This window comes from Actinoplanes sp. GCM10030250 (assembly GCF_042666575.1).
In the GTDB taxonomy this organism is placed as follows: domain Bacteria; phylum Actinomycetota; class Actinomycetes; order Mycobacteriales; family Micromonosporaceae; genus Actinoplanes.
Window position 1 is genome coordinate 17,843 of record NZ_JBHTDO010000009.1, and the last position, 48,351, is coordinate 66,193.

Consider the following 48,351-nt stretch of genomic DNA (forward strand, 5'->3'; position numbering starts at 1 on the left):
CCGAGCTGGCGCTGAGCGGGGCCGCACGGCCAAAAACACCCCGCTCACCACCAGCCGGGCAACCGAGCTGGCGCTGAGCGGGGCCGCACGGCCAAAAACACCCCCTCACCACCAGCCGGGCAACCGAGCTGGCGCTGAGCGGGGCCGCACGGCCAAAAACACCCCGCTCACCACCAGCCGGGCAACCGAGCTGGCGCTGAACGGGGCCGCACGGCCAAAAACACCCCCCTCACCACCAGCCGAGCAACCGAGCTGGCGCCGAGCGGGGCCCCACGCCCAAAAACACCCCGCTCACCACCAGCCGGGCGAACGAGCTGGCGCTGAGCGGGGCGGGGCGGTTATTGGAGGACGTCGGCGATCCAGTCGGCGATGTAGGTCTGGACGTGGGCGAAGTGGTCGAGCCCGATATGCTCCGCCCCACCCTCAGCCGCAGTGAAGATCCGCAGGTCACGGCGGGGTGAGTTGACCGCCTGCTCGTAGGACCGGTGCGCGTAGGCGACGGGAATCTGCCGATCGTTCTCCCCGTGGGCGATCAGGAACGGCACCGTGATCCGCTCGACGACACCGTCCAGATTCACCGCCGACGCCTTCTTGATGAACGTGTCGAGGTCGGTCTCGCCCCACACCCAGAGAACGTGGTCCCAATAGTGCGGAACCGGGTTCTCCCCCTCCCGCTCCAGCCGGCGTTTCTGCACCGCACCCCAGTCGTGGTTCGCCCCCCACGCCACGCAGAGCGCCAGCCGCTTCTCGAACGCAGCCGCGCGCGGAGCGTAATAGCCGCCGAGCGACCAGCCCACCAGCCCGATTTTCTCAGGCAGCACGTCGTCGCGGGTGAGCAGGTAGTCGACGCAGGCGCGTGCCCAGTCCTCGCTCTCCACGCGGGAGGTGAGGCCGAGCAGGCGCAGGGCCTCGCCGCTGCCGGGACAGTCGACCATCAGCGTGGAGATCCCCCGGGCGGCCATCTCCTGCGGGAAGCCCGACGCGTACATGTGCTCCTTGGTGGAATCGAGGCCGTTGAACATGATGACCATCGGCGCCGGGCCGTCCGTTTCGGCCTTTTTGAGGTACGCGGGAAGCAGCGCCCCCTCGAACGGAATCTCGACCCTCGTGGTCGCCGGGTCGATCAGGTCGAAGGCCTTCTGCTGCAGCTCCAGGCACCGCCGGTAGAAGACGTTGCGGTCGGGCGCCTTGGCGCTCTGCATCCGCTCGGCCTGCGCCAGATAGTTGGTGGCGCGCAGGTATTTCTGACCGGCCGTGCGAAGGTGGCCGGCCGCCTCGTCCGCCGCCGCCTGCGCCGCGAGGTCTTCGGCGACCGCCGCCCAGGAGGCCAGGAACTCGACGGTGCCGACATCCGACCCTCGCGCCGCCAGGTCGCGGATCGGGCGGCAGGCGCGGTCCACCTCGTCGATCAGGCCGCCGCTGTTCAGGGTGGCGACGACGCCCAGGTTCCACACGTAGTTGCCGGGAAAGTACTCGAACATCTCAGTGCCTCTCTGCACGCGCGGCGGCCGGGTCACGGCGGCGGACACGCGGGATGTCGTCGGTGGCGGGGCCGGAGGTGACGCGGTTGGTGAGGCTGCCGATGCCCTCGACGGTCAGGGTGACGACGTCGCCGTCGCGCAGGGGCGGCGGTTCCTGCCGCCCGTTGCGGCCCCACAGCTCGGCGAGGCAGCCGCCGTTGCCGACGGTGCCGGAGCCGAGCACGTCACCGGGGACGACGCGGCTGTCCCGGGCGGCATACATGATCATGGTCTCGAAGGTCCAGCCCATGTTGCTGAGCAGGTCGCGGCCGATCTCCACGCCGTTCACCGACGCCGAGCACCAGAGGTCGAGGAACCCGTCGCCGTCCTTGAACGGCTCCAGCTCATCGGCGGTCACGATCCACGGGCCCAGCGTGTTCGCGAAGTCCTTGCCCTTGGCCGGGCCCAGGCTCACCTGCATCTCCCGTTTCTGCAGGTCGCGGGCCGACCAGTCGTTCAAGATCGTGTAGCCGAAGATGGTGCCGGCCGGCCCCGCGATCGCCGCCACCTCGAGTTCGAAGTCGCGGTTCACCGAGTGCGCGGGGAACGGGACGCTGTCGTCCGGCCCGTAGATCCGGTGCGGGTTGGTGAAGTAGAACGTCGGCGCGTCGAACCACGCGTCAGGCACGCCGCCGGTGCCGTCGATGCTGCGCCGCACCCCTTCGACGTGCTCCTCGAACGCGACGAAATCGCGGAGCGAGGCAGGCTGCAGCGGCGCCAGCAATTGAACGTCTTTGAGGGGTACGCCGGGCGCACGCCGCAACTGACCAACGTCCGTCCCCTGCTCGATGATCGTGCGGACGTCGAGGTCGCCGGGGAAGCCGAAGACCTCGCCACCCTCGACGACACCCGCTCTGACCCGGCCGTCGTGCCGGAAACTCGCGATCCGCATGCCTCTCCTTCTACACCGGGGGTGCGACGAAAACGCCGCGGTCGACATCGTTGAACGACTGCCTGGCCACGAACTCGTTCATCGGGTTGGCCGTACCCCACTGGTCACTCACGGCCGGGTCGGAGAAGTCGTAGAGGTGCGGGTGCCAGCTGTCCTCGTCGAGTTCCTCCAGCTCGGTGGTGTACTCGATGGTGTTGCCGTGCGGGTCCAGGAAGTAGCTGAAGGTGTTGTTCCCGGCCATGTGCCGGCCCGGCCCCCACACCTTCTCCACCCCGCCGCGCAGCAGCCGGCCGGTGCCACGCATGTACTCGTCGATGCCGCGCATCTCGAACGACGCGTGGTGCAGCGACACGTGCGGCCCGCGGGCGATCGCCAGGCTGTGGTGCCAGCGGTTGGTGCGCAGGAACCACATCATGTCGCCCATCCGCGGGTGCGTCAGGGTGTCCGAGAGCGCGAAGTTGAGGTGCTTCGCGTAGAAGGCGACGGTCGCCTCCGGGTTCGGCGAGTTGATCACAACATGAGAAAGCTTGACGGGTACGGACTCGCCCTCCTCGAGCTTGCGATGCTGCCGGACCTCGACGCCGGAGGAGACCTCGACCGTACGGCCGTCGAGGTCGAAGAACCGGAACCCGTATCCGCCGCCGGGGGTGAGCAGCTTGCCGGGTTCGCAGACCAGCTGGACGCCGGAGCGGCCGAGGCGCTCGGCGAGCGCGTTCACGTCGGCCTCGTTCGCCGCGCCGAAGGCGATCAGGTCGAGCCGCTTCTCGGCGGCTCTGCGCAGGCGTACCGAATAGTGCTCGGGGGATCCGGCGGCGGCCAGGAAGGCCAGGCCGTCGTCGGTCGTCTCGGCGTCCAGGCCCCACATGGTCGTGTAGAACGCGATCTGCCGGTCGTAGTCCGGCACGGCCAGGTCGACGTGCCGCAGATGGGTGATGAGTCGCTCGTCGTTCATGTTCTTCCCTCCGGTGAGTTCAGGCCGGCTCGGCGACCAGATGCGCGACGCGTGCCATCAGGCCGGCTCGGCGACCAGATGCGCGACGCGTGCCATCGGGCCGGCTCGGCGACCAGATGCGCGACGCGTGCCATCTAGGCCGGCTCGGCGACCAGGTGCGCGACGCGTGCCATCAGGCCTGGGACGTCGCCCCGCTCGTGGGCGAGCAGCCAGCGGGTGAGCTGCAGGGACGCCTCGACCACCGTCCTGGCCCGCGGCAGGCGGCGGCCGGTGAACTCGGTCCACAGCTCGCCGGTGACGGCGGTGTCGCGGAGCAGCAGCCCGGCCAGGACGGAGGCGTCCTCCAGGGCCTGGGCGGCGCCCTGCGCCAGGGTGGGCGGGCAGCTGTGCGCGGCGTCGCCGATCAGCACCACGCGGCCGCGGTTCCACGGGCCGTCCAGGACGTGGCTCTCGAAGGCGGTGTAGTTGACGGTCGCCGGGTCGGTGAGCCGGTCGCGGATCTCGTCCCACGACCCGTGGTACGCCCCGGCGAGCTCGCGCATCGTGGCGAGGGCCTCGTCCGGTGTCAGACCGGCCCGGTCCCCGACGTCCTCGACGAGGTAGGCGTAGAGGCTGTCCGGGCCGGTCGGGCAGTATCCGGCGATGTAGGCGGGACCGCCGTAGTAGAGGTCGGTGCGGGTGACGCTGTCCGGGCGGCGGGTGAAGGTCCGCCAGATGCCCATGCCGACCGGCTGCGGCTCGAGGTCGATGCCGATCGCCCGCCGGGTCCAGGAGCGGATGCCGTCGGCGCCGATCACCAGGTCGTACCGGCCGGTCGAGCCGTCGGCGAAGGTGACCGCGACGGTGTCGCCGTCCTGGTCGAGCGCGGTGGGGCGGGTGCTGAAGCGAATCTTGGCGCCCACCGTGGCGGCCCGGTCGAGCAGGATTCTTGCCAGCGCCGGCCGGTACATGCCGAGGGTGGCGGGCAGGTCCGGCCCACCGGTGCGGATGTCGGTCAGCTCGGCGATCAGCGTGCCGGCCGGGTCGGGTGCGCGAAGGCCGAGTGTGTCGAAGGCGTACCCCTCGGCCCTGACCTTCTCCCAGACTCCCAGCTCGCGCAGAACGCGAAGCGCGTTGCCCTGCAGCGTGATGCCGGAGCCGAGCGCGGACACGTCGGGCTTGAGGTCGGCCAGATCGACCGAGACGCCGCCTTCAGCGAGGAGGATCGCCGCGGCGGCGCCCGCGGCGCCACCACCCACGACCAGAACATTGCGAACTGCCGGCACGGCGGTTTCCCCTCTGTAACGGCTGTGATGGGGACCACTGTCTCGTGACGGCAGGTATCAGGGAAGCTCGACTTGGCTATGGGACCCATAGGCCCGTCTTATAGTGTCTCCATGGCGGTCGACCGGGTGCTGGCGAACCTCGATCTCAACCTGCTCGTCACGCTCGACGCCCTGCTCCGGGAGCGCAACGTGACCCGCACCGCCGAGCGGCTCGGCGTCAGCCAGCCCGCCGTGAGCGGCGCGCTCGGCCGCCTGCGCCGGCACTTCGGCGACCAGCTCCTGGTCCGCGTGGGCAACCGTTACCAGCTGACTCCCCTGGCCGCCCAGGTCGCCGCCCTCGCCGGGCCGGCCCTGGCCGCGGTCCGCCGGGTCTTCGACGCCACCGCCGAGTTCGACCCGTCCGGCCTCGACCGCGAGTTCACCATCGTCAGCTCCGACTACGCCGCCACCATCCTCGGCCCCCTCGTCGCCCGCCGCCTCGCCGAGGCCGCACCCGGCGCCCGGCTGCACCTGCAGCAGACCACCCCGGACGCTGTCGACCACGCACCCGAGACCCTGCGCACGGCCGACGGCCTGTTCATCCCGCACGGCTTCGTCACCGGGCTGCCGTACCTGGACCTCTACGAGGACCGGTGGGTGTGCATCGTGGACGAGAACCACCCCGACGTCGGCGACCGGCTGACGCTGAGCCAGCTCGGTGAGCTGCCCTGGGTGGCGCTGTTCAACGGGCCGACGGCGTTCGCGTCGGCGTCGCGCCAGCTGCGGATGCTCGGCGTCGAGGCCCGGGTGGACGTGGTGGTCGACGGCTTCCTGCAGATGCCCTGGCTGGTCGCCGGGACCCGCCGGGTGGCGCTGATCCAGGAACGGCTGGCCCGGCGGCTCGCACCGGTCGCCGGCGTGAAGGTGCTCGCCTGCCCGTTCGAGGTGGTCCCGGTGGCCGAGGCCTTCTGGTGGAACCCGCTCTACCGCAACGACCCCGCCCACCTGTGGCTGCGCGAGATCCTCACGGCGGCCGCGGACGAACTGCGCCATCAGCCGGGCTGAAAGCGGCTGCCGGCGAAGTCGCGCCACCAGCCGGGCTGACCGGCGGCCGCGGACCGGAAGGCGCCATCAGCCGGGCTGACCGGCGGCCGCGGACCGGAAGGCGCCATCAGCCGGGCTGATGGTGGCCATCAGCGGATACGTCTTCCGCTGATGACGGGCGCCGCCCATAGTCAGGGCCACCGCGTGTGACCTGGACCACCGGCTGTTCCCGCCACTCTCCTCGAAGGGCCTGTCCATGCCCGGAACCGCGACCGCCGCGCCGGCACGTCAAGCCGGCCTCCCCCAGCTGATCGTGCTGCTCGCCGGCAGCTGCCTCTCCGTCCTCGGCGCCGTGCTCATCGCACCGGTGCTACCGCAGATGACCGACCACTTCGCCGGAGTCGCCGGCGCCGACGTGCTCGTGCCGATCGTGCTCACCGTGCCCGCCCTGATCATCGGCCTGACCGCGCCGTTCGCCGGTGTGATCGCCGACGCCATCGACCGCAAGCGGGTACTGATCATCGCGATGATCGGCTACACGATCTTCGGCACAGCACCGCTCTACCTCGAGTCGCTGGGCACCATCATCGGCAGCCGGGTCCTTGTCGGGCTCTGCGAAGCGGCGATCATGACCTGCTGCACCACGCTCATCGCCGATTACTGGTCCGGGCGGCAGCGCAGCCGCTACCTCGCTCTGCAAACTCTGCTCGCCTCGGTCTCGGCGACGGTCTTCCTCGGGCTCGGCGGAGCCCTCGGTGCCGGCGGATGGCGTACACCTTTCTGGCTGTACCTGGTGGCAGCCGCGCTCGCCGTACCCATGGCTCTGCTGATCTGGCAGCCCGCCACCGGACCGCGCGCCGCCAAGCTGGACCCCATCCCCTGGCGGCGCCTGCGCGTGCCGTGCCTGGTCACCCTGGCCGGCGGCGTGGTCTTCTACGCCCTGATCGTCGAGCTCTCGTTCCTGCTCGACGAGGCAGGCGTGACCGCGACGGCCACCATCGGCGCCCTCAGCGCGCTGATGTCGCTGGCCACCGCGCTGGCGGCCGGCTCGTTCGCCAAGCTCTCCGGTCAGACGCCGCGCACCCTGCTGCCGATCGCTTTCGGACTCGCCTCGGCCGGCTTCCTGATCATCTGGGCGAGCGGCTCGGTCGCCGTCATCACCGTCGGCGCGGTCGTCACCGGCGCCGGCACCGGCCTGCTGCTGCCGACCCTCGTCACCTGGGCCACGAACGGCCTGTCGTTCTCCGAGCGCGGGCGCGGCACGGGGCTGTGGACCGGAACCCTGTTCATCGGCCAGTTCCTGTCCCCCGTCCTGATCACCGGGGTGGGCGCCGCGGTCGGCGGCCTGCGTCCCGCGGTCGGCATCCTGGGCATCGTGTCCGCGGTCCTTGCCGTCTCGATGCTGGCGATCGTCCCCCGCGACGCCGCCCCCCTCAACGTCACCCACGAATGACATCCCCCGCCCCAGCTCGCCAGATTTCCCACGCCGGCTCCCCGGGCTGCCCCAACGCCGGGAGGTAGCACTGGGCACCAGCCGGGTAACCCAGCTGGTGCTCAGCGGCGCCTTTCGCGCTCAAACCCACCGCTCACGGCCAGCCGGGTAACCCAGCTGGCGCTCAGCGGCGCCTTTCACGCTCAAACCCACCGCTCACAGCCAGCCGGGTGGGTCTCGTCAGGCGGGTTGGGGAAGGGGACGGCCGGAGCCGTAGGAGGTGCCGGCCCGGTCGCGTTCCAGCCAGCCGGTTTCGACGAGCATGCGGCGGGCGGCTGCCACGTCGTCGGTGACCACGGCGAGGCGGTCGTTGACCTCGGCCTCGGTGAGGATGCCGTCGACGGCGAGGAAGCGGGCGAAGAGCTCGCCGATCTGGTGGTAGCGCTCGCTCATCGTGGGCGGGAGGCTGCTCAGGCGGCCGTGCGCGAAGTACGACTTGAGCTGCGGATAGTCCGCCAGGAGCGGGGCGATGGGCTGGACCCGGGCGAGCGCCTGGGCGGCCTCGCGGAGCACGTCGGGTCGGGCGCGGAAGGTGCCCTGGCCGGTGCCCCTCGCCAGGCCGGCGCCGACGAGGCGGCCGCAGAGCTCGGCGACATCGGGTTTCGGCATGTCCAGGTGGAGGGAGAGCTCGAAGAGCGTGGCGCCGTTGTTGCCCTGGTTCACCAGCTCGGCGTAGGCGCGGAGCCGGGCGGGGTGGGACAACTGCATGAGGATCTCGGCGGCGCGAGCAGCTTGGACGGACATTCCTGCACCGTAGGCGGGCGGTTCCGCGGCGGCATCCGATTATTCGGCGCCTGCGTGGGTATTGATGAGTTTCCTCCGGTTTTGGGCGACGCGGCGAACGACCGTGTCGTATCGGCGAAACCGGGAGGCAGTCATGACCATCCTGCGACGAGTCGCCGTTGCGCTCACCGTGCTACTGGCGGCCGGTCTGGCGCCGGGCGCCGCGAGCGCCAAGACCGGCATGGCGCCGGGCGCCGCGAGCGCCAAGACCGGAATGGCGCCGGGCGCCGCGAGCGCCAAAGGGCTGGACGCGCTCGCGAGTGTCTACGACGAGAACAGCCGGGTCCTCGCGGAGGCGCGCTTCGCCTCGGCCGGCGACACCTTCACGCTCATCAAGCTGGCCGATCACGGCAGCCAGGTGTACGCCGAGTACAAGTACGTCCGCAAGGACGGCACGCTGCAGACCGGCACCCATCGGGGACCCGCCTTGGTGGGTGTCCCGGCCCGCTTCGACCACGACTTCGGTGAGGGCCGGGCGGTGGAGTTCCGGGTCTGCGTGGCGACCGGGTACGGGTCCGGCCTGTGCAGCGGCACCGACCAGGGTGAGAACTGGACCAAGGCGTACGCCTGAACTTTCCTCGATCAACAATTGACTTGGGTCGATTGTTCGGCGAGGCTGGGCGCACAGCACTGCCGCCGGAGCCACGCGGCCGCGAAAGCATGGGCAGCTTTCGCGCGTCCCTGATGAAGGCTGTCCGCGAACGGCGCGACGGTCCCTAGCTCACGGAGTGCTGAGCGCAGATGTCCTCACCCGTACGTCTCAAATTCTTGATCAGTGCCCTGGTCGCGGCCCTTGCCGCGACCCTCGCCATCCTCATCCCAAGTGGGCCGGCCGCCGCGCACGGCAACGTCGTCGGTCCCGCGTCGCGCAACTACGGCTGCTTCGAGCGCTGGGGTTCGAAGTTCCAGGACCCGGCCATGCAGACCGAGGATCCGATGTGCTGGCAGGCCTGGCAGGCCAACCCGAACGCCATGTGGAACTGGAACGGCCTGTACCGCGAGGGCCTGGCCGGCAACCACCAGGGCGGCATCCCGGACGGTCAGCTGTGCAGCGGCGGCCACGCCGAGGGCGGCCGTTACAACGCGATGGACGCTCTCGGTGACTGGAAGGCCGCGAACATCGGCAACTCGTTCACCGTGCAGCTCTTCGACGGTGCGCGGCACGGTGCCGACTACATCCGCGTCTACGTGTCGAAGCCCGGGTACAACCCGGTGACGACGGCGCTGAAGTGGTCCGACCTGCAGCTGACCACCAGCGTGCCGAACACCCCGGCCGCGCAGTGGACCCAGCAGCTCTCCAACGGCGTGCAGCAGAACATCCCGGTGAGCGTCTCCGGGCGTTCCGGGCGGGCCATCGTCTACACGATCTGGCAGGCGAGCCACTCGGACCAGTCGTACTACTTCTGCAGCGACGTGAACTTCGGCGGCACCAACCCGCCGACGTCGCCCAGCGCGTCGCCGTCCTCGTCGCCGTCGTCCTCGCCGTCGGCGTCCCCCTCGGGCCCGCCGTCTGACACGCCGTCGCCGTCACCGTCCACCTCGAACCCGCCGGTCACCGGCGCCTGCTCGGCGGCCTTCGCGGTGACGTCGAGCTGGAACGGCGGATATCAGGGTGAGGTGAAGGTGACCGCGGGCAGTTCCGCGATCAAGAACTGGACGGTGCTGCTCACCTACCCGGGCACGCCGCCGATCCAGCAGGGCTGGAACGCCAACCTGACCACCAGCGGGAACACGGTCCAGGCCACGAACGTCAGCTACAACGGGGCGGTGTCGGCGGGAGCCAGTACGAGCTTCGGCTTCCTGGGCTCCGGTGCGGCGGCCACGCCGACAGTAAGCTGCACCGCTTCCGCCTGACCCTCGCGCGAGCCGTTCACTTCGGTTACATTGGTGTTAATGGGAGCGCTCCCAGTCCCCCAACCACATCCCCAACGAATTGGAGGCAAAGCTAGACCGCGTGGTTCGGCTCCGTCCACGCACGTGCTGTGACTCCCGACGGGGAACGAGGCAGCCCCACCTCGTTCCCCGTCATCCCCTGTCCACCCCTGGAGGGGGAGTCTCTCCCACCGGATTACATCCGGCCCCGGTGCTTCGCCAGCGGCACCGTGATCGCCAGAACGGCGAGCGGCGCGCAGGCGAGCCAGATCAGCTTGCCGGCGTTCGGGTTGCCCCCGGCCCGCTCCAGCAGGGCCATGCCGAGCACGAGGAGCCCGGAAACGACGCCGACGACGGCGAGCACCCGCATCTTCGTCCTGCTGTACGGACCGGGCTCACCGGCCCGCGTTTCCATCGACGCTTCCCTCATGCGAATCTTCGATGCCCCCAGGACGCGCGCTGAAACGCCCCGTTTTCCGAGAACCACCGGCGGGTGCGCCGAAAGCGAAGGACGATGGCCGGCGGCGCTCCGTTGAGCCGCCGGCCACCGTGGCCCTCAGGGACGTGCGAGCGGCACGTCCAGGCGTGACTCCAGCTCCTCGAAGGTGATGCCGAAGGTGTTCACCACACGCACACCCTCACCACCCACGAGGAACGTCGCCACCTCGGTGTAGACCCTGGTCACGCACGTCTTACCGGTCAGCGGATAGGTGCACTCCGGCACCAGCTTCGGCTCGCCGGTCTTGGTGAACAGCGTCATCATCACCCAGACCTCCTTGGCGCCGACCGCCAGATCCATCGCCCCGCCGACGGCCGGGATCGCGTCGGGCGCGCCGGTGTGCCAGTTGGCCAGGTCGCCGGCGGCCGAGACCTGGAAGGCGCCCATCACGCAGACGTCCAGGTGGCCGCCGCGCATCATCGCGAACGAGTCGGCGTGGTGGAAGTAGGCAGCGCCGGGCAGCTCGGTGACCGGTTGTTTGCCCGCGTTGGTGAGGTCCCAGTCGGCCCGGTCGGCGGGGACCACCTCGCCCATGCCGAGCATGCCGTTCTCGGTGTGCAGGATGACGCCGCTGTCCGGTTTCAGGTGGTGGGCGATCGAGGTGGGCTGCCCGATGCCGAGGTTGACATACGACCCGTCGGGGATGTCACCGGCGATGAGCCGGGCGAGGTCGTCCTTGCCGAGGGGCTGACTCATCGGGGCACCTCCACCAGCCGGTTGACGTAGATCGACGGGGTGACGACGTTCTCCGGGTCCAGGTCGCCGGGCTCGACGATCCGGGAGACCTGGGCGATCGTGACGGTGGCGGCGGTGGCCATCACCGGGCCGAAGTTGCGGGCGGTCTTGCGGTAGACCAGGTTGCCGAGGCGGTCGGCGACGTGCGCCCGGATCAGCGCCACGTCGCCGTGGATCGGGTACTCCAGAACGTACTCCCGGCCGTCGATGGTGCGTGTCTCCTTCCCCTCGGCCAGCATGGTGCCGGCGCCGGTCGGGCCGTAGAAGGCGCCGATGCCCGCGCCGGCGGCACGCATCCGCTCGGCGAGGTTGCCCTGCGGGACGACCTCGAGTTCGACGCTGCCGTCGCGGTAGAGGCCGTCGAAGACCCAGGAGTCGGTCTGCCGGGGAAAGGAACAGATCATTTTTCGTACGCGGCGCGCCGCCAGCAGTGCGGCCAGTCCGGTGTCCCCGTTGCCGGCGTTGTTGCTGACGATCGTGAGGTCGCCCGCGCCGTGCTCGATCAGCGCGTCGATCAGCTCGACGGGCATCCCGGCCATGCCGAAGCCGCCGATCAGGACGGTGTCACCGTCCTTGACCGCGGTGACGGCGCCGAGCGCGTCCGTGATGATCGCTTTCACCGGGTGCAGTTCTCCAGGACCACGGCGAGGGCCTGGCCCACGCCGATGCAGATGGCGGCGACACCCCAGCGCTGGTTGCGCTCGCGCAGGACGTGGGCGAGGGTGCCGAGGATGCGCGCGCCGGAGGCGCCGAGCGGGTGACCGATCGCGATCGCGCCACCCCGGGTGTTGACGATCTCCGGGTCGATGCCCCAGGCGTCGACGCAGGCGAGGGACTGCGCGGCGAACGCCTCGTTCAGCTCGACCGCGCCCACGTCGCCCCAGCCGATGCCGGCCCGGCCCAGCGCCTTCTCGGCCGCCTCGACCGGTGCGAAACCGAAGTCCTGCGGGTCGACGGCGTGCGCGGCGCGCCCGGCGATCCGGGCGAGCGGGTCGAAGCCGATGTGGAAGGCGGCCGCGGCGGAACCGAGCAGCACCGCGGAGGCGCCGTCGTTGAGCGGTGACGCGTTGCCGGCGGTGATCGTGCCGTCCTTGCGGAACGACGGTTTGAGCTTCGCCAGCTTCTCCGGGCTGCTGTCGGCACGGATGCCCTCGTCGCGGACCAGGTCACCCGCGGGCACCGTCAGGTCCGCGTAGAAGCCGTCGTCCCAGGCCTTGGCGGCGAGCAGGTGCGAGCGTACGGCGAACGCGTCCTGCCGCTCCCGGGTGATGCCGTGCTTCTCCGCCAGCCGTTCGTTGCACTCACCCAGCGAGATCGTCCACTCGGCGGGCATCTCCGGGTTGACCAGGCGCCAGCCCAGCGTGGTCGAGACCGCCTCGAGGTTCCCGGCCGGGAAGGCCCGGGACGGTTTCGGCAGCACCCACGGCGCCCGGGTCATCGACTCGACACCGCCGGCCACCACGATCTCCGCGTCACCCGCGGCGATGGCGCGGGAGCCGAGAATCGCGGCGTCCAGGCTGGAGCCGCAGAGCCGGTTGACGGTGGCCGCCGGTACCGAGGTGGGCAGGCCGGCGAGCAGCACCGCCATCCGGCCGACGTTGCGGTTGTCCTCGCCGGCACCGTTGGCGTTGCCCCAGTAGACGTCGTCGATGCGGCCCCGGTCGAACTCCGGTGCCTTGTCGAGCAGACCGGTCAGGGCGGTGGCCGCGAGGTCGTCCGGTCGCACCTCGGCCAGGGCACCGCTGTATCTCCCGAACGGGGTGCGGGCGGCGGCGTAGACGAACGAGTCGGTCACGGGAGCTCCTCAAGAACGCGTTGCGCGATGCGGAAGGCGGTGTTGGCGGCCGGTACGCCGCAGTAGATCGCAGTCTGCAGGATGACCTCTTTGATCTCGCCGGCCGAGAGCCCGTTGGTCCGCGCGGCCCGTACGTGCATGGCCAGTTCCTCGTGGTGACCGAGGGCGATCAGGGCGGTCAGCGTGATCAGCGAGCGGTCCCGGCGGGCCAGGCCGTCGCGGGTCCAGATCTCGCCCCAGGCGTACCGGGTGATCAGGTCCTGGAAGTCGCGGGTGAACGCGGTGGTGCCGGCGGTGGCCCGGTCGACGTGGGCCGGGCCGAGCACCTCGCGGCGGACCTTGAGGCCGGCCGCGCGCTGCTCGTCGAAGTGCTGGTCGAGCAGGAAGGCGACGATCTCCGGTGACTCGGCCGGTGCGAGGTGCGCGACACCGTCGAGGACGACCAGGCGGCCGTTCAGGACGGTTTCGGCGATCGTGGCGAGGCCGCCGGGCGGGGTCGGCTTGTCGAGGGCTCCGGCCACGGCCAGGACCGGGGCGGCTATTTCGGGCAGCCTCTCGCGTACGTCGAAATCAGCAAGCGCCTCGCAAGCTCGCGCGTAACTCTCATCGTCGGTCGCGCGCAGCGCGCCGAGCAGGGGCTCGGTCACCTCGGGCGACCGGTCCGGGAGGCCGGGGGCGAACCAGCGCTCGATCGAGCCGGCCACCACCGCCTCGGTGCCCTGCGCCCGGACCAGTTTCGCGCGGTCGTGCCAGGCCGTGGCCTCGCCGATCTTCGCACCGGTGCAGAGCAGCGCGGCGGCGGTGACCCGCTCCGGGAAGTCCAGCAGCAGTTGCAGGCCGATGGCGCCGCCGATCGAGTCGCCGGCGTAGAGGAACGACGTGCCCGGCCGGATCCGGTCGGCGAGCGCGATCACCTCGCGGGCCAGGTCGCCGACGCCGAACGGGCCGGGTGCCGGTGCGCTTCGGCCGTGGCCGGGCAGGTCGAAGCCGACCACGTGGTAGTTGCCGTACAGGCGCGCGGCGCAGCCGGCCCAGAGCGTCTCGGCGCTGGTGCCGACCGAGGAGCCGAGCAGCAGCAGTGGCCGGCCGGGTGCGCCGGTGAAGGTGGTGGCGGTCAGCAACGTCTCACTCCTTGGCCCGGGCGAGGACCGCGTCGATGATCTGGTCGGTGGCGCCGAGGTAGGGCTCGTCGGGTGCCGCTTCCGGTGCGACCGACCGCTGCTCGGCGTCGACGCCGGGCCGGGCCGCGGCCAGGTTGGCGGTCATCCAGGAGGTCTCCACGTGCAGTCCGGCGAGCAACTCGGCGGTCTGCGAACCGGCGGTGACCGTGTGCCGGGCGAGCGTGCGCAGGGTGGCCCATTCGACGTGCCAGCCGCCGTCGGGCCGCTCGTCGACGGCGGCGGCCGCGGCGGCGTGCACGGTGGCGGCCAGGGGTGGCCCGGCCAGCGCGGCCCGGCGCACCAGGATGGCCAGCACCGGGTTCTGCTTGTTCGGCATCGTCGAGGAGCCGCCCCGGCCCCGGACCGCGCCCTCGGTCAGCTCGTGGATCTCCGGGCGGGCCGCGACGAGGATGTCGTTGGCGATCCGGCCCCAGGCGTCGGTGCAGGTCACCAGCGCGTCGGCGGCGCCGGTGAGCGGCGCGCGGGCGGTGTGCCAGGGCGTGCGGGCCGGCAGGCCGAGGGCGGCCGCGGTGGTCTCGACTAGGTCGGTGACAGCGGCGGGCGATCCGGCGAGGGCGACCGGGGCGGCGAGGCTGCCGGCCGCGCCGCCGATCTGCACCGCCAGGCGGTCGGCGGCGGTGTCCAGGCTGTCACGGGCGTCGAGCACGCCGGTCAGCCAGGTCGCTGCCTTGAGACCGAAAGTGATCGGTACGGCATGCTGGGTCAGGGTCCGCCCGGCCATCAGCGTGCCCCGGTGCTCCCCGGCGAGCCGCGCGAGCGTGGTGATCTGGCCGGCCAGGTCGTCGCGAACCCGGGCCAGCACGTCACGCAGGCACAGCACGAGACCGGTGTCCAGGACGTCCTGGCTGGTCAGGCCCTTGTGCAGCAGCTCGGCGGCGGCGGGATTGCGATCGCCGAGCCGGGACCGGAGCAGTTTCAGCAGCGGGATGACCGGGTTGCCGCCGGACTCGGCGTCACGGGCCACGGCCGGGACGTCGCCGGGGCCGGTCAGTCCGGTGAGGTCGTCACGCGCGCCGGGGCCGGCCACGCCGTGCAGGACCAGGGCGTCCAGCCAGGCGGCTTCGACCCGGACCATCGCCTCGAGAACGGCGGCGCCGGTGAACAGGCCACCGGCACGGTCGTCACCGGGCCAGAGGAGATCGCTCAAGGCGTACCCCTGCATGGCCTGGAAAGCGCGCAAGCGCGTTGTCTCATGCCCAGGCGTCCCGGAGCCGGGGATAGGTGAGGAAGACCGTCTCGCCGTCGCCCTGAAGACGGACGTCGAAGATCAGGCCGTCCGGTTCCCGGGTCGTGATCAGCGTGGACCGGCGGTCCGGCGCGACCGACTCCAGGAGGGTGTCGCGGGCCAGCACGTCCGGGTCGTCGGGCAGGTAGGCGCGCGTGAAGAGCCGGTCCAGCAGGCCGCGGGCGAAGACCGTGACGGCGAAGAACGGAGCGCTGCCCGGCTCGGTCGCACCCGGCTCCAGCGTCGAGAACTGGTAGTGGCCGTCCGGGTCGGTGGCGGCCCGGCCCCAGCCGGTGAAGGTCCACCCGTCGCGGCGCAGCGACCCCGGCTCCCGCAGGACGTGACCCCGCGGGTCGGCCTGCCAGATCTCCAGAACCGCGTCGGGCACCGCGTTGCCGTCGCCGTCGGTGACCCGGCCGTGCAGCCGGACGGCACGCGGATGGGCCGGCGGGACCAGCTCGTTCATCCGCGGGAACTCGAGGCCGAGGTGGAAGAAGGGGCCGACGGTCTGGCCCGGTACCGCGCTCATGGCGCCACCTCCGCTGCGCTCCGGCGTCGCCATGAGCTGAAAGCTGAGCCTGATGATTCGCTCGCAAGCTCACTCATGGCGCCACCTCCGCTGCGCTCCGGCGTCGCCATGAGCCGAAGGCTGAGCCTGATGATTCGCTCGCAAGCTCGCTCATGCAGCTTCCTCAGTGTCCGACTCGAGTGGCGTGCGGTGGGTGCCGGAGAGAACTACGTCCCAACGGTATCCGGTGCTCCACTCGGGCGTGGTGAGGTCGTGGTCGTACTGGGCCACCAGCAGTTCCCGCGCTTTCGGGTCGGTGATCGACTGATAGATCGGGTCCAGCGCGAAGAGCGGGTCGCCCGGGAAGTACATCTGGGTGACCACCCGCTGGGTGAAGTCGAGGCCGAAGAGCGAGAAGTGGATGTGCGCCGGGCGCCACGCGTTGACGTGGTTGCGCCACGGGTACGGCCCCGGCTTGATCGTCTGGAACCGGTACGACCCGTCCGGCCCGGTGATGCAGCGGCCGACCCCGGTGAAGTTCGGGTCGTGCGGCGCCGGGTGCTGGTCGCGCTGGTGCCGGTATCGTCCCGCCGCGTTCGCCTGCCAGACCTCGACGAGCTGGCCCGCGACCGGGCGCCCGTCACCGTCGAGGACCCGCCCGGACACCACGATCCGCTCGCCGATCGGGGTGCCGGAGTGCTGGATGGTCAGGTCCGCCTCGTCGTCGGCGACGTCGCGGTGACCGAAGGCCGGTGCCCACAGCTCCACCGACTCCGGGTCGATCAGGTGCGCCGGCTGCTTCGGGTGCCGCAGGACGCTGCTGCGGTACGACGGGTAGTCGAGTCTCGGCTGCGGACCGCCCGGCTGCTGGGCAGCCGCCTCGATCTCGGCGCTGATGTCGGCTTGTGACAACTCCATGTTCACGCACCGGACGCTAGGCGGTTCCCGGCGTTCCGGCGATACTCTTCTTCCATTCAGTGGAAGGGGGGCTCATGGGGGCCAGCGTCACGTCACGCGCGCTCGACCTTCTGGGCGCCTTCGACGGTGCGCATCGCAGCCTCTCGCTGACCGACCTCGCCCGGCGGGCCGGTCTGCCCCTGGCCACCGCGCATCGCCTGGTCGGCGAGCTGCATCGGTGGGGTGCGCTGACCCGCGAGCCCAGCGGTGATTACGTGATCGGGCGCCGGATCTGGCAGCTCGGGCTGCTCGCTCCGGTGCAGAGCGGGCTGCGCCAGGCCGCTTCCCCATTTTTGCATGATTTGTACGGCACAACGCTCGCCACCGTGCATCTGGCTGTTCGGGACGGCATCGAGGTGCTCTACGTCGAGCGGCTGGCGGGGCACGTGTCGGTGCCCGTGGTGAGCCGGGTCGGGTCGCGGTTGCCGATGCACGCGACGGGGGTGGGGAAGGTGCTCCTCGCGTACGCGCCGGAGGAGGTGCGCGCCGAGGCTCTGGGGCGGCTGGTGCGGATCACGGCGTACACCGTCACCCAGCCCGCCCGGCTCCTGGAGCAGCTGCGCCGGGTCCGCGCCGAGGGCTACGCGACCACCGGCGAGGAGATGAGCCTCGGCGCCTGCTCGGTGGCGGTGCCGGTACGCACCGGGGACACCGTGGTGGCCGCCCTCGGGATCGTCGTGCCGGATCTGCGCCGCCAGCTGCCACGGCTGGTGTCCGCGTTGCAGGTGGCGTCCAACGGGATCGGGCGAACGCTGACGGCTTCCACTGGATGGAATCAGGGTCTTGCCGGGGCACGTGCCGCTGCCGAAGGCTGAGGTCATGCGTACCCAGGTCGCCATCATCGGCGCCGGCCCGGCCGGTCTGCTCCTCTCTCATCTCCTCGCCCAGGGCGGGGTTTCCTCGGTGGTCCTCGAGATCCGCTCCGAGGAGTACGTGGCGGCCCGGATCCGCGCCGGGATCCTGGAGCACTCCAGTGTCGAGCTGCTGGAGTCGGCCGGGCTCGGTGACCGGATCCGCAGGGAGGGCGATCATCACCGGGGGATCTATCTGCAGTGGCCGGGTGAGCGGCACCATCTCGACTTCGAGAACCTCGTCGGGCGCTCCGTCTGGGTCTACGGGCAGACCGAGGTGCAGAAGGATCTGGTCGCCGCCCGTGCTGCGGACGGCCAAGAGATCCACTACGAGGTGTCGGACGTCCAGTTGTTTGACGAATTCGTGACTTTTACTGACAAGGCCGGCGTGTCTCACCGGCTGGACTGTGAGGCGACAGCCGGCTGTGACGGCTCGTTCGGGCCTTCGCGCCACGCCGTGCCCGCGGCGAAAACCTTCGAGCGCGTCTACCCGTACTCCTGGTTCGGGATCCTCGCCGACGTCGCGCCCTCCACCGACGAGCTCATCTACGCCTGGCACCCGAACGGGTTCGCCCTGCACTCGATGCGCTCGGCAACGGTGAGCCGCCTCTATCTTCAGGTGCCGAACGGGACCGACCCGGCCTCGTGGTCCGACGACCGGATCTGGGAGGAGCTGGCGACCCGGCTCGGGCACGGGCAGAACGGCTGGAAACTCACCCCCGGGCCGATCACCGACAAGAGCGTGCTGCCGATGCGCAGCTACGTGCAGACACCGATGCGGCACCGGAACCTCTACCTCGCCGGGGACGCCGCGCACATCGTGCCGCCCACCGGCGCCAAAGGCCTCAACCTCGCGATCGCCGACGTCGCGCTGCTCAGCAGGGCCCTGATCGCGCAGATCAAGGAGGGGAACCCGGCGCTCGCCGACCGGTACTCCGGCGACGCGCAGCGCCGGGTCTGGCGATGCACACACTTCTCCTGGTGGATGACGACGATGCTGCACACGTCCGGCGACCCGTTCGACGCCGAACTGCAGCTGTCCCAGCTGCGCTGGGTGGCGAACAGCGAGGCCGGCGCTACGGGGCTCGCCGAGAATTACGCCGGCCTGCCGATCGGTTACTGAGGTTTCGTGTCCGTCGCGGCTGCAGCCTGGGCAGGCGGTGCCGCGGGTGTGCCTTCGGGTGGGTTCGTCGCCTCGATCGTGGGCGGCGCCGGGGCGTGGTCGACGGCCTCCCGGTACGTGCCGGTGGGCAGCGTGGACGGGCTGGCGTCGGGCGGAACCTGCCCGTTCGGTGCGGCCGGCTCCCGGGCGAGGAGCCCCTTGCCCAGCGAGGCGAGCGTGGCCAGGAACGCGACGTTCAGCGCGGCACCCCAGTCGAACGTCGTGATGTCGAAGACCCCGGCCACCATCGACCCGGTCAGCGCACCCAGGAACGTCTTACCCAGGCGGACCAGCAGGTCGGGCCAGAACGACAGGTTGCTGAACTTGCCCAGGTACTGAACGCCGGTCAGCAGTGCCGAGGCCACGAAGGCGCTGACCGCCAGCGTGATCGCCTGCTTCCACGGCAGCTGACCGACCGCGCCGGCCCCACCGGCCAGCAGGGTCGCGACGAACACCTGCCCCGCCGACCACCCGGCACGCTCCAGGAAGTCCAGCGCGACTGCTCTCCATTTAGGAACTGTCTGCATCACGGACATAGACCCTCCTCTCTTCGAAGGTCACCGATAATCCTCCGAACGGCGGATCAGCGCGCGCACGGGGTCGCCGGATCAGCGCGCATGCGGGGTCTGGGCCGATCGCCGGATCAGCGCGCGCACGGGGTCGCCGATCGCCGGATCGATCGGATAGCGGTGCGCGAGCCAGTCGAGGATCGCCAGCGCGGCGGCCGCGTTGCCGGTGTAGCCGGGAACCATCGCGGCGAGCGGCAGCGCATCCGGCGGGTACGCCCGCTCCACCCGCCGCGACGCGTCGAACGGGTCGCGGTAGGGCGGTTCGCCGCCGCTGAGCCGGGCCAGCGCGATCACCCCGTCCACGGCCCGGGTCTGGATCATCCGGGAGGCGGCCAGCCGCTCACCGCGCAGCTCCCGGTGCATCCCGGTGTAAAGGCAGGTCAGTGCGTCGTTCAGGTGGTAATCGGCGGAGTCGTAGGGAGTGTGCGGCAGGGATGCCTGACTCTCGGCCAGCCCGGGCGGCGCACCGGTCCGGCGCCACACGATCCGTGCGCCGGAGAACGGGACCTTCGTCAATTCCGCGACGGTGACCACCCGGTACTCGGCGAGGACGCCGTCCTCATACAGGGCCCGGCGGCCGTCGCGCTCGTGGGCGAAGCTGAACACCACCGGTCCGGGCACTTCCAGCCAGTCGGTGCGGTCCACGTACCGCCACTTCGCCCCGTCCGCGACCACCAGCAGGAAATCCAGGTCGGAGTGCTCGTCCAGGCGGGCCCGCTGGGCGCCGGCCGAGCCGAGACCGAGCACGGCGACGGTGTCGTCACGGGCTCCGAGGTGGGCGGCGAGATCATCAAGACGGCGCAGGATGAGGTGCATACCTAGGGAGCATCACCGATCCCCCTCGATCCCCCAAGCCCTACGTTTTCGATGTGCTGAACGATCTGCTCGGCGGGCTGCCTCCGGTCCTGGTCTATCTCGTCGTCGCCGTCCTGGTCACGGCGGAGACGGCCCTGGTCGCCGGTCTGGTGCTGCCGGCGGCGACGGCTCTGGTCGCACTCGGGTTGCTCGCCAACGCGGGGGTGGTGCCGCTGGTGCCGGCGCTGGCGGTCGCGGCCGGGTCGGCGCTGCTCGGTGGCAACCTGGCGTTCCGGTCCGGCGCCCGTCGTGCCGGTCTCCCCCGCGCCGGGCTTTCTCTCGACCGGGGCCCGCGGCCTCTTGACCGGGGCCTGCGGCGCGCCGAGAAGCTGTTCGGCAGGCACGGCGGGCGGGCGATCTTTCTCGGACAGTGGGTGGTGGGCGCGCGTACCCTCATGCCTCGGCTGGCAGCGCGCGGTCGCGTACCCCATCGCACTTTCGCGGCCTGGCACACGCCGGCGGCGATCCTCTGGTCCTTGTGGATGGTCGGCGCGAGCTACGCGGCAGGGGCCTCCTACGACGTCCTAGCCGCGCGCGCCGGTCGCGCGACCGGCGCGCTGGCCGCGCTGACGCTGCTCATTCTCGGACTGATTCTGGCGGGTCGATGGTTCGGTCAAAACCCCGATTCGGTACGGGCAATCGCGCGCCTCCTCCCCCGCGGCAGCCGCTGGTGGCCCCACCCGGCACACCCGGTCATCGCGGCCGGACTCAGCCTCGGCCTGCTCACCTCACTCGCCGTCCTCCTCGTCGCGGTGATTCCTCCGGTGGTGCGCTTCAGCGGCCTGGCCGCAACGGATGACGCGGTCGCGGAGTGGACCCGTTCGCAGTGGACGTCCGACGGTTATCTGTTCGCGCTCGAAACCGCCACCACGTTCGTCCCCGAGGCCCTGATCGCCCTCGCCGTCGTGGTCTCCCTGCTCCGCTGGTTCTGGCCTCGCCCGCTCTCCCGCTCCCTGTCGGGTTCGCGGCGGAACGGGTGGGCCGGACTACTCGAAGCCATCGGCCCGGTGCTTCCCGCCGTGATCCTGGCTGCCGTCCTGTCCCAAGCCGTACCGCCCGGCTGGCGCGCCGCCGAAACGCTCGTCTTCCCCGCACCGGCCGAGTTCGACGGAAGCGTCCCGCTCGACGCCGCCGCGATGGCCCTCGCCACCATGTCAGCCGGGCAAACCGCCCAGGTCGCCGCCGCCGCGGGCCTCCTCGCCTGGCTGGTCGCCCGCGGTCTGCCCTGGTCCTGGCAGGTCACGGTCTGGACCGCCGCCGCACTGGGCACAGCCATCTGCGCGGGCTCCTGGGTCTACCTCGGCTGGAGCCGCCTGAGCGAGACCGTCGCCGCCCTCATCCTCGGCGCGGCCTGGGCCGCGGTGAACGCCGCCGTCTGGTCCGGCCGCACCACCCGTCCCGAACCCACAGCCGTGCTCCCCCAGCTGGCGCTGAGCGCTGCCTCTTCCGCTCCGGGACGGCCCTGACGCCCAGCCGGGCGGGCCGGCTGGGCGTCAGGGGCGCCTCCGGCCGCGAAAAGCGACGCTGAGCGCCAGCCAGGCGGGCTGGCTGGGCGTCAGGGGTGGCTCCGGCCGCGAAAAACGACGCTGAGCGCCAGCCAGGCGGGCCGCCCGGGAGCGCTCATGCCGTGATGTGGCAGCTGCCCGGCCGGTCGGGCGGCCGGGCAGTCCACGCGGTGGCGGCTCGTCAGGACCGCTGGCGCAGGGCGAGCGGGAAGGTTCCCTCGCCGACGCCGGTGAGCGTGCGGGTGTATTGCCTCAGGTAGGTGTCGAGGAACGGCGACCGATCGCCCTGGGTAGGCACGTCGAGCCGCGGGTTCTGCAGCGCGAGGTTCAGCCGCGCGCGGGTGACCTCGATCGTGTTGCCGCTCGGGGTGTCGCGCCAGCTTGCGCTGCCGATCGTCCCGATCTGCACACCCAGCTGGTGGCCCACCTCCAAGGTCCAGTCCGTGGATTTCAGGTCGAACGCGACGCGGCCCGCTCGTTCGATCAGCGCCACGTTCTCGTCGAACATCACCGCGGTCCCGTCCGGAGCGACGTCCCACAGCCGCACCATGACGTTGCCCAGCGCGCCGGCGTTCAGCGTGATCCGCGGGGTGGCGGTGATCCGCAGCCGGGACGTGACCGGCGTGGAGAAGCTGAAATAGCTGTGCGCGTCGGCGGCCGCCGGCAAAGGTGCGAGACGCAGACCGGCGGGCGGGGCGGGATCGGTGAAGTGTTCCATGTCCCACTGCTGGCCGGCGGGCACGTTCAGCGTCGAGGCGATGCCGTCGTCGACGTACGTTCCGTTCGACAGCGCCGCCGTGGTGTTCGACGACGGCGCCGGCCAGGTGCGCTGTGCGCGCCACGCGCCGGTGTTGTCCTCGATGGCGTAGGCCGGATCCTGGACCGCCGGCCGGGCGCCCTTCAGGTAGCGGTCGTAGAAACGCATGACCTCGTCGAAGAACCCGGCGCGGCCCATGAGCAGCTGGCCCTGATCGTTCGTCTCGTTGCCGCGGACGTGCTCCCACTGCCCCAGCCAGCCCCGCTCGACGCCGTGGTGGTTGTCGAGGAATTCCTCCATGTCCTCGGGCTTGGTGTTGTTCTCGATGAAGCCCTGCGTGACGAAGAGCGGGGTGTTCGTGCCTCTGGCCTGGGCGGCGAGGTTGCGGGCGCGCCAGTAGGACGAGCCCAGGTCGGGATTGTTGTTGTTCGTGAGGTTGTCGGCGAGGCACTCGGGGTGGCTCTGCTCGTACGCCGCGTTGGCCTGGTAGCGGGCGGTGTCATCGGGCAGCGGCGCCATCGTGGCGATGCCGTTGTAGGCGTTCGGGGTGCCGGTCACGTTGGGCCGCGGAACCCCGTTGCTGAACAGGTAGTTGTACATGTTCCACACCGGTTCCTGAGCCACGACGGCTTTCAGCGCCGGGAGACGCAGATTGTTGCCGACGAGCCCGGTGACGGCGTCGTACGACTTGCCGTACATGCCCACCTTGCCGGTCGACCACGGTTGCGTCGCCGCCCACCGGATCGCGGCCTTCACGTCCGCCTGCTCACCCGGGCCCACCCAGTCGAGGCAGCCGGTGCTCCCGCCGAAGCCACGCAGGTCGACCATGACGTAGGTGTAGCCGCGGGCGAAGAGGCCGGTGCCGCTGGTGAAGTCCGCGAACCGGCTGGACGGGCCGGTCCGGGTCCAGCCCTCCGGCCCGGTCTGGCCCGCGTGGCTGAAGTACGAGCTGACGGCGAGGATCACCGGCGTCCTGGCGCGCGCCGGCAGGTTCGCCGGCCGCAGGACGTCGGCGTGGAGCTCGACGCCACTGTTGTCGGCGGATGGGAAGTAGGCCTCGGTCCACACCGCGCCCTCGGGTACGCGGGGGTTCTCCTCGTGGGTGACGCCCGCCGGGGCGGCCGGCGGCGCGGCAGCGGCGGCGGTCGCCGCTCCACCTGCCGCGAGAGCGGCAACCGTGATCATCGCGACGAATGTTGCCCGTCTGCGTAGACTCACTTGACCTCCAATGAATCGACCGGGATCTCTGCCGTCCTGACGCTAGCGTGCTGCCGTTCCTTGTGGAGTGAGCCGGGTCGGCCGTTTGCCCCATTGATTGGTGTCAATAGCCTTGCCAGGATGACGCCATGACGACGGGGCGACGGCTGTTCTCGGCACTGTCCGTAGCGACGCTGGTGGTGGCCGGCGCCCTCAACGCCGCACCGGCGACCGCCGCGCCGCCCGGCGGAGATCCGGAAACACCGTGGCGGATGCGGCACTGGCCGCAGACGCAGCCGTGGCAGGTCGACGAGGTGTCCGCACTGGGGCACCCAGCCGGCGCGCCGCAGCCGATCGACCCCCAGCGCTACGAGCTGCCGGACACGATGACCTGGGACGACTACCGGGCTGTGCCGGGCACCGACTGGGCCGACCCGGCGGTGCGCGGCTCGGAACGCACCTTCAACGGCGCCCTGGTGCTCCTCGACTACCCGAACCAGCCGTTCGTGGTCACCCAGCCGGCGAACTCCACGATCTACGGGAACCCGTCCGGCGTCGAGAATCTGGACCGTTCCGAGGTGCCGGCGTTCTATCGGGACTTCCTCAACAAGCCGGGCGCGCTCAACCGGGGCCACACCATCCACGAGTACTGGATGGAGGACTCGAACGGGCGCTTCGGCATCGACCTGAGCGCGTTCGGCGTCTACCAGATGCCGCACGAGAGTCACGAGTACGGCATCGAGAGCTCCATGCAGCGCGGCCTGGGCTGCCCGGGCGACGACGTGTGCGGGCGTGATCTGCGGGCCGACGCCCGCGCGGCCTGGATCGCCGCGGTCGGCAAGCAGGAGGCGGCCTCGTACGATTTCGTGTTCTTCCTCTCGGCGGGCCAGGACGAGTCGGCCACCTGGCAGGAGTTCGGCCAGATGAAGTTCACCACCAAGGAGGACGTCAGCGAGGAGTTCGGCCCGCCGGATGAGTCACTGCCGAACTGGAACGCGACCCGCTACGTCGAGTGGACGTCCTGGCAGGCCTCGGCGAACATCTGGCCGAACGCCACCCAGGGCAGCTCGCTGCAGGCGGAGAGCTCGGGCATGTCGACGTACGCGCACGAGTTCAGCCACATCCTCGGCATCGGCGACAACTACAACAACCCGTACTCCGTGCCGGCGCGCCGCGATTACAGCGGGCCGTGGGAGATGCTGAGCCGCGGCACGTTCAACGGCCCCGGCGGACCGCACAGCCGGTGGCTGATCCCGGGGACCGCGGGCTCCTCGATGGGCGCGCAGCACATGCTGCGCAACAAGATGAAGCTCGGCATCGTCGACGACGCCGCGGTGCTCAAGCTGTCCCGCGACGCGCTCGCCCAGTCCGGCGTCGTGGTGACCCGGGTGACGGCGCGCGCGGTCGACCCGGCCGGGCGCCGGCTGGCCGGCATCAATGTGACCCTGGACGGCGGCGACCGCAGCCCCTCCTGCAACACCGCGACGGATCCGTACTGCGACGGCGGCGGATACAACAACTACACGCTCGAAGTGGTCGACCGGATGGGCTTCGACTCGTTCACCCCGGACTCCGGCGTGCTGCTCGCCAAGACGAAGAACGCCGACGCCGCGCCGTTCATCTGGACCGTCGACGCCAATCCGCAGGACATCGACAAGGTCGACTTCGTGCTGCCGGACGGCACGCCGCAGAAGATGACCATCGGCGACTACCGGCAGCTCTCCGACGCGCTGTTCCACGCCGGCACCGGCTCGGGCAGCCAGTTCGAGTACGCGGACACGGCCAACCGGCTGCACTTCTACGTCCTCGACCGGCGGCGGGACCGGCACGGCGTGCTCTCGTACGAGGTCGCGGTGCGCTCGCTCGACGGCGCCGGGCCGTCCACCCGCGGTGTGCGGGCCTCGTCGGCCACCGCTCGCCCCGGGCCGTCCGGCTGGGCTCGGTGCACGATTCCGATCCGCAACACCAGCCGGAACGCCGACGTCTTCCGGATCTCGGCGCCGGGGGCAGTGCTGCCCCGGGCAGTCGTCGGGGTGGCGGGCCGTCAGCCGGCCTCGGTCGAGGTCTACGTCAAGGGCGTGCGGGCGGTGGCGGTCGAGGTCAGGTCGGAGAGTGACCCGGGCGCGACCGCCGTGACCTCCTGCACCGTTCGACGGTGACGTCCTGGTCACCCGAGGCGGGGGTGGACAACCGGCGACGGCCGGTTGTCCACCCGGGACTCAGCCGGTGACGGTGAAGGGCTGCTCGACAGTGGTCGCGGAGTCGGTGCCGGTCAGGGTGAGGGCGGCGGGACCCGGGACCGCGGTGCCCGGCACGCTGACGGTGGCGCCGGAGACGATGCCGTCGGCGTTGGCACGCAGGGTGACGGCCGGACCGGCGCCGAGCGTGCCGGTGACGGTCTCGTTGGGCGCGAACCCGGAGCCGTCGACGGTGATCGCCGTGCCGCGCGGTCCGGAGGTGACCGAAAGGGACACCTCGGGGTCGTATGCGGGCCGGTCCGGCTGCGAGGCCGGCGGGACAGTGGTGGTCACCGTCGCCGCCGAGGCTGCCTGACCCACCGTCACGGCGAGCGTGGCGGTGATGCTCGACAGCGCGTCCCAGGCGGTGACGTGAACCGTGTAGACGCCGGGCTGAGCGTAGGTGTGGCTCCCGCTGATCACCCCGGCCGCGTCAACCGTGGCGTCCTGCGGAACCGTGCCGTCCCCCCACTGAACACGGGCGTGGTAGGCGGGAACGCCACCGGTCACCGCACCGAGCTGGGCGGCGAGCGCCTGCCCCGCGGTAGCCGTCTGGTCAGGCCCGGCCGCCAGCGACAAGGAGGCCCGGGGCGTGCCGTCGTCGGCGACCGCGAAGACGTGGATGCGGCCCGCCGAGCCCGGGTCACCGGACTGGACCGGCAGGGTCACCGAGGCCAGCCGCTTACCCTCCGGGATCCGGTACGGCGCGGTGGCGAACAGGAACGGCTGGGCGCTGTCCCGATCGGTCCCCCGCAGCCGGTACTCGTTCTTCGCGACGATGACGTTGCCGTACGACGGGGTGCCGTTGGCGTTGCCGCCCAGGGTCCAGTCGCTCATCTGGATCGGGAGGGCCGCGGTGCTGCCGTCGGTGAACGTCGCCGTGCCGGTGGTGCTCTGGTTGCCCTGGGTGCCGGCGCCGATGAACGAGATGCTCGTGGCGTCGGACGGCAGGTCGAGCGCGATCGTCCGGCCGTTGCCGATCGCGTTGTCGGGCTGCCCGGCCGGGGTGGCGGGCAGGGTGAATCCCAGCGCGGTCCCGGGCACGGTGACCCGCTTGCCCTGGGTGACGCCGGCTGCCGCGAGGGCGGTCCGGGAGTATGCCCAGTTCTTCGCGTCGCAGTTGGCGCCGAGCACACCCTCGTCGCCGATGCAGACGGTGTCGAACGCGGCGGTCAGGCCGGACTCCGGAGCGTAGGCCACGTCGACGCCGACAGTGGCGGCATCCTGGCTGGTCCCGTCGGTCACCGTGACCGCGGCCTGGTAGAAGCCGGGCTTCGCGTACGTGTGGGAGCCACTCACCCGGTAGACGGCTCGCGAGCTCAGGGCGACGGTGCCGGCGCTGACCGGCGAGCCGTCACCCCAGTCGACGGTGGCCTCGTAGCCCTCCGCGGAACCACCGGTGACGGTGGCCAGCGGAACCGACACCGCGGCGCCGGAGCGGGCCGGGACCTCGGCCGCGCCGGTCACCGTGACGGCGCCGCCGCCGAGCTGGACGTCACCGCCGGCCAGCAGTTCGATCTCGGCGAGGTTCGGCTGGGCGGCGCCGGTGGTCTTCGTGACGACCAGGCGGAACTGTGCGAAGCGCCCGGGCCTGTCGATCTGGAACGGGCGGGTCTGGTTGCGCCAGGGGAACACCTCGCCGCTGCGGCGGTCCACAGTGGTCCAGGTGATGCCGTCGCGGGAGCCCTGCAGCTTCCAGTCGGCCGGGTCGCCGGCGGCGGCACCCGAGGTGAGGGTGTAGTACGTCGGCGCCTGCTTGCTGCCCCGGTACGCCCAGGTGATCTGCGGCGTCGCCGAGGTGAACGTCATCTGGGTGGCCGACGTGTCGTCGAACAGCTTCGCCGCGTCCTGCCCACCGCTGGCGGTCGCCGTGCCGAGACCGGGACCGGTGGTGTCCTGCAACGGCTTCGGCACCTCGGTGCCCCTGGTCAGCGACTCCGGTACGTCACGCGAGCCGGTGCCCCACGACGACGGCTTCGGGCCCATCCGGAACTCGATGGTGCCGCCGCGGGCGAGGGCCGACGAGTCCAGGGAGACCCCGTGGTGGGACCGTCCGTTGACCGTGACGCTTTGGACGTACACATTCCTGATGTTGTTCTTGGGTGCCTTGACCACGATGTCGCCGGTGCGGCGGTGAACGGTCATCTGGGTGAACTGCGGCGATCCGATGGCCCATTCGGGCGACCCGACCTGGAGCGGGTAGAGGCCGAGTGAGCTGAGCAGGTGCCACGCGGACATCTCGCCGTTGTCCTCGTCGCCGAGGTAGCCCTGCCCGATCTCGCTGCCGGCGTAGAGGCGCCGAAGGATCTCCCGCACGAGGGCCTGCGTCTTGGACGGTGCGCCGACGTAGTCGTACATGTAGGGGATGTGGTGCGACGGCTGGTTGCTCATGCCGAGCTGGCCCATCCGGACCGCGCGTGCCTCCAGCATCTCGTGGATGACGCCGCCGTAACCGCCGGGGCGGTCGGCCAACTCCCGTGTCGCGAAGAACTCGTCGAGCTTCTTCTCCAGCGCCTTGCGCCCGCCGTGCAGGTTGGCCAGGCCCTGGCCGTCGTGGGGTGCGGTGAAGGCGAAGTTCCAGCCGTTGGTCTCGGTGTAGACGCCGCCCCAGTCGAGGGGGTTGCCGGCCAGGAAGTTGCCGGCGGCGTCGCGTCCCTGGAAGAAGCCGGTCTTGGGATCGTAGAGGTTGACGTAGTTGCGGGCGCGCTCCAGGAAGTAGCGTGACTCCTCCTTGAGCTGCTCGCGCCTCGCCCGCGGGGTGGCCTGGTCCCTGGCCAGTTCGGCGGCCATGTTGCCGATGCCGTAGTCGTTGACGAAGCCCTCAAGGGCCCAGGACACGGATTCGCCGGTCGAGGTCGGCGTGTAGCCGAGGAACAGCGACGTCTCGATGCCCTTGCGGCCGACCGCGCCGCGACCCGAGGCGACGGTCGCGTCCTTGACCGACGCGTCGTAGGCGGCGAGCGGGTCGGGAAGCTTGACCCCATTGAGGTACGCCTCCGCGAGCGACACGTTCGCACTGGTACCGGTCATCAGGTCGGCGTATCCCGGCGACGACCAGCGGGCGATCCAGCCGCCGTCGCGGTACTGCTGGACGAACCCGTCAGCGATCTTCGCGGCGATGTCCGGGTAGAGCAGCGAGTACGCCGGCCACACGGTGCGATAGGTGTCCCAGAAGCCGTTGTTGACGTAGATCTGGCCGTCGACGATCTTCGCCCCGGTGGCGGTCGGTGTCGACGTGCCGGCCGGCGCCGACACCGGGCTGGCGTACTGCCAGCGGGGGCTCGCGGCGGTGCCGGTGTTCTCCGACTGGGAGTTCGGGTAGAGGTTCAGGCGGTACAGGTTCGAGTAGAGGGTGACCAGCTGCGTCTCGGTCGCGCCGCGCACCTCGACCCGCTGGAGGCGGTCCTTCCAGGCGGCGGTGGCGGCAGCGTGGATCTGCTCGAAGCCGCGGCCGGTGACCTCCAGGTCGAGGTTGCGCCGTGCCTGGTCCACCGAGATGAACGACGTCGCGAACCGCAGGGTCACCTGCTTGTTCGCGGTGATGTCGAAGGTGGCGGAGGTGGCCGCCGTCCTGGCCGGGGCGCGGTCGAACGTGCCGGCGACGAACATCCGGCTGCGGCCGGCGGACAGGCCGCTGCCGTTGTCGACCCAGCCGGTGAGCGCGCCGTCCGCGCCGATCGTGAAGGTGCCGTTGTGCAGGGCCAGGCTGCCCTCGCTGCCCGCCGGGTAGTCGAACTGCATGATGGCGCCGTGGTCCGTCGGCGACATCTGCGCCTTCAGGCCGTTCTGGAAGGCGACCCGATAGAGATCGGGCCGCGCGATCTCGTCGTCGTGCCGGTAGGCGAGCGCGCGATCGCGCGGCTGCCCGGTCAACGACCCACCCTCGGGTACGGGCATGATCGACATCTGGTTCCGATCGCCCATCCACGGACTGGGCTGGTGCGAGATCGCGAGTCCCTGGAGCATCGGCAGGTTGGCGGCGTTGTTGGCCCGCTGGTACTCGTACTCCCAGGAGTTCGAGGTGGCGTTGGTGACCGGGGTGAGGAAGTTGAAGCCGTTCGGCAGCGCCGTGATCGGCAGGTTGTTGCCCCGGGAGAACGAGCCGGACGAGTTGGTGCCGCGGCGGGTGTCGACGTAGTTGGTGAGAGTGGAGCCGTCGATTACGGCCGGCGTGCCCACCACGGCGATGTCGTCGATCCAGCCCTGGAACCGGGTGGCGGCGGTGGCGCCGGGGTTGTCGTAGGCGAGCAGGATCCGGTCGATCGTCTTGCCGCTCGCGACAGCGCCGAGGTCGGACTGCACGGCGTTCCACTCGTCGGTGAAGAGCGCCTTCGACGTGCCCTGGCCGGCGGCCGTGAGCGTGTTGCCGTGCTGGTCGGCGGGTGAGCGCCGGCTGAGGTAGCTGCCGTCGGTGAAGTGCAGGTCGATCGCCGCGTACGTGGACGGGTACTGGCCGTCGGCACCGGTGAACTCGGGGAAGATCTTGTAGGTGAGCCGGGACTTCGGGCCGACCGGGATGTTCACGTCGAAGAGCTTGTTCGTCGTGTAGGAGCGTCCGGTGGTGATGGCGGCGCCGGCGTACCGCAGCGACGCGACACCGCTGAACCCGGCGCTGGGCAGCATGTTGGCGCCTCGTACCGGGCCGGATCCGGCCACGCTGACCATCGGGGTGGCGGGCGGCCGGACGTCGGAGCCGTCGCTGATGTCCCAGTCGGCGAGCTGGATCAGCGAGTCGCCGGAGTTCGCGGTGATGCTCAGCCGGTAGTGGGTGAACGGGGTCGTGTTGGTGAAGCTGTAGGTGTTCGTGGCGAACCGTCCGCCGAAGCTCTGACCGGTCCGCCTGTCCAGGTCGGTCCAGGTCGCACCGTCGGCGGAGCCCTGGAACGTGAAGTCCCTCGGGTCACGGCCGGGCGCGTCGTCGGCGGAGGTCAGCGAGTACTTCACGACGGCCACCGGCGCGGCCAGCCGGTAGGAGACCCAGCCGGCCGGGCTGAACGCCAGCCACTTGGTCGACGAGTCGCCGTCCCGCAGCTTGCCGGCGACCTCGTTCGGCGGGTTCTCGGCGCTGGCCGTCACCGCGTCGACCCGGTCGAGCACGCTGCCGGGCAGGCCGGTGCGGATCGATCCGGTCAGGTTGCCCTGCACCGGGCCGGTCTCGGTGGTACTGGCGGCGGGTTGCTGATCGCCGGATTCGAACGAGGACGCGAAGCTGCCTGCCTTACCCACGGCGTTCGCCGGGGAAGGGACAGCGAGCAGTCCGATCGGCAGAAGCAACGCGCCGGCGACAGCCAACACCCTCATGCGTACTCCCCGGGAACACAGTGGACGCGTGGTAAGTGATCTTCAGCCTCACGGCCACCGGCGACACTGTCAAGAAACTTTGGAAATCCATTGGAAATAGTCCCCGGCTCACTCGTCCTCGGCGAACACGACCTCGCGCCGCCTGCGGATCGCCGGGAGAACGGTGACGGCCAGGGCCGCCAGGGCCAGCACCAGGAGCACCGCGGAGATCGGCCGGGTGAGGAAGACCGACGGGTCGCCGCGGGAGATGATCAGCGCCCGCCGCAGGTTCTCCTCGAGCAGCGGGCCGAGGACGAAGCCGAGCAGCAGCGGCGCCGGCTCGCAGCCGCACTTGATCAGCACGTAGCCCAGGACGCCGAAGAAGGCGATCGCGTAGACGTCGTACGCATTGAAATTCAGCGAGTAGGTGCCGACCACGGCGAACAGCACGATCATCGGGAAGAGCACCTGGTACGGGATGCGCAGCAGGCGTACCCAGATGCCGATCAGCGGCAGGTTCAGCAGCACGAGCAGCACGTTGCCGATCCACATCGACGCGATCAGGCCCCAGAACAGTGCCGGTTCCTCGTTGATCACGTTCGGTCCGGGCGTGATGCCGTGGACGATGAAGGCACCGACCATCAGCGCCATCACCGGGTGAGCGGGCAGGCCGAGGGTGAGCAGCGGGATGAACGACGTCTGGGCGGCGGCGTTGTTCGCCGACTCGGGGCCGGCCACCCCCTCGATCGCTCCGCGCCCGAACTCCCGCGGCCGCTTGGAGACCCGCTTCTCGACGGCGTACGAGGTGAACGAGGCGAGCACGTGGCCCCCGCCGGGCAGCACGCCGAGCGCGGCGCCCAGGCCGGTGCCCCGCAGGATCGGGCCGACGATCCGGCGCCGGTCCTCGGCCGTCGGCCACAGGTGCGTCACCTTGGTGATCACGGCCGCGCGGGTCTGCTCGTTCTCCAGGTTGCGCAGGATCTCGGCGATGCCGAACATGCCGACGGCGACCGACACGAAGTCGATGCCGCCGTACAGTTCACGCTGGCCGAGAACGAACCGGGGCGCGCCGGTGTAGATGTCCTGTCCCACCGTGCCGAGCAGGACGCCGAGCGCGATCATCGCCAGGGCCTTCAGTGCGGAGCCCCTGGCCAGCGCGATCGACACGATCAGGCCGAGCAGGACCAGCGAGAAGTACTCGGCCGGGCCGAACCGCAGCGCCACCTCGGCCAGCGGCGGTGCGGCGACGGCGAGCACGACGGTGGCCACCGTACCGGCGAAGAACGACCCGAGCGCGGCGGCCGCGAGCGCGGGACCGGCCCGGCCCTGGCGAGCCATCTCGTGACCGTCGAGCGCGGTGACCGCCGCCGACGACTCACCGGGCAGGTTGATCAGGATGGCGGTTGTCGAGCCGCCGTACTGCGCGCCGTAGTAGATGCCGGCCAGCATGATGAGGGCCGTCACCGGCTCGAAGTTGAAGGTGATCGGCAGCAGCATCGCCACCGTCGCGGTCGGGCCGATACCGGGCAGCACGCCGACCGCCGTCCCGAGCAGCACGCCCACGAAGCAGTAGAGGACGTTCTGGACCAGCAGGGCGGTGGAGAAGCCCAGCACGAGATTGTCGAGAAGGTCCATCACCAGCCCCACAGCGGGATGCGCAGCTGGAGCCCGACGACGAAGATCAGGGTGGCGGCCACGGTCAGCCCGGCGGCCACCGCGATGGCCGTCAGCGGCCGCACCCGTTCACTGGCGAACGCGGTGAGCAGGGCGGTCACCATCGAGGTCGGCACGAAGCCGAGCCGCCGGACGAAGAAGCCGAAGAAGGCGACGGCCAGCACGATCAGGACCACGGCACGCCAGGGCACCTTCTCGAACGGGATCCGCTCGCCGGCGATCAGCCCCTTGACCACGACGGCCAGGCCCAGAACCGTCACGATCACGCCGACCAGCAGCGGGAAGTAGCCGGGGCCCATCCGCAACAGGGTCCCCCGGTCGTAGCCGAGGGACCCCGCGACGAACACGCCACCGATCAGCGCGAAGATTCCCCCGGCCAGCACGTCCGGGAGAGACCGCCGACGCTGCACCTAGGAGGCCTTCACGCCCGCGTCGGCGATCACCTTGGCCCAGGTTTGGAGCTGCTCGTCGAGTTGTGCCCGGTGCGCCTCGGGGGTGGCGTCCGCGGCGGTGACCGGTGCGGTGCCGAGCTTGGCCATCTGGTCGATGACCGCCTGGTCGGCGAGGGCTGTCTTCAGCGCGCCGGACAACTTCTGCACGATCTCCGGCGAGGTATCGGCCGGCACGTAGAGGCCGTGCCACACGCTGACCGCGAGTTGCGGCATGCCGGCCTCGGCGGTGGTGGGCACGTCGGCCAGGCTCTTCACCCGCTCCGGCGTGGTGACCGCGTACGCCTTGACCTTGCCCGCGGCGATCTGCCCGCTGGTGTTGGTGGTCTGGTCGCACATGAAGTCGACCTGACCACCGACCAGGTCGGTCAGCGCGGGACCGGTGCCCTGATAGGGAACCTCCTGCAGTTTGACGCCGGCGGCGGACTGGAACAGCAGGCCGCACAGGTGGGACGCGGCGCCGATGCCCGCGTTGGCGAGGGTCACCTTGGTGGCGTTCGCCTTCACGTAGGTCACCAGGTCCTGGAACGTCGCGGGCTCGAAGTCCTTGCGCGCGACGACGGTCATCGGCACCTCGGTCACCAGCCCGACCGTCTCGAAGTCCTCGAGCGGCTGGTAGCCGAGGTCCTTGTAGAGGGCCGGCGCCGTCGACATGCCGATGTGGTGCATCAGCACCGTGTATCCGTCCGGCTCGGCCCGGGCGACCTGACCGGCGCCGACCGTGCCGCCCGCGCCCTCGACGTTCTGGACGACGATCTTGCCGCCCAGTGCCGCCGCCATCGGGTCGGCGATCATCCGGGTGACGGTGTCGGTCGGGCCGCCGGCGCTGAACGGCACGACGATGGTGATGTTCTGCTCCGGGTAGTTCCCGCCGTCGCCCCCGGTGCCACCGCCGCCGTTGCCGGAACAGGCGGCGATGAGGGAGACGGCGGCCAGCGCGGCGATCATCCGCGGCCTGCTCCTGGTGCTCATGTCCTGACCTCCTTGTCGGAACGCGGCCCGGCGGCCATCGATGACCGTATTTGGCAATCGACGTTGATCACCAGGGCTGACACCGAACCGCTATCTCCGCCGCGCACCTTGCCGCGAGCCGCCGTGCCCCGCTATGTTAACGAGAAATCACATATCGATGTCGATCGAAGATGCCTGTACGGTCCGACCAGGAGTGAGGTAAGCGAATGCAGAATCTCAGCAGACGAGGCGTCCTGACCCTCGGCGCCGCGCTCGGCCTGGCAGGCGTGGCGGCGCCGTCCCCGGCGTGGGCGTGGTCGTCCGCCGGTTCGATCGCCGCGACCGACACGGTCACCGACCCGTGGGGTGTGTGGGACGACGCCACCGACCCGCTCGTCGCCTCCCTCCTGGAGAACGGTCAGATCCCGGCCGTCAACACGGCCTTCGGCGCGTGGGTCACCAACGGCGACCCGCTGCCCGCGGGCATCCCGGCCGCCCTCACCACCTACCTCCAGCAGGTCAACACCCTGCCGTCGTGGGCCGACCGGGCGAAACTGAACCGGGCCGCCCAGTTCAACAAGCGGATGAGCATGTACCTGTTCCTGCTCTACGGGCTCGGCAGCGGGATCATGAGCACCGTCATCCCGCGCGAGGCCCGCAACGTCTACTGGTCCGAGGGCGGCGCCGACATGAAGGCGCGGGCGGCCAAGACCTTCACGTACGGCTACGACCTCAGTGCCGTCGACGCCTTCCAGCCCACCGGCCACTTCGTGGTCACCTCGAACAAGACGCGCCTGACGCACGCCGCGGTGCGGCACCTGCTGCCGCGGTCACCGGCCTGGCGGGCGGTCACCGACGACCAGGACTTCCTGCCGATCAGCAACGGCGACATCCTGATCACGTTCCACAGCCTCGGCACCTTCGTGCACGGCAAGCTCAAGTCGTGGGGCATCCGGATGTCCGCCGCCGAGGAGGACGCCTTCCTGCACATGTGGCAGGTCGCGCTGCACCTGCTCGGCGTGCGCGACGATTTCATCCCCGCGACCTGGGCGGCGGCGAAACAGCAGTCGGCGTACGCGCTGACCCCCCTGCTCGCCCCGACACGTGAGGGCATCGACCTGGCCGGCATCCTGCTCGGGCTGACCTCGTCGATCGATCTGGGCGTCACCAAGGGCTTCCAGCGGGAGTTCGCCCGCTACCTGCTCAGCGACCGGATCGGCGACTGGCTGAGGCTGCCGCGTGACTTCGCGGCACGGGGCCTGATCGAGGTCGGCTGGCCGGCGTACGTCGCGTTCCGCGAAGGGCTCTCGCCGATCATGCCGAACGGGTTCTCCCTGTTCGACCAGTTCGTGCGCGGCCTGGCGATGCTGTTCCTCAACAACGGCACGTCGGCGACCTACACCCCGATCACGATCCCGACCGGGAACCGGCCCGGATAGCGCCGGTTCTCACAGCGTCAGCGCTCCGGTGACCAGCGCGGTCACCGCATCCCGGTGGTCCGGCGTGTCCTGCCAGCGCAGGGCGCGCCCGGCCTCGACCACCACGCCGAACCCCGCGTGCACCAGCAGCCGCGCCTGGCGCCCGTCCAGCTCCGGCCGGGCCGACCGCAGCTGCTGCTCCCAGACGGCGATGTGCTCACGCTGCGCGAGGATCAACGGCCGCCGCAGGTCGGCCGGCAGCCCCGCGATCTCCGCCTCGGCGACGCTGGTGAGCGCGTTGTGCTCGAAGCTGTAGGCCACGTACGCCGCGGTCAGCGCCACCACCGCCTGACGCGGATCGGCCGCCTGCCGCAGGCTCCGGTCCACCGCCTGCGCCAGCAGTCCCCCGGCTTGCAGGCACGCGGCCACCAGGATGTCGACCTTGCCGGGGTAGTGCCGGTAGATCGCCGACGGCGCCAGCCCCACCGCCTGCGCGATCTGCCCGTTCGTCACTGTCGCGAAGCCGTCCCGCGCGAACAACGGGACGGCCGCGGCCAGGATCTCCGCACGCCGCGTGCGCGGCACAGGCTGGGCGGGCAGTTCGACGGTACGGGCACTGCCCGCGGCCGCCGCCGGATCGGTCGCCACCACCCGCGTCGCGGAGGCCAGCAACAGCTCCTCCACCCGGCGCTGCGCGATCGACGTGTGATGCATGGTGATCGACCCGATCGCGCCGAGCGCCGCCACCGCCCGCAGCCGCTCGTCCGGCAGCGGGTACTCCCGCCTCGCCAGGTCGGTCACCCGCCCCACGACGTGCGCGAACTTGCCCCGCAATTGGCGGCGATCCTCCCGCCCCAGATAGCGAGCCTCCCACCGGTACAGCCCACCCGACGCGCGATGCGCCACCGTGACCCTGGTGAGAGCGGCCAGCACCTCCCGCAAATTCGCCTCGGGCGGCGACTCGTCGAGTGCGGCAACCAGCCGGTCCACCATGACGTTGGCACACTCGGCGAACAGCGCGTACTTGTTCGGGAAGTGCCGGTAGAGCGCGGCAGCACTGATGCCGACCCCGGCGGCGATCTCCTCCATGGAGGCCGCGTGGTAGCCGCGCTCACTGAAAACCTGGCCGGCCGCCTCGACGATCAGCTGCTTGCGGTTGTGCGGCCGGGTGGCCGCGGCCGGGCCCGCGGTCACCGTCCCCCTCCCGCGGACCGTTTCACTCCCGCGGACAGTCTCGCTCGCGCGGACCGTCTCACTCGCGCGGACCGTTTCACTCGCGCGCACGGTTCACTCGCGCGGGCGGGAGCGGGCACAAGACCATACAGGCAAGTCAATCACAGTACGATCGAAGCCCTCGAAGGCTCGGCGAGCCCCGCCGGGTCTCCCCGTCCGAGGAGTGCCGGCCGTGAGAGCTGCACAGATCGCCCAGTTCGCCGCGGATCTGCCGCGGGCCACCGCCTTCTACGCGGGGCTGCTCGGTGCGGCGCCGGTGGCGTCGTTCGATCCGCCGGGGCTGGTCTTCTTCGATCTGGACGGGCAGCGGTTGCTGCTCGAGCGGGGTGCGCCGTCGGCGTTGCACTACTACCTCGTCGACGACGTGGAAGCCACGGTGGAGCGGCTGCGCGCCGCCGGGACGCCGGTCGAGGGTGAGCCGCACGTGATCTTCACGCACCGCGACGGGGTGCTCGGGCCGGCCGGTACCGAGGAGGTTCAGGCGTTCGTGCGCGACACCGAGGGCAACCTCGTGGGCCTTGTCCAGCATCGCGCGTGCCAACCGGCTGTCGGCACCGCGACTGAGTGATCGGGCCGGCCTCCACCCGGAGTGACGATGGCGTTGCCGTTTCTCAGGAGGAGATGATCACAATGGCGTTGCAGCCGTGGCCGGAGATCCGGAAGGGCCACAAGGCACACCCGGTGCCGAGCCTGCAGTATCAGCTGCGAGCACGCGGGCACTCCGTGGTCGTGGACGGGGACTTCGGTCCGAAAACGGATGCGGCCGTCCGGGCGTACCAGAAGGAAAAGAAGTTGATCGTGGATGGGATCGTGGGTCCTCAGACGTGGAAAGCGCTCGTCGTCACCGCCCGCCGCGGTGACCAGGGTGACGCGGTGAAGTCCGTGCAGGAGGAGTTCCAGTACCGCAACCAGTCCGAGGACCCGGACAACGCGCCCCTCGTGGACGGCATCTTCGGCGAGACGACGGAGGCCGCGGTCCTCGACTGGCAGGACTTCCTGCACCACCACGACGAACCGGCGATGACCGTCGACGGCGTCGTCGGGCCGATGACCTGGCAGTCTTTGATCAGCGGGATGTACGCCGGCTGACGGCCCGGGCTCAGTTCAGCCGGAGCAGGAACACTTCGTCGCGCCGGGCCTCGGGGTAGCCGCTGTACTTCTTGTCGAAGAGGGCGAGCACCTCGGCCGGGCCCGGTGTCTGCCGCTCGTCGAGACGGACGAGATCGAACTCGCGGGTCTGCTGCCCGGTCCGGCGCGGCGGCCAGACGGCGAGCGCGCCGAACAGCCCCTCGCCGGCCGGCGGTTCACCCTGCGTGTGCAGAACCCGGGCGGCGAGCCGGTTGGCGAGGTCGCCGGTGCCGTCGACGTAGACCGCGTCGTCGGTGCTGACGTAGGGCACCGGCACCGCGTCCAGGCGCTTCCCGCCGTGGGTGAGCGTCACCGTGAGCCGCCAGTACCGGTCCAGCGTCCGAATATGATCGCCGTGGTCCCACAGCTCGTCGAACCGCCGGTCCACGAACTGGCCCCACGGGCTGGCCATGTCGACCTCGAGCTGCGGTACGTCGAACGACACCTTGCCGATCGGGAAGAACGAGATCAGCGCACGCCCGTCCCACTGGTAGAGCTGGATCGACGGTGACGCGTCGTACACACAGACCTTGAGCCGCGCCCGCAGGTCGTGGCCGTCGAGCTGCTCGCGGAAGACGTGCAGGTGCCGCAGGTTGTCCATGATGTGAGCGGCGACGTCGATCTGCCGCCGCTCCAGTTCGTCGGCGCGCTGCTGAGCGGCGGCGGAACTCGGGTCGAGCAGCAGCACCCGGATGGTCGCGCCCTGGTCGAGGGCCTCGCGCATCGCGGTGAACGTACGGGCGCGGGCCCGGCCCTCCAGCAGGATCGTCCAGGTGTCCAGGATCCGGATGTTGCGGTGGGTCTCGCGCATCCGGTCGATGAACGTGGCCTGGTCGAAACGCTCGTGCTCCTCGACCCGGGCCTTACGCGCCTCGTCGAAGATCGGGTCGAAGATGAGGTACGAGACGGCGGCGAGGACGAGGCTGGAACCGAGGTTCAGCAGCAGGTCACTGGTGAAGCCCTTCGCGGACCGGGCCGCCACCAGCATGCCGGCTGAGACGGCGAGCAGCAGGCCACCGATGACCAGGGTGCGGACCCGCCATTGTGGACTACGACCGAACCGCCATCGCGACAACCGCCCACCCCTCCCCCGAACAATCATGATCACCGATAGGTGAGCGCTACCGCAAGCGGCCGGCCGGGCGGGGTTCGGGCCGGGGTCCGCACGAAGCCACCGGCCGGCCGTGGGTGCTGCCTCGGGCGCCGCGGGACGGCACTGGGAGGCAGCCGGCTCAACCCGGCAACGATGGGGGCCGGGGCGGGATCGGATGGAGCGCCAGCGGCACGTGATGCTGGCCGGCGTGGATGTCGCGGTCATGGAGGCTGCCCTGGGAGACCGGCCGGGGGAACGAGATCTTCACGACGTTCAGCTCCGGGATCCGGAAGATCTGGACGCCCTCCGCGTCCACGCCGTAGAGGCCCGCGATCACCCGCGCGTCCAGGAACGAGGGATCCGCCACCACCGTGTACCCCCCGGCATCCCGGCAGAAGATCTCCATCGTCACCCAGAACGGGCCGGCGTTCTTCGATCTGACCTCCAGGGCCAGGTCGGCGACGGTCTCAGGCATCGCGGGTCTCCTCCAGAACGGTGCGGAACAGAACGGTGCGGAACAGGCTGCCGGGCGAGTCCACGTCGACGACGTGGTTGAGCACGAACTCGTACGCCGCGCCCCGCTCCGTCTCCGCGGGTGAGGTGGCGAACGCCAGGCTCGGCAGATGGTCCATGTCGGGTGTGGGCAGGTGCAGCATCAACGGGTTGGCGACCTTGGCGACGGCCGTGGCGGTCTGCTGGTCGGCCGCCTGGACCAGCAGCATCACGCCCACCTCGCGGGCCGGGCCGGTGGCCGGGTCGAGGGCGCCGAGGACCGCGTCGTGGCCGTAGAGCCGGATGTCGAACGAGTAGTCCATGGTGCCGAGCGTGTCCGCCACCCACGACGTGATCATCTTGCGGAGCAGGGCCGCCCACGTGTCGATCTGGGCGAGGATGTGCGGGTCGCGGATGGCGGTGAACGACATGGTTTGGTAACCAGCGATCCGGGCGCCCTCAAGCTTGATCGTGTGCTGGGCGGCGAGTTCGAAGCGGGAGCCCTCCACGCGTACCCGGCGGTCGTCGAGGGCGCGGTGGACGGCGTCGGTGACCACGATGGTGCCGGCCGGTTCGCGCATCGAGAACGGGTTGACCGTCTCGTAGAGCATGTGCGCGGCGACCGAGGTGGGCGTGCACGCGACGGCCGGGTCGAGGGGCTCGATGGTGAAGCCGGTGGCGTCGATGGTGGCCAGGACTCCCCCGGCGCGCGGGTTGGTGGTGCACTGGCCGCCGCATTCCACGATCTTGGCGGCGTGCCAGGTCGGCCCGGCCGGCATGCCCTTGAGCAGGGGGTAGGCGGCGGCCACCGCGGTGTCGGTGGCACGCCCGGCGAGCACCACGTCGGCGCCCCGGGCCAGGGCGTCGGCGATCGGCTCGTGGCCCATCATCCCGACGATGTTCGTGCAGCTCTCCAGGACCGCCGGGTCGAGGGGGCCGGCCGGTGGCAGCGGGTGGACGCGGCCGAGGTCGAGGTCGGCGGCCCGCTGGGAGCTGTAGATGGTGGCCACCCGCAGGTTCAGTCCCTCCTCGGCGAGGATCGCGCGGGTGATGCCGGCGACCCAGTCGACGCCGGAGTCGGTACCGCTGGTGCCGCAGGAGCCGACGATCAGCGGGATGCCCGCCGTGGCCGCGGCGCGCAGCAGCACGCGCAGGTCCCGGGCGACAGCGGCGGCGGCGGTCTTGGCGATGCCGGAGCCCAGGTAGTAGGGACCCGAGTCGGTGGAGCCACCGTCGACGGCGATGACGTCGGCGCCGAGGGCCAGGCCGCGTTCGACGGTTTCGGGCGGGAATCCGCCGCCCAGCATGCCGGTGGGCACGAGGATGCGTACGGAATCGGGTGTCATGGTCGTCCTCATCTCGAAGCGTTCACAGGCGTGGCCGGATGGCCGGCGAGCGCGGCGACCAGTTCCCTGGCGCCTTCCATCCCGGAGTTGCGGCGGGCCTCTTCGGTCTGCCCGGCCATGTGGGAGTAGACGGTGATGCCGTCGACACCCCGCAGGACGCTGCCGGCCGGGAGCGGCTCGGTCTCCACCACGTCGAGGGCGGCCCCGGCGATCCGGCCGGAGCGGACCGCGTCGGCGAGGGCGGCCTCGTCGACGATGGGGCCGCGGGCGGTGTTGATCAGGTGGGCGCCCGCCTTCATCCGGGCCAGCGCGGCGGCGTCGAGGAGGTGCCGGGTGCGGTCGGTCAGCGCGGTGTGGATGCTGACGAAGTCGGACTCGGCGAGGAGCACTTCGAGGCTCACGCCGGCGGTGCTCAGGACGGTCATGCCGAACGCCTCGGCGAGCGGCGCGACCCGCTGGGCCACCGCTCCGCGCCCGATCAGTCCGAGCGTCTTGCCGCGTAGCTCGTACCCGTCCCGGCGCGGCCATCCGCCCGCCGCGACGCCGGCCGCCATCGGCACCAGGCCGCGCGCCTGGGCCAGCAGCAACGCGATCGTGTACTCGGCCACCGCGTTGCTGTTGATCCCGGGCAGGTTGCTGACGCTGATGCCGAGACGGGTGGCGGCCGGTACGTCGACGGAGTCGTACCCCACGCCGGTGCGCACCACGGCCCGCAGGCTCGGCGACTCCCGCAGCACGCGCTCGGTCATCGGCTCGTTGGCGATCAGCGCGCCGTCCACGCCCGCCAGGGCCGCGATCAGCTCCTCGGCCCGGCGCGGTCCCCGCATCGGGTCGTGCCGGGTGGTGAAGCCCAGCCCGGTGAGGTACGTGTCGACCTCGTCCCCCGGTACCAGATAGTCGGTGGTGATCAGGATCCTCATGTCGCTGCCTCCCGTTGCAGGCGGCCGAGCCGCTGGACGACGACCACCGCGGAAGCGGCCAGGACGCCGGTGGCGAGCAGCATCCAGTCCCAGCCGGTCAGGTCGACCACGGCGCCGACGAGCGCCGGCCCGGCGAACCCGCCGAGGTACCAGGTGACCGCGTACAGGCCGGTGTAGGTGCCGAGCATCCGGCTGGAGGGTGCCAGGTTCCACAGCGCGACCGCCGCGTTGATCGCGAAGCCGGCGGCACCCGCCGCGCCGATGCACAGCAGGACGACGGTAGCGGTGGGTGTCCGCACGAGCGTGGCGGCGACGAGCGCCGCGGCGAAGACGGTCATGCCGACGGCGATGATCCGGAGCCGGCCGAACCGCTCGGCGAGGAGCGCGGCCGGATAGGCGGCGAGCAGGTAGGCGACACCGCTGGGCAGCGTGAGCCCGCCCGCTTCGCCGCGGGTGAGCCCGAGTGCCTCCATGCCGTACGGCGTCATCAGCGACCGCGAGGCGAACCACGCGGCGCCGAAGAGGAAGACGGTGAGCAGCAGCAGGACCCGCCGGCGATCGCTGTCGGTGACCAGGTTGACGATCACCTGCCGCAACGACACCGTGGTCTCGGCCGGTCCGGCGGCGGCGTCCTCGGCCACCGCCTCCCGGTAGCCCCGGGACCGGCTGTCGCGCAGCTTGACGATCAGCACCGCGGTGGCCGCCAGCATGATCACCGCCGGGATGACGAACGCGGCGCGCGGGTGGTCGTCGACCACCAGCAGGCTGATCAGCGACGCCACGATGATGGTGAGCGAGGTGGCGATCTTGACGATCGCGTTGGTCCGGCCGCGCCGCTCCGGTGCGATGAAATCCGGCACGAGCGACTCGGCGAGCGGCCGCATGGTGTTGGCGACCAGCGCGTAGCAGACCATCACCGCGACCAGCGTGACCGCCGAGGTGGCCCATGGCAGGAGCATGAAGATCAGTGCCGCGAGCGGCATACCGACCGCGAGGTACGGGATGCGCCTGCCCCACCGTGTCCGGGTGTTGTCGGACCGGTTGCCGATCCACGGCTGGATGAAGATCCCCAGCAGGTTGTCCATGCCCATCAGCAGCCCGACGAGCGCCGCGCTGGTGACGTGCTCTCGCAGCAGCGCGGGCACCTGGTTGTCATAGAAGTTCCACGTCGACTCCTGCGCGAAGAGCGCGAGAGCGATGAAGAACGTGATCTTCCGGTACGACACCGCGTCGTCGCGGATCCTTACCTCGGCCATGTCGCCTCCACGTGTCGGGCGTCACGCTATTTTGCTGTAGCAAAATCGTCAACAGTTGCAAGTTGATTTGCCATGGCATGCGTTAGAGTTCGGTCATGACAGCCACCGAGACGCTCGCTGATCAGGCGTACCGTCATGTCCGCACCGCCATCGCCTCCGGTGAGCTGGCCCCCGGCGAGAAGGTGACCGAGCGCGGCATGGCCGAGCGGCTGGCGATCAGCCCGACCCCGGTCCGCGAGGCGCTGCGCCGGCTGGAGCTCGACGGGCTCATCGAGCGGATCGGGCCGCGCACGGTGCTGGTGGCGGCGATCCGCGACGCCGCCATCGACGACCTCGCGGAGGTGGAGGTCGGCCTGCGAGGCCTCGTCGCCCGGTTCGCCGCCCGGCACGCGACCGCCGGCCAGCTGGACACCCTGGACGCGATCCTCGACCGGGCCGACGACCTGTTGATCCTGCTCAAGGCACGCCGCCACCAGGGAGAACCCACCGACCGCCACCTCACCGCCCTGCTGGACACCATGCAGGAGTTCAACGACGCGGTGGACGCCTGCGCCCACAACCCGGTCCTCATCCGGATGCTCGAGCAGAGCCGGGTGTTCTCCCGGCCGCGGCGGCGGGAGCTGCTGCTGCGGCGGGTCGCCGCGGACGAGACGTTCGGCCTGGAGCGCTGGACCAGCCACCGCGCCCTGGTCCGGGCCCTGCGAGCCGGCGACTCGGCCGCCGCCGAGCGCATCGCCATCGAGGACTCCCAGGGCGGACTGGCAGCGTTGAGGGAGGACCGATGAGCACCCACCGCATCGCCGTCATCCCCGGCGACGGCATCGGCAAGGAGGTCGTCCCGGCCGGGCTGGAGGCGCTCGGCGCCACGGCCGATCGGTTCGGCCTGCGGCTAGAGTTCGAGCTGTTCGACTTCGCCAGCGCCGGTTACTGGCAGCAGCACGGCACGATGCTGCCCGGCGACTGGGAGGAGACGCTGCGCGGTTACGACGCCATCTACTTCGGAGCTGTCGGGTGGCCGTCGGTCGTACCCGATCATGTCTCTTTGTGGGGAAGTCTGCTGCGCTTCCGGCGCACCTTCGACCAGTACGTCAACCTTCGCCCCTGCCGCCTCATGCCGGGCGTCCGCAGCCCGCTCGCCGGGCGCGGGCCCGGCGACATCGACTTCGTCGTCGTCCGCGAGAACACCGAGGGTGAGTACTCCAGCGTCGGCGGGCGGATCTTCGAGGGAACCGAGCGCGAGACCGTGCTGCAGGAGACCATCATGACGCGGGTCGGCGTCGACAGAGTTCTCCGGTACGCCTACCAGCTCGCGAAACGCCGCCCGCAACAGCACCTGACATCCGCGACGAAGAGCAACGGCATCTCGATCTCCATGCCCTACTGGGACGAGCGCGTGGCCGCCATGAGCGAGCAGTTCCCCGGCGTCCGCGTCGACAAGTTCCACATCGACGCGCTGGCGGCCCAGTTCGTCCTGCACCCCGACTGGTTCGACGTGGTCGTCGCCAGCAACCTCTTCGGCGACATCCTCTCCGATCTCGGCCCGGCCTGCACCGGCACGCTCGGCATCGCACCCAGCGCCAACATCAACCCCGAGCGTGATCACCCGAGCCTGTTCGAGCCCGTGCACGGCTCCGCCCCGGACATCGCCGGGCAGGGCATCGCCAACCCGGTCGGCCAGATCTGGTGCGGTTCGATGATGCTGGACCACCTGGGCCACCCCGAGGCGGCGGCACACCTGCTCGGCGCCATCGAGGACGTGCTGGCGGCGGGACCCGGCGAGGCGCCGCTCACCCCCGACCTTCAAGGCAGGGGTACGACGGCCGAGCTCGGCCACGCGATCGCCGAACGGGTCCGCGAGCGGTAGGTCACGCTGTTCGACTGTCGTATCGGCGACCGACAATCGAAGATCAATTCGTGGAACGTGGTAGCGCGATTTTGGTAGATTTCCGATCCGATTCCCTTGTGAACGGTTCGGATGGGCCGCGTGACCGACTGCCGCATTCTCCTGAGATCCCCGTCCGACCGCGAGTGGGCGTTCGCCGGCAGTGGCTTCGTGCTGGCCGGCGGTGTCGCGGTGACGGCGAACCACGTGGTGGCCCAGCGGGCGCCCGGTGACGAGATCCTGGTGCGGACCGCCGGCGGTGCGCAGTTCGTGGTCGAGAGCGTGACGCCCAACGAGGTGCTGGATGTCGCCCTGCTGCGGGGCGCGGCCGTGCCGGTGTCCACGTGGCAGGCCGGGACGGCCGTGGTGGGTGCGCGATGGATCGTCGGCAGCCGGCCGCGGGACAACGATCCGCTGCTCAGCGGCACGGTGGCGGCTGCCGACCGGCTGGTGGTCACCGCCGCCGACGGGCACGAGGTCGCGATGGTGCAGCTCACCGTGGATCAGCCGCTGGATGAATATCAGGGATATTCGGGCAGCGCGGTTCGTCTCGAGTCCGAGCCGTCCACCGTGTTCGGGATCGTCACCGAGCAGGTCCGGAGCCGGCTGGCCGGCGAGCGGGCCGCAAACGTGCTGTACGCGGTTCCGATGACCACTGTCGTCCAGGAGTTCGGGCTCGTCCCGGCTGCGGGACCGCCGTCCGGTGTGGTGCAGCGGGTGCGGTCCCTTCTCGACGGCGGGCAGGTGGCCGAGGCGGACCGGGCACTGCACCGGGTCGCGCGCGCCGATCGGCAGAACGCGGCCTACTGGCACTGGAAGGCCCGGGTGGCCCTGGCCGGTGGCAACCTCCCGGTCGCGCTCGCCTACACCGAGCAGGCACTGGGGTACGAGCCACGGCATGCCCCGTCCGTCGCTGTCAAGATGACGATCCTGCTCCTGCAGAACACCCCGGGGTCCCGCGACCAGGCCCGCCGGATGCACCACGACAGCCGCCACCTCGACCCGTCACTCGACACGTGGCTCGACTGCCTCGGCACCTGCGGAATGTTCGACGGCGGCGTGCGTACGCCGACCGATCTCGACAGCCGGTGCCCCCTCCCGCCCGGAATCAGGTGATAAGCGTGCCCATGAACCGCCGTTCTCTGCTTTTGATCGTGTTCCTCCTGGTGCTCGCCGGCTCGGTGCTCGCCGGCGTCGCCGGGTGGCTGTCCTGGCCGTTGGTGCTGGTCCTGGCGGCCGCCGGGCTGGGTGCCGGCGTCTTCCTGCTCACCCGGAAGGCGGCTCCCTCCGAGGGCTTCGCCTCGGCGCCACCGGAGCCGCGAGCGCAGTCCTCGCGACCCGAGCCGCTGACCACCGGGGCGCCGCCCGCGCAGCAGGCCGCCGCACCGCCACCGGCACCGGCGCGGGGGGCCGCCCCGCCACCGCCCGCACGGCGAGCCGCCCCGCCACCGCCGGTCGCATCGGCGCCTCCGGCGGCGAGACGGCCGGCAGGGGATCCCGACTTCCCGGACCCCACTGTCGAAGCGCCGCAGCGTCGAGTATGGGGAGCCGCGGAGCCGGCCGATGCGGGCTTCGAGCCGCCCCAGCGACGTGTCCTCAGAGGTTCCGCGCCCGCCTCGGTTCCACCGCCCCGGTCACCGAGACGACGCGTCGACCCCCCACTGTCTCCGCCGGGCGGCTACACGGAGGCATCAGCCGGTGACTATGCGGCACCAGATGAAGGCGGTATCGACGGCGCCTTCACCGGGAGCCCGCTCAACCCTCCCGACTTCGTGGGAGCCCTGCGAGTCGGCGGCGGTGTTCTCTCCGGCGGACCCGGAAATGTTCCGATGGCGGGGCGCTCCGAGCCGCTCCCGCACGACGGTCTGTTCATCCGGCGCAACAACGCGTTCGGCACCCGCCTCACCCACGGCGTCAAGGACCTGATCGACGAGGGTGTCATGGTCGACCAGGAGCGGATCCGGTTCGACGACTTCGTGGCCGGCAACATCGACGATCTGGCCGCGCCTGCCGACGGGTCGGCGGTCGCGGTCCGGCACGGCTGGACGGCGGCGATCGGCAACGTCAAGGCGCAGCCGGGGACCACGCACTTCCTGGAGATCGCCCTCCGGGCCGCCGACGCGCCGGGCCGGGCCGGGCGGCACGCCGCGCCGCTGCCGGTCAACATCGTCTTCGCGGTGGACACCAGCAGCTCGATGAGCGGCGAGAAGATCGATTCAGTGAAGGCGGCCATCCTCGGGCTCTACGACCAGCTGCGCGACGACGACGTGCTCGGGATCGTCTCGTTCGACACCCAGGCGCGCACCGTCATGCGGGCGACGCGCAGATCCGGCATCACCGCCGACGATCTGGCCACCCTGGTGGGCCGGCTGGCACCGCAGGGCTCCACCGATCTCAACATGGGCGTGTCCTACGGGCTCGACGAGCTCTCACGGCACGGCGGGGACGAGGCGATCGCCAGCCACCTGTACCTCTTCTCCGACGGAGAGCCCACCTCCGGCGAGACCAACTGGATCAAGATCCGCACCAACATCGCCGGCCGGACCCGGGGCGACGTCACCCTCTCCTGCTTCGGTTTCGGCTTCGACGCGCAGATGCGGGAGCTGGACGCGCTCGCCGGGCTGACCGGGGGCCAGTCCACGTTCGTGACCGATCCGGACACGGTGCGGCTGAGCCTCGCCGAGGATCAGACCCGGCGCGAGCACCTGGCCGCGATCAACCTCCAGCTCAAGATCGAGATACCGGGTGAGGTGACCGTCTGGCACCTGTACGGGCACGACCTCATCTCCGACCCGGCCAGCCGGCGGGCGGTCGAGCTGGAGGCCCGCGACGCCGGGCGGCGCGGCCTGGAGCAGTTCAACGTCGCGCCCATGCCGGACCTGATCACCCACGACACCGGCATCCGGATCTTCGCACCCGACCTGGCGTACGGGGAGGCCTACTGGGTGGTGCTGGAGGTGCAGGTCCCGCAGGAGGGTACGGCGTCCGGCCCCGGTGAGGCGACAGTGCAGTTCCTCGACGTCGGCAACCGGGAGAACCATCGCCGGCATCTGCGCTTCGACGAGGCACCCACGATCCCGGAGAGCGTGGTGCAGGCGCACGCCATCGGGCTCTGGACCAGCGAGGTGACCTTCTACGCCCTCGACGACCTGTACGCCGACGACCGCGCCGCCGCCAAGCAGCGCCTGCGCAACCACGCCGACAGCCTGCGGACGGCGTTCGAGCACGTCCCCGCGAACCAGTTCCGCGACGACCGGGTGACGATCCTCAAGCTGGTCTCGCTGGCCGACAACCTGGGCCAGCCACGGCGCTGGCACGACTCCGGCGGATCGTCCGGCTGGTCCTCGGCGGTGCACGTGATGAACCGCTTCGGCATGGTCCGCAACGGCTTCCACCG

41 protein-coding genes and 1 pseudogene are annotated in these 48,351 nt (G+C 70.8%); 15 read left to right on the forward strand and 27 right to left on the reverse strand.

Annotated features, from left to right (window positions below):
- Positions 1-338: 338 nt before the first annotated feature.
- The 4 genes from ACFQV6_RS14215 to ACFQV6_RS14230 all read right to left on the reverse strand — a co-directional run bounded on the left by ACFQV6_RS14215 (position 339) and on the right by ACFQV6_RS14230 (position 4,629).
- Positions 339-1,481, reverse strand: coding sequence for an alpha/beta hydrolase family protein (locus tag ACFQV6_RS14215; RefSeq protein ID WP_378027922.1), 1,143 nt, complete (start codon positions 1,479-1,481; stop codon positions 339-341).
- A gap of 1 nt (position 1,482) precedes the next feature.
- Positions 1,483-2,412 carry a fumarylacetoacetate hydrolase family protein gene (locus tag ACFQV6_RS14220; RefSeq protein ID WP_378027923.1) on the reverse strand — a complete coding sequence of 310 codons (930 nt, stop codon included), beginning with the start codon at positions 2,410-2,412 and terminating at the stop codon, positions 1,483-1,485.
- A 10-nt stretch (positions 2,413-2,422) separates the two neighbouring features.
- The gene (locus ACFQV6_RS14225) at positions 2,423-3,364 is read right to left on the reverse strand and encodes a VOC family protein (protein WP_378027924.1); all 942 of its coding nucleotides are present in this window, start codon (positions 3,362-3,364) and stop codon (positions 2,423-2,425) included.
- A 134-nt stretch (positions 3,365-3,498) separates the two neighbouring features.
- Positions 3,499-4,629 (reverse strand): FAD-dependent monooxygenase, encoded by a 1,131-nt coding sequence (locus ACFQV6_RS14230; RefSeq protein ID WP_378027925.1) that lies wholly within the window; start codon positions 4,627-4,629, stop codon positions 3,499-3,501.
- Between the two features lie 111 nt (positions 4,630-4,740).
- Between ACFQV6_RS14230 and ACFQV6_RS14235 the strand changes: the two genes are divergently transcribed.
- Positions 4,741-5,673: a LysR family transcriptional regulator gene (locus ACFQV6_RS14235; protein WP_378027926.1), complete on the forward strand. Its 933-nt coding sequence runs from the start codon at positions 4,741-4,743 to the stop codon at positions 5,671-5,673.
- Positions 5,674-5,908: 235 nt separating this feature from the next.
- A complete protein-coding gene (locus ACFQV6_RS14240; protein WP_378027927.1) occupies positions 5,909-7,105 on the forward strand; it encodes an MFS transporter in 1,197 nt (398 codons plus the stop codon).
- Positions 7,106-7,324: 219 nt separating this feature from the next.
- On the opposite strand, the gene ACFQV6_RS14245 is transcribed toward ACFQV6_RS14240, so the two are convergent.
- A complete protein-coding gene (locus ACFQV6_RS14245; protein WP_378027928.1) occupies positions 7,325-7,888 on the reverse strand; it encodes a DUF2087 domain-containing protein in 564 nt (187 codons plus the stop codon).
- Positions 7,889-8,021: 133 nt separating this feature from the next.
- On the opposite strand from ACFQV6_RS14245, the gene ACFQV6_RS14250 reads away from it, so the two are divergent.
- On the forward strand, positions 8,022-8,498 hold the full coding sequence (locus tag ACFQV6_RS14250) for a hypothetical protein (protein ID WP_378027929.1): 477 nt from the start codon (positions 8,022-8,024) through the stop codon (positions 8,496-8,498).
- Positions 8,499-8,668: 170 nt separating this feature from the next.
- Positions 8,669-9,781: a lytic polysaccharide monooxygenase gene (locus tag ACFQV6_RS14255; RefSeq protein WP_378027930.1), complete on the forward strand. Its 1,113-nt coding sequence runs from the start codon at positions 8,669-8,671 to the stop codon at positions 9,779-9,781.
- Between the two features lie 214 nt (positions 9,782-9,995).
- Here the strand turns inward: ACFQV6_RS14255 and ACFQV6_RS14260 are convergent, their stop codons facing one another.
- From ACFQV6_RS14260 to pcaH, 9 genes and pseudogenes are all read right to left on the reverse strand, one after another.
- Positions 9,996-10,214: a hypothetical protein gene (locus ACFQV6_RS14260; protein ID WP_378027931.1), complete on the reverse strand. Its 219-nt coding sequence runs from the start codon at positions 10,212-10,214 to the stop codon at positions 9,996-9,998.
- 141 nt (positions 10,215-10,355) lie between these two features.
- Positions 10,356-10,994 (reverse strand): 3-oxoacid CoA-transferase subunit B, encoded by a 639-nt coding sequence (locus tag ACFQV6_RS14265; RefSeq protein ID WP_378027932.1) that lies wholly within the window; start codon positions 10,992-10,994, stop codon positions 10,356-10,358.
- Entirely contained in the window at positions 10,991-11,653 is a 663-nt protein-coding gene (locus ACFQV6_RS14270) for a 3-oxoacid CoA-transferase subunit A (protein ID WP_378027933.1), read from the reverse strand. Before ACFQV6_RS14270 ends, ACFQV6_RS14265 begins: the two co-directional genes overlap by 4 nt.
- Positions 11,650-12,828, reverse strand: coding sequence for a thiolase family protein (locus ACFQV6_RS14275; RefSeq protein ID WP_378027934.1), 1,179 nt, complete (start codon positions 12,826-12,828; stop codon positions 11,650-11,652). Before ACFQV6_RS14275 ends, ACFQV6_RS14270 begins: the two co-directional genes overlap by 4 nt.
- A complete protein-coding gene (gene pcaC / locus ACFQV6_RS14280; RefSeq protein WP_378028100.1) occupies positions 12,825-13,211 on the reverse strand; it encodes a 4-carboxymuconolactone decarboxylase in 387 nt (128 codons plus the stop codon). Before pcaC ends, ACFQV6_RS14275 begins: the two co-directional genes overlap by 4 nt.
- A 15-nt stretch (positions 13,212-13,226) precedes the next feature.
- A pseudogene (locus ACFQV6_RS14285) lies at positions 13,227-13,949 on the reverse strand (alpha/beta fold hydrolase); the annotation flags it as partial.
- A gap of 4 nt (positions 13,950-13,953) precedes the next feature.
- Positions 13,954-15,156: a lyase family protein gene (locus ACFQV6_RS14290; RefSeq protein ID WP_378027935.1), complete on the reverse strand. Its 1,203-nt coding sequence runs from the start codon at positions 15,154-15,156 to the stop codon at positions 13,954-13,956.
- 43 nt (positions 15,157-15,199) lie between these two features.
- Positions 15,200-15,763, reverse strand: coding sequence for a protocatechuate 3,4-dioxygenase subunit alpha (pcaG, locus tag ACFQV6_RS14295; RefSeq protein ID WP_378027936.1), 564 nt, complete (start codon positions 15,761-15,763; stop codon positions 15,200-15,202).
- 150 nt (positions 15,764-15,913) lie between these two features.
- Positions 15,914-16,660, reverse strand: coding sequence for a protocatechuate 3,4-dioxygenase subunit beta (gene pcaH, locus ACFQV6_RS14300; RefSeq protein WP_378028101.1), 747 nt, complete (start codon positions 16,658-16,660; stop codon positions 15,914-15,916).
- Positions 16,661-16,734: 74 nt separating this feature from the next.
- Here pcaH and ACFQV6_RS14305 point away from each other — a divergent pair, with 74 nt between their 5' ends.
- Positions 16,735-17,514 carry an IclR family transcriptional regulator gene (locus ACFQV6_RS14305; protein ID WP_378027937.1) on the forward strand — a complete coding sequence of 260 codons (780 nt, stop codon included), beginning with the start codon at positions 16,735-16,737 and terminating at the stop codon, positions 17,512-17,514.
- A 4-nt stretch (positions 17,515-17,518) separates the two neighbouring features.
- A complete protein-coding gene (locus ACFQV6_RS14310; RefSeq protein WP_378027938.1) occupies positions 17,519-18,673 on the forward strand; it encodes a 4-hydroxybenzoate 3-monooxygenase in 1,155 nt (384 codons plus the stop codon).
- Here ACFQV6_RS14310 and ACFQV6_RS14315 read toward each other — a convergent pair.
- Together ACFQV6_RS14315 and ACFQV6_RS14320 are read right to left on the reverse strand one after the other, a co-directional pair.
- The gene (locus ACFQV6_RS14315) at positions 18,667-19,248 is read right to left on the reverse strand and encodes a holin (RefSeq protein ID WP_378027939.1); all 582 of its coding nucleotides are present in this window, start codon (positions 19,246-19,248) and stop codon (positions 18,667-18,669) included. The genes ACFQV6_RS14310 and ACFQV6_RS14315 overlap by 7 nt on opposite strands.
- Before the next feature lie 72 nt (positions 19,249-19,320).
- Complete coding sequence (locus tag ACFQV6_RS14320) at positions 19,321-20,097, reverse strand: hypothetical protein (protein WP_378027940.1); 777 nt, start codon at positions 20,095-20,097, stop codon at positions 19,321-19,323.
- Between the two features lie 53 nt (positions 20,098-20,150).
- Between ACFQV6_RS14320 and ACFQV6_RS14325 the strand changes: the two genes are divergently transcribed.
- On the forward strand, positions 20,151-21,602 hold the full coding sequence (locus tag ACFQV6_RS14325) for a DedA family protein (protein ID WP_378027941.1): 1,452 nt from the start codon (positions 20,151-20,153) through the stop codon (positions 21,600-21,602).
- A 220-nt stretch (positions 21,603-21,822) separates the two neighbouring features.
- On the opposite strand, the gene ACFQV6_RS14330 is transcribed toward ACFQV6_RS14325, so the two are convergent.
- A complete protein-coding gene (locus ACFQV6_RS14330) occupies positions 21,823-23,616 on the reverse strand; it encodes a CocE/NonD family hydrolase (RefSeq protein ID WP_378027942.1) in 1,794 nt (597 codons plus the stop codon).
- 128 nt (positions 23,617-23,744) lie between these two features.
- Between ACFQV6_RS14330 and ACFQV6_RS14335 the strand changes: the two genes are divergently transcribed.
- Positions 23,745-25,754, forward strand: coding sequence for a M6 family metalloprotease domain-containing protein (locus tag ACFQV6_RS14335; RefSeq protein WP_378027943.1), 2,010 nt, complete (start codon positions 23,745-23,747; stop codon positions 25,752-25,754).
- A 60-nt stretch (positions 25,755-25,814) separates the two neighbouring features.
- On the opposite strand, the gene ACFQV6_RS14340 is transcribed toward ACFQV6_RS14335, so the two are convergent.
- From ACFQV6_RS14340 to ACFQV6_RS14355, 4 genes are all read right to left on the reverse strand, one after another.
- The gene (locus ACFQV6_RS14340) at positions 25,815-31,133 is read right to left on the reverse strand and encodes a GH92 family glycosyl hydrolase (RefSeq protein ID WP_378027944.1); all 5,319 of its coding nucleotides are present in this window, start codon (positions 31,131-31,133) and stop codon (positions 25,815-25,817) included.
- 108 nt (positions 31,134-31,241) lie between these two features.
- Entirely contained in the window at positions 31,242-32,747 is a 1,506-nt protein-coding gene (locus ACFQV6_RS14345) for a tripartite tricarboxylate transporter permease (RefSeq protein ID WP_378027945.1), read from the reverse strand.
- On the reverse strand, positions 32,747-33,196 hold the full coding sequence (locus ACFQV6_RS14350; protein WP_378027946.1) for a tripartite tricarboxylate transporter TctB family protein: 450 nt from the start codon (positions 33,194-33,196) through the stop codon (positions 32,747-32,749). Before ACFQV6_RS14350 ends, ACFQV6_RS14345 begins: the two co-directional genes overlap by 1 nt.
- Complete coding sequence (locus ACFQV6_RS14355) at positions 33,197-34,207, reverse strand: tripartite tricarboxylate transporter substrate-binding protein (protein ID WP_378027947.1); 1,011 nt, start codon at positions 34,205-34,207, stop codon at positions 33,197-33,199.
- 206 nt (positions 34,208-34,413) lie between these two features.
- On the opposite strand from ACFQV6_RS14355, the gene ACFQV6_RS14360 reads away from it, so the two are divergent.
- On the forward strand, positions 34,414-35,625 hold the full coding sequence (locus ACFQV6_RS14360; protein ID WP_378027948.1) for an oxygenase MpaB family protein: 1,212 nt from the start codon (positions 34,414-34,416) through the stop codon (positions 35,623-35,625).
- 9 nt (positions 35,626-35,634) lie between these two features.
- On the opposite strand, the gene ACFQV6_RS14365 is transcribed toward ACFQV6_RS14360, so the two are convergent.
- A complete protein-coding gene (locus ACFQV6_RS14365; protein WP_378027949.1) occupies positions 35,635-36,798 on the reverse strand; it encodes a TetR/AcrR family transcriptional regulator in 1,164 nt (387 codons plus the stop codon).
- A 211-nt stretch (positions 36,799-37,009) separates the two neighbouring features.
- Here ACFQV6_RS14365 and ACFQV6_RS14370 point away from each other — a divergent pair, with 211 nt between their 5' ends.
- On the forward strand, positions 37,010-37,405 hold the full coding sequence (locus ACFQV6_RS14370) for a VOC family protein (RefSeq protein ID WP_378027950.1): 396 nt from the start codon (positions 37,010-37,012) through the stop codon (positions 37,403-37,405).
- 62 nt (positions 37,406-37,467) lie between these two features.
- Complete coding sequence (locus tag ACFQV6_RS14375; protein WP_378027951.1) at positions 37,468-37,926, forward strand: peptidoglycan-binding protein; 459 nt, start codon at positions 37,468-37,470, stop codon at positions 37,924-37,926.
- 10 nt (positions 37,927-37,936) lie between these two features.
- Here the strand turns inward: ACFQV6_RS14375 and ACFQV6_RS14380 are convergent, their stop codons facing one another.
- From ACFQV6_RS14380 to ACFQV6_RS14400, 5 genes are all read right to left on the reverse strand, one after another.
- Complete coding sequence (locus tag ACFQV6_RS14380; protein WP_378027952.1) at positions 37,937-39,040, reverse strand: hypothetical protein; 1,104 nt, start codon at positions 39,038-39,040, stop codon at positions 37,937-37,939.
- 157 nt (positions 39,041-39,197) lie between these two features.
- Entirely contained in the window at positions 39,198-39,533 is a 336-nt protein-coding gene (locus tag ACFQV6_RS14385) for a DUF4387 domain-containing protein (protein ID WP_378027953.1), read from the reverse strand.
- Positions 39,526-40,896 carry an acyclic terpene utilization AtuA family protein gene (locus tag ACFQV6_RS14390; RefSeq protein WP_378027954.1) on the reverse strand — a complete coding sequence of 457 codons (1,371 nt, stop codon included), beginning with the start codon at positions 40,894-40,896 and terminating at the stop codon, positions 39,526-39,528. Before ACFQV6_RS14390 ends, ACFQV6_RS14385 begins: the two co-directional genes overlap by 8 nt.
- A gap of 8 nt (positions 40,897-40,904) precedes the next feature.
- Positions 40,905-41,816 carry an NAD(P)-dependent oxidoreductase gene (locus ACFQV6_RS14395; protein WP_378027955.1) on the reverse strand — a complete coding sequence of 304 codons (912 nt, stop codon included), beginning with the start codon at positions 41,814-41,816 and terminating at the stop codon, positions 40,905-40,907.
- Positions 41,813-43,072 carry an MFS transporter gene (locus tag ACFQV6_RS14400; protein WP_378027956.1) on the reverse strand — a complete coding sequence of 420 codons (1,260 nt, stop codon included), beginning with the start codon at positions 43,070-43,072 and terminating at the stop codon, positions 41,813-41,815. The genes ACFQV6_RS14395 and ACFQV6_RS14400 overlap by 4 nt, the downstream gene beginning before the upstream one ends.
- Positions 43,073-43,167: 95 nt before the next feature.
- Between ACFQV6_RS14400 and ACFQV6_RS14405 the strand changes: the two genes are divergently transcribed.
- From ACFQV6_RS14405 to ACFQV6_RS14420, 4 genes are all read left to right on the forward strand, one after another.
- The gene (locus tag ACFQV6_RS14405; protein ID WP_378027957.1) at positions 43,168-43,857 is read left to right on the forward strand and encodes a GntR family transcriptional regulator; all 690 of its coding nucleotides are present in this window, start codon (positions 43,168-43,170) and stop codon (positions 43,855-43,857) included.
- Complete coding sequence (locus ACFQV6_RS14410; protein ID WP_378027958.1) at positions 43,854-44,936, forward strand: tartrate dehydrogenase; 1,083 nt, start codon at positions 43,854-43,856, stop codon at positions 44,934-44,936. Before ACFQV6_RS14405 ends, ACFQV6_RS14410 begins: the two co-directional genes overlap by 4 nt.
- A gap of 120 nt (positions 44,937-45,056) precedes the next feature.
- Complete coding sequence (locus tag ACFQV6_RS14415) at positions 45,057-46,070, forward strand: trypsin-like peptidase domain-containing protein (RefSeq protein ID WP_378027959.1); 1,014 nt, start codon at positions 45,057-45,059, stop codon at positions 46,068-46,070.
- A gap of 11 nt (positions 46,071-46,081) precedes the next feature.
- The coding region (locus ACFQV6_RS14420; RefSeq protein WP_378027960.1) for a VWA domain-containing protein at positions 46,082-48,351 on the forward strand (2,270 nt) is incomplete at its 3' end.

Excerpts from the sequence above, each read along its gene's own strand:
- ACFQV6_RS14215 (WP_378027922.1), bottom strand. The coding sequence starts at position 1,481 with ATGTTCGAGTACTTTCCCGGCAACTACGTGTGGAACCTGGGCGTCGTC.
- ACFQV6_RS14220 (WP_378027923.1), bottom strand. The coding sequence starts at position 2,412 with ATGCGGATCGCGAGTTTCCGGCACGACGGCCGGGTCAGAGCGGGTGTC.
- ACFQV6_RS14225 (WP_378027924.1), bottom strand. The coding sequence starts at position 3,364 with ATGAACGACGAGCGACTCATCACCCATCTGCGGCACGTCGACCTGGCC.
- ACFQV6_RS14235 (WP_378027926.1), top strand. The coding sequence starts at position 4,741 with ATGGCGGTCGACCGGGTGCTGGCGAACCTCGATCTCAACCTGCTCGTC.
- ACFQV6_RS14240 (WP_378027927.1), top strand. The coding sequence starts at position 5,909 with ATGCCCGGAACCGCGACCGCCGCGCCGGCACGTCAAGCCGGCCTCCCC.
- ACFQV6_RS14245 (WP_378027928.1), bottom strand. The coding sequence starts at position 7,888 with ATGTCCGTCCAAGCTGCTCGCGCCGCCGAGATCCTCATGCAGTTGTCC.
- ACFQV6_RS14250 (WP_378027929.1), top strand. The coding sequence starts at position 8,022 with ATGACCATCCTGCGACGAGTCGCCGTTGCGCTCACCGTGCTACTGGCG.
- ACFQV6_RS14255 (WP_378027930.1), top strand. The coding sequence starts at position 8,669 with ATGTCCTCACCCGTACGTCTCAAATTCTTGATCAGTGCCCTGGTCGCG.
- ACFQV6_RS14260 (WP_378027931.1), bottom strand. The coding sequence starts at position 10,214 with ATGGAAACGCGGGCCGGTGAGCCCGGTCCGTACAGCAGGACGAAGATG.
- ACFQV6_RS14265 (WP_378027932.1), bottom strand. The coding sequence starts at position 10,994 with ATGAGTCAGCCCCTCGGCAAGGACGACCTCGCCCGGCTCATCGCCGGT.
- pcaG (WP_378027936.1), bottom strand. The coding sequence starts at position 15,763 with ATGAGCGCGGTACCGGGCCAGACCGTCGGCCCCTTCTTCCACCTCGGC.
- pcaH (WP_378028101.1), bottom strand. The coding sequence starts at position 16,660 with ATGGAGTTGTCACAAGCCGACATCAGCGCCGAGATCGAGGCGGCTGCC.
- ACFQV6_RS14305 (WP_378027937.1), top strand. The coding sequence starts at position 16,735 with ATGGGGGCCAGCGTCACGTCACGCGCGCTCGACCTTCTGGGCGCCTTC.
- ACFQV6_RS14310 (WP_378027938.1), top strand. The coding sequence starts at position 17,519 with ATGCGTACCCAGGTCGCCATCATCGGCGCCGGCCCGGCCGGTCTGCTC.
- ACFQV6_RS14315 (WP_378027939.1), bottom strand. The coding sequence starts at position 19,248 with ATGTCCGTGATGCAGACAGTTCCTAAATGGAGAGCAGTCGCGCTGGAC.
- ACFQV6_RS14320 (WP_378027940.1), bottom strand. The coding sequence starts at position 20,097 with ATGCACCTCATCCTGCGCCGTCTTGATGATCTCGCCGCCCACCTCGGA.
- ACFQV6_RS14335 (WP_378027943.1), top strand. The coding sequence starts at position 23,745 with ATGACGACGGGGCGACGGCTGTTCTCGGCACTGTCCGTAGCGACGCTG.
- ACFQV6_RS14340 (WP_378027944.1), bottom strand. The coding sequence starts at position 31,133 with ATGAGGGTGTTGGCTGTCGCCGGCGCGTTGCTTCTGCCGATCGGACTG.
- ACFQV6_RS14345 (WP_378027945.1), bottom strand. The coding sequence starts at position 32,747 with ATGGACCTTCTCGACAATCTCGTGCTGGGCTTCTCCACCGCCCTGCTG.
- ACFQV6_RS14355 (WP_378027947.1), bottom strand. The coding sequence starts at position 34,207 with ATGAGCACCAGGAGCAGGCCGCGGATGATCGCCGCGCTGGCCGCCGTC.
- ACFQV6_RS14360 (WP_378027948.1), top strand. The coding sequence starts at position 34,414 with ATGCAGAATCTCAGCAGACGAGGCGTCCTGACCCTCGGCGCCGCGCTC.
- ACFQV6_RS14375 (WP_378027951.1), top strand. The coding sequence starts at position 37,468 with ATGGCGTTGCAGCCGTGGCCGGAGATCCGGAAGGGCCACAAGGCACAC.
- ACFQV6_RS14385 (WP_378027953.1), bottom strand. The coding sequence starts at position 39,533 with ATGCCTGAGACCGTCGCCGACCTGGCCCTGGAGGTCAGATCGAAGAAC.
- ACFQV6_RS14390 (WP_378027954.1), bottom strand. The coding sequence starts at position 40,896 with ATGACACCCGATTCCGTACGCATCCTCGTGCCCACCGGCATGCTGGGC.
- ACFQV6_RS14395 (WP_378027955.1), bottom strand. The coding sequence starts at position 41,816 with ATGAGGATCCTGATCACCACCGACTATCTGGTACCGGGGGACGAGGTC.
- ACFQV6_RS14400 (WP_378027956.1), bottom strand. The coding sequence starts at position 43,072 with ATGGCCGAGGTAAGGATCCGCGACGACGCGGTGTCGTACCGGAAGATC.
- ACFQV6_RS14405 (WP_378027957.1), top strand. The coding sequence starts at position 43,168 with ATGACAGCCACCGAGACGCTCGCTGATCAGGCGTACCGTCATGTCCGC.
- ACFQV6_RS14410 (WP_378027958.1), top strand. The coding sequence starts at position 43,854 with ATGAGCACCCACCGCATCGCCGTCATCCCCGGCGACGGCATCGGCAAG.